Genomic DNA, 56,703 nt, shown 5'->3' with positions numbered 1-56,703 from the left:
GGCAACATCTTTAAGTAACATGGTTTTACCCGTTTTTGGTTGTGATACAATCATACCACGCTGTCCTTTTCCAATTGGTGCAAATAAATCCATAATACGTGTTGAAATTGTACTTTGGCGACCTGCAATATTGAATTTTTCTTGTGGGAATAATGGTGTTAAATGCTCAAAAGCAACACGATCTCTTACCGCACTTGGGCTTTGACCATTAATTCTGCTCACTTTTATTAAAGGGAAATATTTTTCACCTTCTTTTGGTGGGCGTACTTGTCCTAATACGGTATCTCCTACCTTTAATCCAAATAAACGGATTTGTGATTGTGATACATAAATATCATCTGGGGAACTTAGGTAATTATAATCTGAAGATCTTAAAAACCCATATCCGTCTTGCATAACGTCTAAAACACCTTCACTTTCTATGATGGCATCAAACTCAAAATCTGGTTCACGGTAACGGTTACGGTTGTCTTTGTTTCCGTTAGAGTTTCCGTCTTTTTGGCGTGGATTAGGTTTGTTATCGTTTTTACGATTGTTTTGTTTGTTATCGTTTGCCTTTTGACGCGGATTAGGTTTCTTATCGTTGTCTTTTGGACGTGGATTTGGTTTGTTTTCGTTAACCCTTTTTACCTCTGTTTTTTGAGGCTTATTAGGTTTTTGAGCAGGAGTTGGAGTAGAAGTTGTTTCTGGTTTTACAGTTTTCACTTCTGAAACTTCCGTTTTCTGTGGCTCTATAGTTTTATTAGGAGTTGGTGCTTTTTGTACACGTTCTCTTTTTTGTCTTGGTTTTGGTTTCGCTTGTTGTTTTTCGGCAGGTTTTGCTTCTGTAGTAGTTGCTGCTTTTTCAATATTAACAACTTCTTTTTTTACAACATCAGGGTTTGCAGCCTGAAGATCAAGTATTTGATACACAAGATCTAGTTTTTTTAGCGTACGATATTTTGGGACGTTTAATTTTTGTGCAATTTCCTGTAACTCAGGAAGTTTTTTTGCTTTTAATTCGGAAATTTCGAACATTATGTATACTGATTAATTATATAAACTGAAAATGATTAGTTTCTAGACTTTTCTAATATTGAAATAAATGGGAAAAACTGAAATTAATCGGAAGATTTAATAAACTGAAACTCTTGGAAGTACAATTCGTTATTGCAATAATACAAATTTTATTTAAAAAAATATACATCTTTTTCAAAAGAAACTGTTAAGTTTGTGCTTTAAATCTTAAAATAGATTATATGCTACAACGCATTCAAACTATATACTTATTATTATCGGCTGGTATTTCGGCAGGGTTAATTTTTGTATTTCATTTATGGACTACAAATGAAGGTCTTCCATTTTATGCTCAAGATGATAAGCTATATTTAGGCTTGTTTATAGCATCGGCAGTATTGTCGTTAGTTTCAATATTTAGGTATAACAATAGGAAGTCACAATTTGTTTTGGGGCGACTTAACATCATATTAAACTTTATTTTATTAGGATTATTCGTGTATCAATCGCTAAATATATCTGGAGAAGCAAATGTTTCTGAGAAAGGTATTGGGATTCTTCTCCCTATTTTTTCTATCGTATTCTTGGTTTTAGCCAATAAAGCCATAAAAAAGGATGAAGATCTTGTAAAATCTGTAGATAGATTACGATAAACCTATTATCTTAATTATTTTAGTGCGTGAACCCAGGGTGAAGACTCTGGGTTTTTTTATTATGTACATTTTTATATTTTCCCTTTTATGAGTTTAAAATCATTTTTTATTAAATTAGGGTAAATAGAATACCAGTGACTTTTACCATAAATGAGTACAATTTTTTCATTTTCATCTTTTAATACCTGGTCTATAATGTATAAGTTTCTATAGGTGTTTGTAAACGCGTAGCTTAAACTACCTAATGTATCTTCACATTTATATTCTGCTTTTAAAGGTGTGTTAATATCGCAGTCACTTAATTTTATAACGCCATTATTTTTTTCAATACTATCTATTATTCCATTCATTCCTAAATCTAATATTTTATCATTTCGGTTTAGTCCCATCATGTTATAATCTTGTGTAATATACTTTTTAGGTTTTCCGTATGAATTTTCGGTATCTTCTTCATTATCAAAACTAAATCCCATTATTTTTCTTACTTTTTTTTCATATAGTATGGTTTCTTCCTTGGTTATACTATCGGTTATAACAATGCTTTCATAATATATTTTATAGTTTAATGCTCTTAATGAATCTATAATAGGTTTAGCGCTTTCAAAATATTCTTTTTTACCAACATGTACCATTGGCATAAAAACAATTGTTCTATTATCGGCCTTTCTCTCTAAAACCTTAACCTGTTTTGTAATGCTTTTTTTGCTAATAATTTTCAGCAATAAAGTTTGGCAAGAGTAGAGGCATAGCCCTATTAAAAGTATTGGTATTATTTTTTTCATAGTGTTTGATATTAAGGGCTTACAATAATGAGTAAGCCCTTGTTATTTCATAGTTATTTAGTACTAGGCTACTGCTGATATTATAGTAGCAGCAGCTTTTATTACATCGACGGCAGTACTTACCCAACAGTTAGCTTTACAAGCTCCTCTTCCTTTTATTTTTTCACCATTCTCATCTGTGTATTTTGTAATACAGCCTTGTATACATGCAGCATGATTATGCTTTTTTTCATCTTCTTCTACATCATTTGCAAAGGCTGGGTCGTTTAAATAGTAAAGGTCACCCATTTCGTTTTTTAAATGAGTTTCTAATTCTAGTTGAGACATTTTTAAAGTTTTTAATAAATCTTCAGAAGCAACAAAACCAATTAAGGTTTCTTTTTCTAAATCAAAAGTGGCTTCTAGACCTATATCTAAACTTTTTGTAGTTCTTAAATTGTTTGTTGAGTTTAAATTGAATTGTGTTTTAATCACTTCTAAATTTTGGCTCTCCGTAATGTTTTCATTCTCATTTGAACAAGAAAAAATTGTAATTAATAATGAAAATAATAAAATTTTTTTAATAAATCTCATGGTTTTTTAATTTCCATAAGTTGGAAGGACATTAAATTGATTCTTTAAGCTTAAATAATAACTATTGATAAGTTGAAGATATAAAAATATTTCAATTAATGACAAATGTGTCATTAATTTTTTAAAACACATTGCTGAGATTAGCCAAACTAATGGCACAATCTACAAATGAACATCTTAATATTTCTATTGCTCAAAAAATCAAGCGTTTGAGAGCGAGTAGAGGTGTAACGTTAGAAAATTTCTATTTTGATACAGGTATACATTTAGCCCGTATAGAGCAAGGAAAAACAAATATTACGGTAAATACACTTTTTGAAATTTGTAAGTATTTTGATGTTAATTTATCTGATTTCTTTTCAGACCTAAAATTTTAACCTACCGTTTCAACTCAATAACCTCTAAATTGTCAATTTTAGTGTCGTCAATAGTAAAGCGTAACATGGTACGTACATTATGAAAACCATGTGTGCCAATGGCTCCAGGATTCATATGAATTAAATTTAGTTTTTTATCGGGCATTACTTTCAGGATATGTGAATGTCCGCAGATAAATAATCGTGGTGGATTATTATAAATTTCAGGTTTCACTCTTGGGTTGTAACGGTTTGGATATCCACCAATATGTGTCATCCAAACATCAACACCTTCACACATAAAGCGGTTATGTTCTGGGAATTCTACACGCGCTTTTGAGTCGTCAATATTTCCATAAACGGCACGTAAAGGTTTTAGTGCTTTTATAGCATCGGTAACTGCCAAGTCACCAATATCACCAGCATGCCAAACCTCGTCGGCTTGTTTTACATGTTTTAAAATGGTAGCATCAATATGGCTATGAGTGTCGGAAAGTAAAAGGATTTTTCGCATTAAGATAATATTGTGAGCGCAAACTAGTATTTCTAGTTATCTTTGTGGCTTCAATAGCAAAAATAAGCGTTTCAATTGAGATATTTTATTGAATTATCATATAATGGAAAAGCCTACCACGGTTGGCAAGTTCAGCCTAATGCCATTTCTGTACAAGAGGTTATAGATGCTGCACTTTGTAGGTTATTACAACAAAATATAAGTATTATGGGAGCAGGTCGTACTGATGCAGGTGTACATGCGTCCCAAATGTTTGCGCATTTTGATAGTGATGTGGTTTTAGATACCGAAAAATTGGTCTTTAAACTGAATTCATTTTTACCTAAAGATGTTGCTATTTACGATATTTTTATGGTGAAAAACGACGCACACGCCAGATTTCATGCTACTGGAAGAACTTATAATTATCGTATTTCTAATCAGAAAAATGTATTCACTTTTGATTATGCCTATTTAATGCAGAAACCATTAGATATTGATAAAATGAATGCTGCCTGTGATATCTTATTACAGTATAAAGATTTTGAATGTTTTTCAAAAACACATACCGATGTACACACTTTTAATTGTGATGTAACCGAAGCACGTTGGTTAAAATTAGATAACGAACTTACGTTTATTATTACTGCCGATCGTTTTTTAAGAAACATGGTGCGCGCTATTGTAGGAACTATGGTGAATATTGGGTTAGGAAAAACAGAAGTGAACGACTTACATACTATTATTTCATCTAAAAACAGATGTGAAGCTGGATTTTCAGTGCCTGCTCACGGTTTATATTTAACAAAAGTAACATACCCAAATACTATAAAAATTACAGATTAAAACATGTCTAAAAAAGGAACAAAGGTTTTTGATGTTACGCTTTTTAAGCGCTTATTAAAATATACTAACCCTTACAAAATGGTGTTTATTGCAACGCTATTATTTGTAATTGGTTTGTCGGTTTTTGGAGTATTCAGACCCAAAGTACTTCAATTAGCTATTGATACTAAAATTGCACCTCAAGAGTATGATGGATTTTTATATTACATCATTATTATGGTGGTTTTATTGGTGTTAGAAGTAGTATCGCAACTCTTGTTTATTTATTATGCAAGCTGGTTGGGACAATCGGTTGTAAAAGATATTAGAGTAAAGCTTTTTAAGCATATGCTTAGTTTTAAAATGAAGTATTATAATAACTCATCGGTAGGTATTTTAATTACCAGGGCAGTTACAGATATGGAACGTATTGCCGATATTTTTGGTCAGGGATTATTCATGATTTTTAGTGATATCTTAAAAATGTTGGCTGTAGCAATTATGATGTTTTCAATGAATTGGAAATTAAGTTTCATTGTATTTACAACGTTACCGATTGTGTTATTTGCGACCAAAATTTTTCAGAGATATATGAAATCTGCATTTCAGGATGTAAGAACAGAGGTTTCTAATCTTAATAGTTTTGTGCAAGAACGTGTTACAGGAATGAAAATTCTTCAATTATTTACACGTGAAGCTACCGAATATAAAAAGTTTAAAGCCATAAACGCACGTCATAGAGATGGCTGGTTAAAAACCGTTTGGTATAACTCTGTATTTTTTCCTATTGCAGAATTTTTATCATCAGTAACTCTAGGTTTAGTAGTTTGGTATGGAGGTTTAAATGTGATTATGGATAGTGCGGCATCTTTAGGGGAGTTAACTGCTTTTATAATGATGATCCCAATGTTATTTCGTCCATTAAACCAAATTGCCAATAAATTTAATACGCTACAAATGGGTATGGTTGCAGCCGATAGAGTGTTTAAAGTTTTAGATACAACCTCTCAAATTGATGATGTAGGAACATTGGAAGCAACACAATTTAAAGGTGATATTTCTTTTGAAAAAGTAGTGTTTTCTTATGTTGAAAATGAACAGGTTTTAAAAGGCATTTCTTTTACTGTTGAAGCAGGACAAACCGTAGCCATTGTAGGAGCAACAGGTGCTGGAAAATCTACAATTATTAACTTATTGAATCGTTTTTATGATATTCAAAGTGGTACCATTTGTATTGATGGTGTTTGTGTAAAAGATATTACTTTAGAGTCTTTAAGAGCGCAAATAGCTGTGGTACTTCAGGATGTGTTTCTGTTTGCAGATACCATTCTTAATAATATAACATTACATAATCCAGAGGTTACCGAAGCACAAGTTCATAAAGCAGCAAAGGAAATTGGGATTCACGATTTTATAATGAGTTTACCTAACGGCTATCAATATAATGTAAAAGAGCGTGGTGTAATGTTATCTTCGGGACAACGCCAATTAATATCTTTTTTACGCGCTTATGTAACTAATCCAAGTATTTTAATTTTAGATGAAGCTACGTCTTCTGTCGATTCTTATTCTGAACAATTAATACAAGATGCTACCGATAAAATCACAAAATCAAGAACTTCAATAGTGATTGCTCATCGATTAGCAACTATTAAAAAAGCTGATAAAATTATTGTTATGGAAGCGGGTGAAATTGTTGAACAAGGAACTCACGAGCAATTATTACAACAAGAAAACGGATATTATAAAAACTTACATGATGTACAGTTTGCTAAAACAGCCGCAACACATTAATTATTGACTTAAAGCATTTTGGGTTTCCATCATTTGAATAAAATATTCAGGACCGCCAACAATTAATAGGACTACAAGTATCAAGATCACAATTGCGATGTATGTTACAAATGCAATAAGAAAGAATAATAATGTTTTTAAAATAATACTCTTCTTGTTTAAATGATACAAACGTTTTAAACAATATCCAGAATATACGATTTGAAATATTGAAATTACAGGACTTAAAACTCCCATATTAAGTCCAAATACTGCAGAAGTCAATAAAATTATAGCTCCCGCAATTGATAATTGTGCAATTACATACATGAAAATTACTAAAATTTCTGTGTAGTTGTAATTTTTATAATTGTAAAATACAAACTTACCAACCAAGGCGTATAATGGCACAAAAAGCATGAGTACTAAAGATTGATACTCTATCACTGTATTCATATAATCAGCCATAAAAGCCTCACTTCCTTTATAAGTCATATTTGAAATATCTATGAAGTTTGGGAAGAATTTCCGAAGAATAAAATATTCAAATCCTGTAATGGTAACGGCTAAAGCAAAATAGCTAATTACATCTACATATTTTTTTCTTGTACCAGATATATAGCCGTCAATAACTTGTTGAGGATGTTTAAAAAGTCCTATAAATGTTCGTAAAAACTTATTGTCAAAATTTAAGTATAACTCGGCAAAATGTGAGAATAATTGTTTTAAAGTTAATCGGTTTCTAATAATTTTCCCACCACATTTACTACAGTAATCATTATCTTGAGATAAATTAGTTTTACAGTTTTTACAATTCATTTATGTAAGGTCTTTCTTTAATAATTGGCTCAATTCAATAGTATCTTTATAAATAGAAAACTCTCCATTTTTAATATACGAAATTTGACCAGTTTCTTCACTTACCACAAGTGCAATAGCGTCTGTTTTTTCGGTGATACCAACAGCAGCTCTATGACGTAATCCAAAACGTTGAGGAATATTTTTTTCGTTATTTACAGGTAAAATTACCCGTGTCGCTTTTACAATATTATTAGCGATAATTATGGCACCATCGTGTAGCGGGCTATTTTTAAAAAAGATACTTTCAATAATTGGTTGCGTAACGCCAATGTTCATAGCATCTCCTGTGGCGGTTAAAAAATCAAGATTATTATTACGTTCCAAAACAATTAAAGCACCAGTTTTTGAATTTCCCATTTTTGCACATGCTGAAATTAAGACTTCAACATTGGTTTCTGTTTCAACTTCAGATTTTAAGAAATTTAATTTACTGAAAATTTTACCTTTTCCTCCTAAGTTTGTAGAGCCAATCATTAGTAAGAACTTTCGTATTTCAGGTTGGAAAACAACAATTAAAGCGATAATTCCAACCTTCATAAAACCATCAAAAATATTATGAAGCATGGACATGTTAAGAAAATCGGTAAGTTTCCAAACCGAATAAATCACAATAATTCCAATAAAAATATTAATGGCAACAGTACCTTTTACAAGTTTGTAAACATAGTAAAGTAATATGGCAACTAGGAATACGTCAATAAAATCAATGACGCTAAAATCCCAAAATTTTAAATTATCCAAAAGGAAGTTTTTTTATTAATGTAAAAATAGAGCTAGTAAATAAACTCGTTATTATCAATTGTTAGTTGGTTTAAATCTAATCCTAAAATTAAAGATTTAAATGTGATATACTCCTGAAATGTTAAGTTTTTATTGAAATCTAAAACCAATTTTGTATCAGTTGGTGCTTGTATCATTTTTAAAACCGTTTGTAATGTGTTTTTATTTGCTTTTACAGTAGTATTGTTTTTAAAATGAATGGTTGTAATAATTTCATCTTCCGAATTAAACCTAATACTTACTTGTTGTGTGTTTTTAAAATGTAAAACTTCTTCATGATATACAACATCTGTAAATTCAATAAAGCCCAAGTTTTTAATCGAACTGTTATTACAAGTGTAATAGTTTTTAGCGTCTTTATTTTTATGAATTTCGGCATTACGCTTTTTATTCTGCATAAAAATAATTTCAGGAATCGCATGTTCTAAAGTGATGCGTTTATCAACATTTATAAGCCAATTTGTAGTGCTTATAATATTGCTTCGGTTTAAATCTACATCTTCAGGATCTGTTTCATCATAAAATAAATAAGCTGGCGAAACATCTAAAACCTCTGTAATTGCTGTGTTTTTAACTTCAGGGAGTTGTACCGATTTTTTTTCGCCGCAAGACCATAATGTTACTGCTAGTAATAGTGTAATTAAAAAATATCTCATCGTGTTAAGCGTGTAATTTTTGTGTTAGTGTTATACATTCCATAGCTTCTTTTACGTCATGTACGCGTAAAATTGAAGCCCCTTTTTGTAAAGCAATTGTATTTAAAATTGTACTGCCGTTTAAGGCGTATTCTGCAGTGGTGTTTAATGTTTTGTAAATCATAGATTTTCTAGAAATACCAGATAAAATAGGATGTTCAGTAAGGTTTAGTAAGTCCATCTTTTGCAATAACTCATAATTTTGATCAAGCGTTTTTGCAAATCCAAATCCAGGATCTATAATAATATCGTTAATGCCATGTTGTTTTGCTGCGTCAATACGTTCAGAAAAATAATATAAAATAGCTTTCAGTAAATCGTCGTATTGAGTATGCTGTTGCATAGTTTGTGGTGTACCTTTCATGTGCATCATTACGTATGGTACTTTTAGTTTAGCAACTGTAGTAAGCATGTTTTTATCTAATAATCCTGCTGATATATCATTAATTAAGCAAGCTCCGGCATTTATACTTTGTTTAGCAACGTCACTGCGAAAAGTATCTATTGAAATTAAAATCTCTGGAAACGTTTTTACAAGTAGTTTTACAATGGGTATTAAACGTTGTAATTCCTCCTGTTCGCTAACAAAGTCAGCATTTGGGCGCGAGCTATAAGCACCAATATCAATAAAAGTGGCGCCATCATTTAGCATTTTTTCTGTTTTCTTTAACATTTCTTGAGGATTCGCATAGCGTCCGCCATCAAAAAAAGAATCGGGTGTAACGTTGAGTATTCCCATAACACGTGGGGTGTTGAGCTCAATTAGTTTCCCGTTGCAATTCATAGTTTTTATCAAAACAATCTCTGTATGGTTAAAAGTTTTTTAGTTCGGTTAATTTATGCGAAATTTACGGAAAATTAAATGTATTAGATGCAAGATACTTCAAAACAATACGACGATATTATAGAGATTTGCCGAAGTCTTTTTATAAACAAAATGACAGATTACGGTAGCGCATGGCGAATTTTAAGATTACCATCGTTAACCGATCAGATTTTTATAAAAGCACAACGCATAAGAAGTCTGCAACAAAATAGCGTAAGAAAAGTTGATGAAGGTGAAGTGAGCGAGTTTATTGGGATTATAAATTATTGTACTATGGCGTTAATTCAACTAGAGTTAGGCGTGGTAGAACAACCCGATTTAAATGTTGAAGATGCTACAAAACTATATGATGATAAAATTGCATTAACCAAACAGTTAATGCTCGATAAAAATCATGATTATGGGGAGGCGTGGCGTGATATGCGTGTAAGTAGCTTAACAGATTTAATACTTCAAAAGTTATTACGTGTTAAACAAATTGAAGATAACTCAGGAAAAACAATTGTAAGTGAGGGGATTGATGCTAATTATCAGGATATGATAAACTACGCTATTTTCGCTATGATTCATTTAAAAGCATAAAAAAGTATGAAATTTATTGTAAACATTAGTAGACTATTAGTTGGAGCTTTATTTATTTTTTCAGGATTTATAAAGCTGAATGATCCTTTAGGATTTTCATATAAATTACAAGAGTATTTTAGTTATGACGTTTTAAATATTCCTTTTTTAATTCCATACGCATTAGGTATTTCTGTGCTTTTAGTAGTTTTTGAAGTTGTTTTGGGTATTTTCTTATTAATAGGATATAAACCAAAACTTACCGTTTGGAGCTTACTTGGAATGATTGTGTTTTTTACATTCTTAACATTTTATTCAGCATATTTTGATAAAGTTAAAGATTGTGGTTGTTTTGGAGACGCTATTCCATTAACACCTTGGGAGTCGTTTACAAAAGATTTAATTCTCTTAGTACTCGTTTTAGTCTTGTTTATAGGTGTAAAACACATTAAACCTATTTTTAGTAAATTAGGCTTAACTGTTGTATCATTACTAAGTTTTGTTGCCAGTTTATCATTTGGATATTATGTATTAATGCATTTACCAGCAATAGATTTTAGAGCGTATAGTATTGGTGAAAACCTTGAGGCTAATATGACTGTTCCAGAAGATGCAAAGAAACCTGTAACCGAATGGACTTGGTTGTTTAGTGTAAATGGCGAAGAACAAGAAATTGTAACTAACGGATCTTACCCAACTGTTGAAGGTGGAGAATTAGTGAGCTATGAAACTAAAGTGATTGAAAAAGGTTTTGAACCTTCAATTCTTGATTTTTCTATTGAAACTAATGACGAAGATTTAACCACTCATTTCCTAGAAAAAGAAAACCTAATCATGGTAGCGAGTTATAGTTTAGAACATTCTGAAAGAGAAGGAATGAAAAAACTAAAAGCTTTTACAGATAAAGCCATTGCTAAAGGATATACGGTAATTGGGATTTCGGCATCAGGAGATGTTACAAAACAAGATATTAAAAAGACTTACAATTTAGATTTCGATTTTTATTTATGTGACGAAAAAGTAGTGAAAACTGTTGTACGATCTAACCCAGGAGTTTTAGTCCTTAAAAATGGGACTGTTGTACAAAAATCTCACTGGAATGATATTGAAGATATAGAACTATAAACTATTGATTAACTACCTTATAAATAAAGTCTTTTACGCATTACTCACACTATTTGGGGTAGTTACAGTTATCTTCTTTTTATTTAATGTATTGCCCGGAGATCCTGCGCAAATGATGTTAGGTCAAAATGAAGATAGCAATCAATTAGCTATTGTAAAAGCTAAATATGGCTTTGATAAACCTATTACAACACAATATTTATACTATTTAAATGATGTGTTACCATTATCGTTTCATTCAACAAATACTAAAGATTATACCTATTTACAACCACATAAATATACCGCAATGCCTTTGTTTACCATTGGCGAAACGGTAACGGTTTTAAAATACCCTTATTTAAGAGAATCGTTTACCAAACAAGGTAAAAAAGTAACCGATGTTATTGGCGAAACTTTACCAAATACCTTTGTTTTGGCTGTGTCAGCAATACTTATTGCAATTACCATCGGAATTATTTTAGGAATAGTTTCAGCATTATATAAAGACCGTTGGTTAGATAAAGTGATTCAGATATTTAGTACCTTAGGAATGAGTGTGCCATCATTTTTTAGCGCCATTTTATTTGCTTGGTTTTTTGGATTTGTATTGCATAAATACACCAATTTAGAAATGACAGGGAGTTTGTATGAACTCGATGATTTTGGCGAAAATGTACACGTAAAATGGAAAAACTTAATATTACCAGCACTTGTTTTAGGAATTCGTCCGTTGGCTGTTGTAATTCAGTTAATGCGGAATTCATTATTAGAAGTTTTCAACCAAGATTATATAAGAACAGCGCGAGCAAAAGGGCTTAGCGAATTTCAAATTATAAAAAAACACGCTATAAAAAATGCTTTAAATCCTGTAGTTACTGCTATTTCAGGATGGTTTGCTTCTATGTTAGCAGGAGCGGTTTTTGTTGAGTATATTTTTGGATGGAATGGTTTAGGAAAAGAAATAGTTAACGCTTTAAATACTTTAGACTTGCCCGTAATTATGGGAGCAGTTTTAATTATAGCCGTAGTATTTATTGTAATTAATATTTTTGTTGATGTCATTTACACATGGTTAGACCCAAAAGTGAAATTAGAGTAGAATTATTGTAATTTTTCTCAATAAATTCCCACTAAACCTAAAACAGATTAAAACAATTAATTATGAAAAAATACTTAAGCCTTATCGTTGTTGCCTTATTCTTTATGAATTGTAATGCACAAGAAACTCCAAAACAATTTTCTGAAAAAGCATTACAAGATACTTTTGTAAGTTTAAAAGGAGATGATATTACATTTCAATCGATCTTAAATCAACATAAAGGAAAAACTATTGTTGTTGAAATTTGGGCATCTTGGTGTAGTGATTGTATAAAAGGAATGCCAAAAGTGAAAGATTTACAGGCTAAAAATGACGATGTTGTTTATCTATTTTTATCTTTGGATAAAAGTACGGATAGCTGGAAACGTGGTATTAAAAAATATGATGTAAAAGGTGAACACTATTTTATGCAATCTGGTTGGAAAGGTGACTTTGCAACTTTTGTGAATTTAGATTGGATTCCACGTTATATGGTTGTGGAATCAGATGGAACTATAAAACATTTTAAGGCTATTTCAGCCGATGATAAACAATTAATAAACGCATTAAAATGAGAAAAAACATTGTAGCAGGAAATTGGAAAATGAATAACGATTTATCGTTAACAGAAGCCTTAATTACAGATTTAAAAAAGCAAACTAAAACTTCTAATGCAGAAGTAATGGTAGCACCTACGTTTACAAACTTGTGGCAAGCATTTCAAGCGCTTAGAGAAACAGATGTAGAAGTTATAGCACAAAATATGCACTTTGCAGAAAATGGTGCTTATACAGGCGAAATTAGTGCAAGTATGTTAAAAAGTATTGGTGTAAAAACCGTGATCTTAGGACATAGTGAACGTCGTGCTTATTTTAATGAAACTGATGCATCTCTAGCTAAAAAAGTAGATGCAGCATTAGCAAATGATATGCGTGTAATTTTTTGTTTTGGTGAAGAATTAGCCGACAGAAAATCTAGTAATCACGAAGCAGTTGTTGAAAGTCAGATTAAGAACGCTTTATTCCATTTAGAGGCTTCAGTGTATAAAAATATAGTATTAGCTTACGAGCCTGTTTGGGCAATTGGTACAGGTGAAACTGCAAGCCCGGAGCAAGCTCAAGATATGCACGCTTTTATAAGACAAACCTTAGCTAATAAATATGATGCTGCAACTGCAGATAGCATTTCAATTTTATACGGAGGTAGTGTAAAACCAAATAACGCCAAAGAAATTTTCTCTAAACCAGATGTTGATGGAGGCTTAATTGGAGGTGCAGCATTAAAAGCAGAAGACTTTTTTGCTATTGTAAATGCCTTTTAAGAATTTATTATATAAAAAAAGCGAACTGAAAAGTTCGCTTTTTTTTTGCTTTTTTTATGAGATAGTTCTCAATTCCGCTCTAACAGATATTCTGTTAAATTCCAATTTCTACCTGAAAACGAACATACCAATCATTAGCCGTAGTCGCATCAAAATAGGTAAGATCACTTTTAGTAACTTCAGCTTGAAGTTTTAAAGCATGTTCCCAAATATATTTAGTAACACCAACACTATATTGGTTGGTTTTTGGAGTTAACAATTCAATATCACTATGAGGTTCTTGGTATGAATAACGACCAATAAGTTCGTAATTATTTTCAAAAATATAACTTAGTTGTGTATCAAATCCACTACCAGCAAATACGTAGCTATACTCTGTATTATCATCAGGATTTATAGTAATAGGATCTTTTGTAGTACGATTCATATAAGCCGTTTGAAATGCCCAACCGTTATATTTTACAATAGCATCTAATAATAAAGATTTAATGTCACGTTGTTCAAATAAATCATCACCAATAGTTCCGCGTGTTCTTCGTGCTTTATTATTGTAATGGTATACTCCAGAAAGCATTAATTTAGGACTAGGTTCTCGCTTAATATCACCTTCAAATAATGTTCCGTTATTTTTAAAAGATCCAAAAGGAAATAATTCTAAACGTCCTGTAAACGCTAAACCATCATCTGGTTCTTTAGTCCAGTTTCTACCTTCACCTGTACTAATTGCTGTTTTTACATTATATGAAAATTTATCTTTAAGTGCATTTAAATAATACACTTGAAGTCCGAAATCTCTATCAATATTAAATTTCGAATTATTTATAGAACGATCTGTAAGTTGTAAAGCTCCCGAAGAATTGATACGTTGTCTGTTTCCTGGAAGTTTAGTTTGTCCAAATCCAATATTCCAATGTTCATCAGGTCTGTAAAACACGATGGCATCTCTAATAATATTTAGGTTATCGCCATCTTCAATAGCACCAACATCATTAGGGGAAAATGAAAGCTGAATCACATAAATAATACTTGGATCTCCTACATAACCATCAAAACGTAAACGCAAACGTCTAATCATGGCTTCGTAACCAGGATCTTCGTTATCGTTATCAATATAGGTAACACGATTTTGCATTCTAAATCTAATATTCAATTTAAAAATACTGTCTGGAGAGGTAATTCCTAGCCCTTTTCCGTAGCTATAATAGGGGAGAGCCGATAGTTTAATGTCATTGTCAACTTGTGCTTTGGCAGAAAAAGCAACAATGAAAATAAAAATAGTTGTGATAAGTTTATTCATAATGATTGATTTTGCGACAAAAGTAATAGTAACTAGGCTAAGGATTAGTAAATTTGCAAAAAAAAAGAATAAGATGTCGGAAGTTTATATAGGATATGAGTTTAAAGTTGCACCGTTGCAACCAGCAGTAGAAATTTTAATTGCAGAATTAGGATATGCAGGTTTTGAGAGTTTTGTTGAAACCGAACAAGGTGTTACCGCGTATATTCAAAAAGAAGAATGGAATGCAGATATTTTAGATGACATTCAAATTTTAGGTTCAGATGAATTTGTAATTACATTTACTTTTGAAGAAATTGAGCAAACGAACTGGAATTCGGAATGGGAGAAAAACTTCAGTCCAATTGTTGTAGATAATGTATGTGCTGTTCGTGCGCCATTTCATGATAAATTTGACACCGAATATGATATTATTATCGAACCAAAAATGAGTTTTGGTACAGGTCATCACGAAACTACACACATGATGATTCAGCATGTTTTAAAAAATGATTTTACTAACAAATCGGTTTTAGATATGGGTTGCGGAACAGGAGTTTTAGCTATTCTTGCTGAAATGAAAGGTGCAAAACCATTAGATGCTGTAGATTATGATAACTGGTGTTATTTAAATAGTTTAGAAAATGTAGAGCGTAATAACTGTAAAGAAATTACCGTTATTGAAGGTGATGCAAGTGCGCTTGGAGCACGTTCTTATGATATTGTTATCGCAAATATTAACCGTAATATTTTACTAAACGACTTAGGGGCATACACCTCTTGTTTAAATGAGAATGGTTTATTATTTTTAAGTGGATTTTACAAAGAAGATATTCCGGTAATTGAAGCAGAATGTAATAAACATGGATTAAACCACGTTGAAACCTTAGAAAGAAATAACTGGGTAGCTTTAAAATTTAAAAACTAAAAAAATGTTGATGAGTGTGAAAGAAGAAGTTTGTGAAGACACACAGCAAGACGAAGTGGTTTCAAACCAAAACGAAATTGTGTTGTTTAATGACGATGTTAATACGTTTGATGATGTCATTGACGCACTTGTTTATGCTTGTGATCATACACCAGAGCAAGCCGAACAATGCTGTATTATTGTACACTATAAAGGAAAATGCACCGTAAAAACCGGTGCATATAAAGATTTAGAACCTCGCTGTGCAAAATTGTTGCAAGCAGGATTAAGCGCAGAAATTATTTAATATTTAGTGTGGTAACTTATCTTTAAGCACACCATATACATAAGTTCCTAATAGGGCAGCTGCAATAACTATAATTATAGAAAATGCACCTGTCCCTATTAAAATATACATAGGTCCTGGGCAAGCTCCAGATAATGCCCAACCTAAACCAAAAATAATACCACCAACAAGATATCTTGTTAATCCACTATCTTTTTTAGGCACTTCCATAAGTTTTCCGTTAATACTTTTAAGTTGTAATTTCTTGGTAAGTAATAATAGGATAATTCCTGTAGTAACGGCGCTTCCAATAATACCATACATGTGAAAAGATTCAAACTTGAACATTTCATAAATGCGATACCATGATACAGCTTCAGATTTTACTAAAACAATTCCGAAAAGGATTCCGACGCATAAAAATTTTATATATTTCATTTGTAGCTGTTTAAAAAATTAATGGGAATAATAAGTGGATCATAATTAAACCACCAATAAAAAAGCCAATTACGGCAATAAGAGATGGTAATTGTAGGCTACTTAAACCTGTAATGGCATGCCCGGAAGTGCAACCTCCAGCATAACGTGTACCAAAACCAACTAGAAATCCACCAATAATTAATATTGAAAATCCTTTAGCGCTTAACACGGCGTCCCAACTGTATAATTCGGCAGGGATTAATGATTTTCCTACATTTTGAAAACCAAACTCATTAAGTTGAGAAACCGTTTCGGGATTGATATCCATGTTTGTAGGGTTAGATAGTAAAAATTGAGCAATAAACCCACCAATTATAGCACCAACTACAACCATTAAATTCCAACGTTGTGCTTTCCAATCAAAATTAAAAAAAGGAACTTTTTTTCCGGCTCCACCAATAGCACAAAGTGTTCTAAGGTTTGAAGACATTCCAAATGTTTTTCCAAAGTAAATTAAAACAAACATTATAATTGCAATAAGTGGCCCACTAACGTACCAAGGCCAAGGTTGTAATATGTATTCCATTATGGTTATTTTTTGTTACAAATATAAGTTGTTCAGTAGTTTTTTAGTAAAATAAATGTCACTTAATAGCGATCAATAATTTTTTTTTAATTTTTTTCTTGTTTTTATTTGGAATTAAAAGAATAATATCGTTATATTTGCACCCACTTAAAAACGGCCTCGTGGCGCAACTGAATAGCGCACTTGATTACGGCTCAAGAGGTTGCTGGTTTGAATCCAGCCGAGGTCACTAACGTTTACAAGGGTTTCAAGAGATTGAGACCCTTTTTTTATTTCCTGTTTGCCCACGAATTGCCCGATTTTTTAGAGTTAAAGTGTTCTTTTGAAGGTGTATAATACTTTGTATCTGTTTTAATTTTTTAAAGCTATTTAGTTTTTATATGATATTATTTTAGTTATTTACTGATTACTGAGATGAGTATAAAGATTTGTCTGTTCATAAAAACAAAAAACCACTCGTTAAAAGAGGTTTTTTGTTTTAAAATTATAAGTTGTTACTTAGTTTTGGCTATATCTTAACTTCATAAAGACTTTTTATTTTTAAGTCGTTCCCCCAGATAGCATGAATTTTTAAATGAAAAATCCTGTCTTTTCCTTTGTCTTCTTTAAGTAATTTATATATCATATTATAACTTACAGCATAGTCATCATTTAAAGGTGTTATTTTAAATGTGTCCCATTGTATTTCTGCTTTACTTTTAGGGTGTCTGTTTATATAAGATTTTGTTTGTTCTTTTATTTCGGTATAAGTTAGATTAGATTGGCTGTACCATTTATCTACATTAGGTTGGATGAAATTTTCTAATTCATCTATATTTCCAGATTGAATAGTGCTGTAATAAGCTATTGTTTTTTCTTTTAATAGGTCTTCATTAGTTTTTTTAAATACATTAAATGTTAAAAAGACAGCAATAAAGAGTGCTACAGTTATTGCTAGTGCAGTTTTTTTGTTTTTTGAAGATAATATTAACGTGTTGTTTACATCTTCTTTTTTAGAGATGTTTTCTTTTTCCAGGGGATGTTCCTCCGTTGGTTTTTGTTGTTGAGGTTCTGGTAGATTTAAAAGATTACTGTTCACTGATTTTTTATCGATATGAAATTTTCTCAAAAACGAATCATAAAGTTCTAAGTAGCTTAATTCATTTAAAGGTATCAAACTTATATAATTAGGATTGTTTGGGTGGCCTCCATATCCAATAGTAATATAAATTGGGGTGTTTTCTTCTTTTTGAAGTGTTTTAAAGCGTTCTATTTGGTTATAACTAATAACTTCAATCATATCTCTAGCATTAAAACCTGAACGAAATTTAGCTTCAATATAAAATTCTTGATTGGTATTTTTACATCTAAATTTAAAATCAGGTTTAAGGGTGTCTTCTGCGTATCTAGTTGCGTTTTGACTTTGGCTATTGGTACGATGTATTAAATCGTATTCAGAAGGTTTAAATAATTCATTTTCAACAAATTTTTCAAATAATTCTCCTTTTTCAAATGTGTTATAATGCACTCTGTTTCTCTTTTTATTAATTAAGTGTGTTCTACTATTGCAATTTACTCACATTGCATCTATTGTTTAGTATTCGTGAATAAAATTTTTATAATTTTATTTAATATTAACTATTCTCTACTATAATCATTAAGCTTAATTAATTTTTTTAAAAACAAGTAAAAATAAGAGTGTATCACCTAACATAAAAAAAACCGCATTTAAATTTATAAGCATCTTAATGCGGTTTTTTTATAAATTATAAATTGGTTTTAAACAGTAGGTTTATCGTAGTATTTTTTCTTCAACCAAAATGATACACGCACTAATAAAATTAACGCTGGTACTTCTACTAGCGGACCAATAACTCCTGTAAATGCTTGCCCAGAATTAAGTCCGAAAACAGCAATGGCAACCGCAATGGCTAATTCAAAATTATTTCCTGCTGCAGTAAATGCTACAGCTGCGGTTTTATCATATTCGGCACCGGTAGCTTTTGTGAAAAAGAACCCAATAATAAACATAAGTGTAAAATAAATTAATAACGGAATCGCAATAATTACAACATCCATTGGTATTTCAACAATCAATTCTCCTTTAAGAGAAAACATCACTACAATGGTAAATAATAACGCGATTAATGTGATTGGTGAAATTGTAGGAATAAATTTTTTGGTATACCATTCTTCTCCTTTTATAGGGACTAAAATTATGCGACTCAAAATTCCTAAAGCAAAAGGGATTCCTAAGTAGATGGCTACACTTTCGGCAATGGTTCCAATTGAAATATCTACAATTGCACCTTCAAAACCAAAATAGGGAGGAAGTACTGTAATAAATAACCAGGCGTAAAAACTATAAGCAAATACCTGAAAAATACTATTTAAAGCCACTAAACCTGCGCCATACTCGCTGCTACCTTCCGCAAGGTCATTCCATACTAAAACCATAGCAATACATCGTGCCAAACCAATTAAAATTAGTCCTACCATATATTCTGGATAATCTCGTAAAAAGGTAATGGCTAAAAAGAACATTAATACCGGACCAATAATCCAGTTTAATAACAGTGAAATTGAAAGGATTTTGGTGTTTTTAAACACTTTTGGTAATAGTGCGTAATTTACTTTTGCTAATGGCGGATACATCATTAATATCAAACCAATTGCAATAGGTATGTTTGTGCTTCCGCTACTTAACGAGTTTACAAACTCTGGGAATGAAGGTGAAAAATAACCTATTGATACACCTATAGCCATGGCTACAAATATCCAAAGTGTTAAGTTTTTATCTAGAAAGCTTAATTTTTTAGTTGCCATTTTTATGCGTTTATTTGTGAGAATACGTAAAATAATTCGGCAGCAATTTGCAGACTTCTTTCATTGTATTTTTCTGCTTGTTGTGAGGTGTTATCAAAAGCTTTTGGATCTTCAAAAGTTATAGGAATACGTATTTCTGCTCCTGTTATAAACGGACAACCGCCATCGGCTTGAGAGCAGGTCATAACTGCTGCAAACTCCGATTTTGGATTAAAATCATTAGTCAGTTTTTTTGAAAAACTAATAATTGGATGTTCATTTTTAGCATATTTAATACTGTAAATAGGGTTTTCACCTTCGAAAATAGCTTTCACTTTAAAACCAGAATTCTGTAAAGTTTCTGCAACCATTGGATAAAGCGCTGTAGCTTCTGTTCCTCCTGAATAGCAATACACATTTTTTATATTGAAATGTGCCGCCATGGTTTGTGCCCAAATTTGGGTTAAATGACTTCTTCTTGAGTTATGTGTGCAAATAAAATTGATACGAATAGCTTTATTATTTGTCACTTTTAGCTGGATAAAATCAATTAGCGGTTGTAAAACAGTTTGTCTTTCTTTAGAAATTGTAGTAGTATCCAAACCTTTAATAACGTTTTCTATTTCAGAAAATATTGTGGTTTTCATAGTATTCAATTAAAAATTAACAACATCCACCTCCTGGAGTACAAGAATTTCCTGCAGGAATATCTGCCATTTTAATTTTTTGCTTTTCTTCCGGAATACCACATTTGTCTGGTGCCAAACAATCGGTTTGTTTGTTGGTTAATAAAAAGTGTTTTCCATCAAAATCTAATCCAAATTTACCAATAGTTTCCGCTTGGTATTCTACTTCAACTTCTAGATCTTCAATTTCTAAAACTTGTTCAGAAAGTTCAATAATAGCAGTTAATTTCTCTGGATGCAATCTGTGATCATAATCATTGGCATTCCATAATTGAAAGTTTACAACATCTTCTTTTCTTACGGTTCCACCACAATCAATAAAGTGTTTGGTAATTTTTCCAACTTCAGTAACATGAAAATGGTTGGGTACTAAATCGCCATTAGGTAATTGAAATGCGATAGTGTCTAATTTCTCTAAAATTAATTTTACTTCAGATAGTTTCATAATATATTTTTTTATTGCGATTATACGATTAATGTATTCAAATTTTTTTAACAACAATCTCCTGTTTTACTAACATCTTGATCTAAAAACTGCGCCATTGTATTTTTCATTGCGGTCCAGTTTTCTTTGTCAATACAGTAGCAAACGCTTGTACCTTCAACATTTCCTTTTATTAATCCCAAAAGTTTTAATTCTTTTAAATGCTGAGAAATTGTGGGTTGCGCTAAACCTATTTCGTTAACCAAATCGCCACACACACAAGCGTTTATTTTAAATAAATGCTGAAGAATAGCTACTCGAGCTGGATGCCCAAATGCTTTTGCTATCATTGCTATTTTGTTTTGTGAGTCGGTAAACATTTCCGTTTTTGCTAATCCCATTGTTTTATTATTTGTTCATTGCAATATTACGATTAATATAAATGTTCGCAAAATAAATTAACTTTTTTATGAATTTTAATAAGAGTACTTGGTGTTATAAAACGAAATCTGTAAAAAGTGTATCCAGTTCTTTTTGAGGGTCGTTAGATAAACCGGGGTGTGTTTTTGAGCTTTGTATAACCGTACTTCTAGAGGCGGCAAGCCATCTAAATCTGTCTGAAAGTTCTAAGGTTTCAATACGAGTACCATTAGGATTTCCTTTACAGATTTTTTTCCAAGCGTTTAAATAATCATTAAGAAGTTGTAATTCTATATCACAAGAAAAGGCTTCTAGTTTCTTTGGATCGATATGAAATTTTACACCTAAGAATTTTTTCCGTTTCGAAAACAAAATTACACCAACGTTAAAAAACTCTTCACGCTCTACTTTTGGTACCACGCGTATTACGGCGTATTCAAATGTTACTTTATCTGGCATCTTTAGCTTCTTTAACAAGTGAATCTATCATGGTAAGTTTTGCGCAAATATACTCGGTATATGCGGCTCTCATTTGGGTAGGAGATAAGGTGTCGGCTTCACTAAGTAGCCAATCTTCGGGAATAGTTGCTATAATTTGGGCAACCACTTGAGGTGTTATTTTAGCTTTAATTTCTACTGAAGCTTCATCCAATGCTGTAGCTTGTTGTAGTAAAGTATGATCTTTTATAAGTGGGAAAGTTCTAGTTAAATGATTTTTCCATTGGTCCCAATTATGATGAAAATAAAAACTAGCACCATTATCAATAATCCATAATTGATGGTTCCAGTTTAATAAATTTGTGTTTTTTGTTGTACGATCAATGTTGCTAATTAAACTGTCTAAAAGTACTGTTTTAGATGCCGTTTGTGCGTCAACTGTTGTGACTAATGGATCGTAAGTTATAGCGGAAGATAAATAGTGTAATCCTAAATTAAGACCAACACTAAATTTAAGTAAATCTTGAATTTCCTCATCGGGTTCGGTTTTACTAAACGAATCGTCAAGGTTTATAAATACAAGTTCAGGAACATGTAAACCGATAGCTCGGGCAAGTTCTCCACCGAGAAATTCGGCAATTAAGGCTTTTTTACCTTGTCCTGCACCTCTAAATTTTAAAACATACATAAAACCATCATCAGCTTTTATAAGTGCTGGTAACGAGCCGCCTTCTCTGAGCGGTTGTATGTATTGAACCATATTTACGGTTCTAATATCTAATGTATTCATTAGGCTAAAGTACTAAAGATTTTTGATTGAAATAAAAATGTAGCGTCCTACTTTTTTATTGTGTTATATTTCTCTTTAGTGCTAATGGATTGTAACTTTTGAGAATTATTTAATGGTCTTTAATTTGAATATTGAAATTGCTGCTAAAACAATAGCGATAATTACTAATACCATTTTTGGTTCTGGACGTGCAAAAAATTCTAATCCTAAAGCCGTAACCATTGTTACTAATAAAAATGCGAAAGCTAATTTACCTATGTTTTTATTTTTTTTAATGATGAAAACTAAAATTAATAGCGCTAAACCAAGTTCAGATATTCCGGTGAAGATTCTAAAGAAATCTGCATCAATATGGATGGCATTTTCAAATTGAATAAATCCTTCTTTACTTTGTGGTACACCTAATAATTTTGGGATGGCAAAAAAGGCCATTAATAGCATTGATAGGACATTTAGTACGTTGTTTTTTATTGCATTCATTGTTTTAAAATTTTTTCAATAAGTCGAATTGTTTTTCGAGTACTTACAGATTTAAATTTTTGCCATACAGATTATTAGTGGTGTTTTAGGTTTTTAATACCCTATGAAAATAAAAAATTTCTAAACCTATTTTATAAGTGTTTGTGAATTATATACTTTTTGAAAGGTGTTTTGTTGCGTATAGAAACATGGGATAAACTTTGTAGTTGGGATATTGTTTACTGAGACTACACTTATAAAAGTAATTATTTTTTTTCTTTTTTCTTAAAAATAAATCATCCAATTGAGGAATGCCGTAAAAATTTATGAAAATTAATTAAGAGCTTTACATGGATTGAAATAAGATAACCAATTACATAAAAGTGAAAATATATGAAACTAGAAAAGATTTTAGATAAACTTGGATCGTTAGAAAAAAACTCATTTATTAAAGTGATTGATAATATTATTTCAAGAAATCCAAAGAACAGTAAGGCTATAGATAAGATTTTAAGTGTTTCTGATAAAGGACTGAAATCTGTAGATAATCAAAATATAGCTAAGGTTTTTGCCTTAACTTCAAATGAGTTTCAAGAACATGTAAAATGTGAGTTTCAAGAAATTGCATCTCAGCTTGATATTTTAATTGATATTATTATAAGAGATGGAAATTGTATTATAAAACAAGATTGGTTTTCGCGTTTATATGAAGGTGAAATAAAACAATTAAAAAGTAAAATTAAAGTATTAAATTCTGATTTTGAAAACGATAAGTCAGATTTAAGTGACTCGAGAAAAAGAGATTATAAAATTTATAAATCTTGTTTGCGTACGGCATATTATAATGATGAAGATAATAATCGTGAAGCAAAAATAACTTCAGATGAGTTATCAATTATTCTTAAACTTTCTCAAGAGTTAGGGCTTTCACAAGAGGAAATAAAGCTTATTAATTATTCAATTTTACCAGTAAAAAAAATAGATATTCAAGAGGTTATAAAAAGTCTTAAAAATATAGGCGTAATTTTTTATTCTAATAAAGAGAATACAATTTATGTTGCAGATGAGATGGTTAGTTTGTTACGTAAAATTAGAAAAAAGGAAGTTGCTACAAAGTATTACCGTAGAACTTTAAAACTATTAAGAGAACCAATTATTAATCAAATTTCAAAAGATCATAATATTGATAGAAAGCTCTCATATTCAGAAAAAATTGAAGGTATAATTAAAGAAGGTGTTTCGTTTACTAGTTTATTGTTAACTGGAGCTTATAAAAGTGGGAGTACATTAACAGAGAAAAAGAAAACGCTAAATGACCTTTGTGAAAAAGGATTAAATATTAGTAATTTAAAAGGAAGTACGCTAGACGATAAAATAAGCAGTTTGATTTCTTATTTTGAACATATTGAATGCGATGAAAAAGTAGGAATTTCACTTGATGGATTTGATAAATTATTATCGGAATTACATATTTCTTTACCAAAATTGAACAATCAAATAAGGCTACAGTTTGAGTTACAAGATGAGTTTGTTTTGAAAGCCGATTTCCTATTAGATTATAATATTAAACCAAGAGATATTTTAGACGTAATAGAAAAGGAAGCGCGTACTAAATTTATTATAGATAACGGGATTAAACAACGAGGTGACGATATTTTAAATATTTTAGAGCACTATAAAGATGTTGATAACTTGTATTTAGAAAATTACGAGAATGTTGCTTATAGGAATTTAAACCTTCTAAAAGAAAATGGAATTGTTATAAAAGAGTCTGAACTTGGGCTAAAGTTTGAAGAACTTACCAGTGTTATTTTTAATGGACTTGGATTTAATGTAGATGAAACTTTTAAAGCTGAATTGAATACCAATAAAGATAAGATGGATATCCTTCTTAACTTAGAAAATAAAGAAATTATAATTGTTGAGTGTAAAACAAGTAAAGAAAGAGGTTATAATAAATTTAGTGCAGTATCGAGACAATTAAAATCATATCAAAATTTAGCACTAAAAAACGATTTACGTATTGTGAAAATATTATTAGTAGCTCCAGAGTTTAGTGACGATTTTGTTACCGATTGTGAAATGGATACCGAAATGAATTTGTCTTTAATTACAGCTTCTACATTATTTAATATTCTTGATGCTTTTAAGTCTTCAAAATATAAAGAATTTCCTCACGTTTTATTTAGAGATATTGTAATTAATGAAGAGCGTATATTAAAAGCGTTAAGTAAGTAATTTTAAAACAACTAGCTATACATAAGTTGTACGATTTTAAACATAAAAAAACCTTAACTTGATATCAGTTAAGGTTTTTTTTGTGGAGTCGGAGAGAATCGAACTCTCGTCCAAACAAGCCATCAAAGAGCTTTCTACATGTGTATTCTTTTCTTAGGTTTTCGATTTTAAGCTGGTTAAAGACAACCCACATAAAACTTATCTTCTTTAGTTTCAAAAGTAAATCGAAGCGCTTTACTTTCTATGTTAATTTTTACGATGCCTCAAATAGAACGCCATTAACCAAGGCTTTCAAGAGACATAAAGCTCGTACACCTAGTGTACCGAGGCTTAATCTTACTGTGATTCAGATTAGGCAGCTAAAGCGTAGTTATTCTCGCCGTTTAAAAAGTTGACCAAGCCTTTTACGTGTTTCAAAGTCATTACACGACATGCTTACCGTTCAATAAATCTCGCTGTCAAAACCAGTCGACCCCATTATTTTAAGTAATCCTATTTTATAAATAGGCTTGCAAAGTTACTAAAAAAAGTTGTGCAACAATGCAATTCCTTGTACTTTCGTACAAATTCTATACCAATATACCTTTTCAGGTAACATAAATACACTTATCTATGAAATTCGCCATTATAAAAGAACGCAAAAACCCACCAGACAGACGTGTGGTATTTTCTCCAGAAAAATTAGTAGAAGCAAGAACTATGTTTCCAAAGGCGACTTTTGTTGTTGAATCTAGCGATATCAGGATATTTAAAGATGAAGCTTACAAAGCTTTAGGTTTTGAAGTGACTAACGATGTGTCTGACTGTGATGTAATGCTTGGTGTGAAGGAAGTACCTATTGAAGCGTTAATACCTAATAAAAAATATTTCTACTTTTCACATACTATAAAAAAACAACCTTATAACCAGAAGTTGCTTTTAGCCATGTTAGAAAAAAACATTGAGATGTTTGATCACGAAACCATTGTCGCAGAAAACTCAGCTAGATTGATTGGTTTTGGGCGTTACGCAGGTTTAGTAGGTGCGTATAATGGCTTTAGAGCTTTAGGATTGCGCGACAATTTATTTAACTTACCTAAAGTAGAAACTTTGGCAGATTTAAATGCTGTAAAAGCAGAGTTAGATAAAATTACCCTACCTAATATTAAAATTTTATTATCAGGAACAGGAAAAGTGGCCTTAGGTGCTAAAGAGATTTTAGATCACTTAAAAATTAAAGAAGTTAGCGATGCTTTATATCTTACAAGTACATTTACAGAGCCTGTATATTGTATGGTTGACGTGATGGAGTATACTAAAAGAAAAGACGGTAAAGTAGGTAATAAACATGAATTTTATAAAGATCCTACAGGGTACGAAAGTAATTTTATGCCTTATGCTAAAGCTACTGATTTCTTTATAGCAGGACACTTTTATGGTAATAATGCACCATACTTTTTTACTAGAGATGATGCAAAACACCCAGATTTTAATATCAATCTTATTGCAGATATTAGTTGTGATGTTGATGGTCCTGTGGCTTCAACTTTAAGAGCTTCTACAATTGCCGATCCTTTTTATGGTTATGATGTGCAAACAGAAGGAGAAGTTGTCTTTAATGCTGATAATGCAATTACTGTAATGGCGGTTGATAATTTACCTTGTGAATTACCTAAAGATGCTAGTGAAGGTTTTGGAGATATGTTTTTACAACACGTAATTCCTGCCTTTTTTAATAATGATGCTGAAGGTGTTTTAGAACGTGCAAAAATGACAGAAAATAAACAGCTTACCAAACGTTTTAGTTACTTACAAGACTATGTAGACGCAGAATAATACTGTTTTAAATTTATATATTGAAGAAAGCCATATTTGTTAATATGGCTTTTTTTTATGCTTTTTTTGAATGATTAATATGAATAAAAGTATATAAACCAATACTTAAAAAGACTCCGGTACATAAAGTAAATACCCAAGCATCTGCATGTAGTTTTGGATGTGATAGAATAGCTAAACAATCCTTAAAAAGTTGTGACGGATTACTAATTAACTCCCAAGAATTATAACGTAAAAACCGACCTAAATAAATACCAAATCCTGATAAAAAGCAAGATAAATACATAACGTAGTTAGCCGTTTTTTTGTTGAACACAGCCAAAAACTGATGATACATATCAATTATAGAAAGATAAAATAAAACGAGCCCAGAAACTGCAAACGAAAAAAGGACCAACAGATCTAACCAAATCATTTGGTGATGACTCGCTCTTAAATGATATAAATCTGTCATAATATATGGTGCATTGGGTAAAAACAGTAACCATACAGTAGTGTAAAATACCAATCTAAATTTAGATACCGTTTTGCTACTTATTATATAAGTTGAAATAATAAAGGGGATTCCTGCCAGAAATAAATTCCAAACTAAAAATAAAAAGTAAGGGGAGTTGGTATATTTCATTCGGAATGTAAGTAACGCAATACAACAAATTACAGAAGTGATTAGTAACGTAGATTCTTTTTTACGGTGAAATATGCGGTTTATAAATGTATTCATTTGTGGTGTAGTTTATAATCAATTATTAAAACAGTGATAATTCCTAAGGTATAGGCTACTAAATCTTCAATACTAAAAGTGCTACCCAAAACTATAGATGCCAACTTATTATTGTTGAGGTGTAAAAACGCTAACATATTAAAAAGTTGAAGAAACTCTATCACATAAGCTATTGCTAAAACAGTAATTGCTATAGTTATTGATTTCCATTTAAAAATGGCTTTAAAAGCATAAAAAAGTAAAATAACTACCAGAAAATCTCCAAATACATGACGTATAAATCCTGTTTTTATATAAAGTGCGATGCAAATTTCAACGAGTAATAAACATATAGTAATTGCAAAATAAGTGATGTTAAAAATGAGTTTCATAGTTGAATATGTGGATTGAAATGCGTAATTATTAATAGGTAGCATATTGCAATTGGGATATTTGAGAGCACAATTGCTGTTGTTTTTAGTAATTCAAACCTGTGTGTTTTATGCTTATTTGCCATAAATAGTAAATTGATAACAACAATAAGATTAATAAATAGGGCTAATAAAATATATACTGCTCCAATAATGATTAGCGTTAGCGAGATTTTGAAAGCAAAATAGCATGACAACAAAATAGTACCGATTGTAAAACTTATAAAGGCGACTTTTTTAGCTGTAAATATGGTGTTTTCCATAATATTGGTTTTGCGTTAGTGGTTGTAGTGGCATCCTTTTTTGAGGGACGAAAAAAAGATATAACGGAAAACGCGACCAAGACGTTTTTCTCGTCTTGGTAACGCCCCAATTATTAATTATCCGTTTTGCCAATCTATTTTTCGAGAAACAAACATAACGATGGCTAATATTAAAAATAACCCGATGCTTCCTACTAAAAGTGCGTAGTTTTCTAGTTGAATTATCACGTAAATAAAGGTGTATAATGCGGTTAATGAGGCGCCAATAAATAGTGGAAATTTGAAGGTTTTTAATATGGATTTAGAATATAACGTGATGAGCGAAATCACCGAAATTGAGGCTACTAGATAAGCTTTTAAGAAATTACTATGTTCAGAAATTGAGACTAAAAGCGTGTAAAACATGGTGAGCGCAATCCCAATCATAAGGTATTGAAAGGCGTGAATGTTTATTTTACTCATGGTTTGAATAAGGAAAAATATTAAAAATGTGAGTGCGATAACCATGAAACCGTATTTTGATGAACGTTCACTTTTTTGATACTCATCAACCATGACCATAAATTTTGTTCCGAAGGCAAATTCGTTAAGGTTGGGGATTTTGTTGAGGTATTGTTGTGAGAATGCTCTATTGATATGCAGGATTTTCCAGTTGGCTTCAAAACCTGTTTTTGTGATTTTTTTAGTCTCATCATTAGGCAGAAAACTTCCTGTAAAACTTGGATCTGCCCAATTAGAGGTCATGTGCATGGTTGTGGTTTTTCCTATTGGGATGATTTTAATGTTTTTACTTCCGTTGAAAGTCATATCAATATTAAAACTAGAGATGTTTGTAAGCGGTAAATCTGTTTTTGAAATAAAGCTAGATTCTAATTCATCTAAACCACCAGAATAATTGTTGGAGTTGTCGTAAAAGTTGGTTTCAAAAGCGTAAGTGTTCTGGTTTAATTTAATTTTTATTTCATTTTTTATGCCTTTTAAGTTTGAAGTCTTAATAATTATGGTGGCTTTTTCCCAATTGATGTCTTCGTCTTTTATATCTTTTTGTTCCAAATTTGGAATGGAATAATTTCCAGTAAAAGTCATATCTGAAGTATAAACTGCCGATTCAAAATTACCGCGTTTTAAAGGTTTAGATTTTACTTTGGCATCTGCTTTTAATTCTTCAGGAAAAATATAAGCATAGTTTATGTGTGTTTGAGTCTCTGTATAATAGGTTTTAGTTTTTTCGTTGTATGTTTTTGTTTCGGAGTAGGAGTTGTAAGGGATTTTTAAAATTGGCCCGTATACTAAAACTTCATTTCCCCATTTCTCGTTAATTTCATCCACAACATCTTGTTGTCTAAAAGAACGCTCTGTGATTAAAGAGTTTATAAATGATAACGGAATTAGTAGTATTAAAACTAAGGTTCCTACGGTTAACATTCTTGCGGTGATTGATGTTTTTAACCAATATCCAAATTTGCTTTGTTGCTGAGGTTTGTTTTCGTTTTCCATGATTAATGTTTTAAAAGTACTTTGAATTTCAAAGTAGATTGATAAAAAAATATATTTAGTGTTTGTGTATTAATTTTTCTAGCGCGTTTATGTGTTTTTTAAAAGCTTCTCTACCTAGAGTAGAAGCGATGTAACGCGTGTTTGGTTTCTTGCCAATAAACTGTTTTTCAACCACAATATATTCGGCTTTTTCTAAGGCTTTTGTATGACTCGCAAGATTACCATCTGTAGCTTCTAGGAGTTCTTTAAGCATTTTAAAATCGGCATATTCGTTAACCATCAGCACAGACATGATGCCTAGTCTTATGCGGTGATCAAATACTTTGTTTATGTTAGTTATTATGCTCAACTATTAATTTGTATTAGGTTTTAAAAATGTATTCGGAATAACTTATTTAATATCGTATTTAAAATGCATCCACGTACCATAGATAATGTGCATTACTCCAAATCCTATTACCCATAGCCAAAATCCGTAACCAGGAAATAAGGCGGCAACAAGTCCCAAAATTACTTCTATAATTCCTAAATATTTAATATCTCCAATACTATATTTTGAAGCGCTAATAAGTGCTAGTCCATAAAAGATAAGCATTAGCCCACCTGTTTGCCCGTATTTTTGATGTCCTAAGATGATAAGTATGTATAAACCACCGCTAACTAATGGTGTTAAGAAATTGAATACTAAACGTCTTGAGGTGGTATCCCATATTTTAACGCCTTGTTTTTTTGCTTTTCTTGTGGTTAAGATAATTCCGGTGATCACACTAAAAGCGGCTACTAAAAATAAATCTAAAAGTACTAATCTAAATATTTTTCCATCTAAAAGTAATGTACCATAACTGTAATTTGAAACTAACCAATACGCTACAATTGCACCAATAATAGCATAAACTCCAGCAAGAATACCAGACAAACCACTAAGAGAAATAAAACGTGATGACTTGTTCATCATTTGTTTAATCTCGGTAATATCTTTTAAATAATCTTTTGAATCCATAATAAAGTACTTTGAAATACAAAGTAAATGAAATATTTTCAATAATTCATCATAAAATTTTATTAAGTTTGAAATAAATAATTCTGAAGTATGAAACCTGCTGAAGCTTACCTTTTAAATAAAGACGAACCTTACCGGTCTATATTATTGCATTTGCAAGCGATTATAGAATATGTGTTTCCGGAAGCGGAGTTAAAATATAAATGGGGTTTACCATGTTATTTCTCAGAAGGCAGACCAATTTGTTACCTTAATCAAACTAAAGATTATGTAGATATGGGATTTTGGCATACCGCTCATTTAACAATACACACAGAGTTTTTGGTGGCAGATAAGCGAAAAGTAGTACGTTCGTTACGTTACAAGACTGTAAAAGCTATAAATGATGAGGTTGCAGTAGCTGTTTTAAAAGCTGTGGCGACGCATAAAAACAAATCATATTTAAAATAATTATAAAGCTCTTGAAATCAGAAATTTCTCAAAAAAGACACCTTTTATCTGTGTTTTTTGTTTTTTAATAACTTCAAAATAGCGGTTTTCAAAAAATGGTAAAGCTGTTTTGTATACGTCAGATTTTATAACTTCAAATTCGTTATCAATCACTTGAGATTCTATAACACTCAATAATCGTGTAGCTACACCTTTTCTTTGTGCATTTTTACCAACAAATAAACCATCTAAATAATACCCTTTTTTAAGGTATGCAAACCCAACAATTTCTTGTTCAATTTCTGCAACTATAAAATAAAAGTTGTTAATACGGTTTTCCCAAGTAGGCAAGTCATCGGCTTCATTAGCCCAAACGTTTATTTGTTTTTCTGAATAAAACTTGGTAGATGCTTGTAAAACGGTGTCTCTAAAAACGGTAGTGATTGCCGTAATATCACTAAGTGTGGCTTCTCTAATTTGCATAATTATTTAAGTCTAAAAATTCCTCCAAAAGAAATAACGCGTTCAAAATAGAAAAAATGTTGAGATGCCGTATCGCTTGAACTTGCTGTTGTTCTGATGTCAGGCATATTAATAAATCCTCCTTTTATATCTCCTTGAATAAAAAAGTGTTTAAAAAAGGTGAAGTTTAATCCTGCACGAGCAGAAACACCATATCCTGCAATATGAAATTCATCGTGTGTATCTTTACTTAAAAGTTTGGCCTTTGTTTTTGGATATAATACACCAGCGGCAAGACCTTCGGTAAGATTTAATTGAAATTTATCGGTATTTCCTATGTTGAAAAGTGATGAAATATCATCAAATCTTCCAACTTCAAAATGTACATAGTTTAAACCATCGGTATGTTCAAAGGTTAAAAAGTCTTCTGAAATATAAGTAGCGTCATTATTATATTCACCATTAAAGATAGCGCCTTCTTCGGTACTTGGTAAATTAATATAACCATCTACGGTTCTTGTTCTGTTATTGTACATCACGTATTTCATGTGGTCTACACCAAAAGAAATAGTGTATTTATCTGAAATAAAATATCCCAATTTAAAATTGGTTTGCGGGATGGTCATTCTTACCGGGTTAATATAATCTATATGCCAACCTTTAGGTTTATCGTGAGCAGAAACATCTTTTATGGTGAAATCGTAATCGTCTCCTTTAAAATGAATATCAGATTTTGAGTATGATCCTCGATTTCCTCCCCAGCTAAAAAACACTTTTCCTTTATTAGAACTAGTGTATTTTGTAAGATCTGCATCTTGAGAAAACATTGAGAACGGTATAATACTTAATAGGGTAATTAGTATTATTTTGATAGAATTGAATGACATTAGGTATTGTATTATAAAAGGACTTTTCAATTTTACAAAAAATGAAAAGTCCTTCAAAAAAAAATCAGTTAAATATTATAAGCCTTGTACGGTTTTTCTAATCGCAACAAGGTTGGTAAGTAATTGTTCTAAATTATCTAAATGTAACATATTTGCACCATCACTTTTTGCATTAGCAGGATCAAAATGTGTTTCAATAAATAAACCATCTACGTTGTTTACAACTCCGGCTCTAGCAATAGTTTCAATCATATCTGGACGTCCACCTGTTACACCAACACTTTGGTTAGGTTGTTGTAAGGAGTGAGTAACATCAAGTACTACGGGTGCATATTCGCGCATTGTTGGGATTCCTCGAAAATCTACAATCATATCTTGGTAGCCAAACATAGTTCCACGATCTGTAATCCACGCTTTATCGCTTCCAGAATCTTTTACTTTCTGTACGGCGTGTTTCATGGCCTCCGGACTCATAAATTGTCCTTTTTTAAGGTTTACAATTTTTCCTGTTTCTGCAGCAGCCACCACTAAATCTGTTTGGCGTACTAAAAAGGCAGGTATTTGTAAGACATCTACATATTGTGCAGCTAAAGCAGCATCGGCTACTTCGTGTATGTCTGTAACTGTAGGTACATCAAAAGTTTCAGAAACCTTACGTAATATTTTTAAAGCTTTCTCGTCTCCAATTCCTGTAAAACTATCAATCCTACTTCGGTTAGCTTTTTTAAAACTTCCTTTAAATATGTAAGGGATTTCTAATTTATCGGTAATAGAAATTACTTTTTCGGCAATACGCATCGCCATATCTTCTCCTTCAATAGCACATGGGCCACATAGTAGAAAGAAGTTATTTGAGTCTGCGTGTTTTAATTTTGGAACGTCGTTAAGATTCATTGTCTTTTTTATATCAAAAATTGAATGGCAAAGATAATCATTTAAAAGCTTCTTTTTATACTATTTCTTATAATCCATAGCGCCATAATAAAATTCGCTATCGCTAATAATCCGCCATACATTAAATAATGTTTGGTTTGGTAGGATAAAGTGATAAGATTTAAGGCATCAGATAGTTGTGCAATAAGTATGTAAGAGGATAAGCATACAAAGGTAATTCCTAAAGAGAAATTAAGATTGTTGTTAGGTTTTATAAGTTGCCATACAAACGGAATTCCAAATAATAAAATGGGATAAGCTGTTGTGCCTAAGCTTTTATTGGCGTCTGTAAACCAAAATGCGATTACCGTTATAAAGTAAAGATAAGGGACAAATTTCGAGTATTTCTGTATTAGTTTCATCTGTTTAGGGTTTAGGGGTTCAGATGTAAAATCACCAGTTTTTGTACTAAAAGTTGATTGTAATGGTTATTTACGTTTACTACTAATTTGAACGAAAGTTAGCATTGTAAATTATGAAATAACAGAACTATAACATTTAATTAACTAAATATCATATAAGAAACGTAATTATATTAAAATATAACGTACATTTGCAGCCTTAAAATAAGGCACAAAAAATATGGCTAATATTAAAAATATCGCAATTATTGCGCACGTAGATCACGGTAAGACTACCTTGGTAGACAAGATTATGTATCACTGTCAACTGTTTCGTGAGAACGAAAATACAGGAGATTTAATTCTAGATAACAATGATTTAGAACGTGAAAGAGGAATTACAATTACTTCTAAAAACGTTTCTGTAATTTACAAAGACACTAAAATTAATATCATTGATACACCTGGTCACGCCGATTTTGGAGGTGAAGTAGAGCGTGTATTAAATATGGCTGATGGTGTTGTGTTATTAGTAGATGCTTTTGAAGGGCCAATGCCTCAAACGCGTTTCGTATTACAAAAAGCGATTGATTTAGGTTTAAAACCTTGTGTGGTTGTAAACAAAGTTGATAAAGAAAACTGTACTCCTGAAGAAGTTCATGAAAAAGTTTTCGACTTAATGTTTGAATTAGGAGCAGAAGAGTGGCAATTAGATTTCCCAACAGTATACGGTTCAGCTAAAAATAACTGGATGAGTGATGATTGGAGAAATGAAACTAAAAATGTTGAACCATTATTAGATATGGTTATAGAGCATGTTCCTACTCCTGTTTTTCCAGAAGGAACAACTCAATTACTTATTACTTCTCTAGATTTTTCTTCTTTTACAGGTCGTATTGCGATTGGTAGATTACAAAGAGGGAGCTTAGTAGAAGGACAACAAATAGCACTTGTAAAAAGAGATGGTTCTACAACTAAAAGTAGAGTTAAAGAATTATTTATCTTTGAAGGATTAGGACGTAAGAGAGTAGAAAGCGTTCAAACTGGAGATATCTGTGCAGTTGTTGGTATTGAAGGATTTGAAATTGGAGATACTATTGCAGATTTAGAAAACCCTGAAGGTTTAAAATCTATCGCAATTGACGAACCAACAATGAGTATGTTATTTACAATTAATGATTCACCTTTCTTCGGAAAAGATGGAAAATATGTAACATCTCGTCATATTAAAGATCGTTTAGAAAAAGAATTAGAGAAAAACTTAGCATTACGTTTAGGTGAAACAGGAAGTGCAGATAAATTCATGGTATTTGGTCGTGGAGTATTACACTTATCTGTATTAATTGAAACTATGCGTCGTGAAGGTTACGAACTTCAAATTGGACAACCACAAGTAATCATCAAGGAAATTGATGGTGTTAAATGTGAGCCAATTGAAGAGTTAACAATTGACCTTCCAGAAACTGTGTCAGGTAGAGCTGTAGAGTTTGTAACAATGCGTAAAGGTGAAATGCTTTCTATGGAAGCTAAAGGTGAACGTATGATTTGTGAGTTCTTAATTCCTTCTCGTGGTATTATTGGTTTACGTAACCAATTACTTACAGCAACTGCTGGAGAGGCAATTATGGCACACCGTTTTAAAGAATACCAACCTGTAAAAGGTGATATTCCAGGACGTATTTCAGGATCTTTAGTATCTATGGAAAACGGAACTGCAATTCCTTACTCAATTGATAAATTACAAGATAGAGGTAAATTCTTTGTAGAGCCAGGTGAAAATATTTATGAAGGTCAAGTAATTGGTGAGAACTCTCGTCAAGATGATATGGCTGTAAATATTACTAAAGCTAAAAAACAAAGTAATGTACGTTCTTCAGGAGCAGATGATAAAGCGAAAATTGTACCAGCAATTAAATTCTCTTTAGAAGAAGCTTTAGAATATATCCAAAAAGATGAGTATGTTGAAGTAACACCAAATTTCTTACGTATCCGTAAAATTTGGTTATCTGAAGCAGACCGTAAAAGAAACAAAATTATCTAATAGATAATTAAATTCTTAATATTATATATAAAAGGAATGCTGCAAAGCATTCCTTTTTTTTGATACCATAACGAAATACATCTCAGAATTATACGTTTTACTTTAATAGTTTTATCTTTACTATTCATAAACATTTTATCGCTAACCTCTTTTGTTAAAAATGAATACCTACAAGGTTATAAAATATACATCAGCACATTACAGTGACTGGAATGCTTTTATTGAAACTTCAAAAAATGCGACTTTTTTGTTCCATAGAGATTTTATGGAATATCATAAAGATAGGTTTGAAGATTACTCACTATTAGTTTATAAAGACGATAAGATAGTAGCATTATTACCCGCAAATAGGACTGAAGATACAGTATATTCACATCAAGGATTAACCTACGGGAGTTTTGTGCTTCATAAAGATCAAAAGTTATTAGATGCTTTTGAAGCCTTTAAAAGTATGTTAGGATTTCTTTATGTTGAAGGTGTAAAAACTGTTCAAATTAAACTCATTCCTGCATTTTATAATCTATTACCCGCCGATGAGTTATCTTATTTCTTATTTAAAGCCGAAGCAAAATTAATAAAGCGAGACGTTATCATGCTTATTGATTATAACGAACAAATCCCTTTTCAGAAAAAAAGAAGAGAAGGTATAAATAAAGCAAAACGAAACAATTTAACCGTAGTTGTAGATGATAATTACGAAGGATTTTGGAACGAAATTTTAATTCCCAATTTAAAACATAAACACGATGCTTCACCAGTACATTCTCTTGAAGAAATTAAGTTGTTAGCTAGTCGTTTTCCGGAAAATATAAAACATGTAAGTGTGTATAATGACGGAAAAATAGTTGCAGGAACTACCTTGTTTTTAACAAAAACTACAATTCATCCTCAATATGTTTCTGGAAATTTAGATAAAAATAACTTAGGGAGTTTAGATCTCGCTTATCATTTTATTATTAATGAATTTTGTGATGATAAACGCTATTTTGATTTTAATATTTCAAGTGAAGATAATGGTCAAAAATTAAATAAAGGTTTAATTTTCTGGAAAGAAAGTTGCGGTGCACGTACATTTGCAGCCGATAGCTATGAAGTTAAAACGGAAGCATTTAAAAATTTAACACTTAATATTATATGATTAAATTTTTAGACCTACATAAAATAAACGCACGTTTTAAAGACGTGTTTTCAACTCAGTTTAATGAGTTTATAGACTCTGGATATTATGTTTTAGGTAGGCAAGTTACTCATTTTGAAACTAATTTTGCTAACTATTGTGGTACCAAACATTGTGTTGGTGTTGGTAATGGATTAGAGGCTATCATTTTAATTTTCAAAGCCTATATCCAATTAGGACAATTAAAAGCAGGAGATGAAGTTATTGTGCCAGCAAATACGTATATCGCTTCTATTTTAGGAATTATTAATGCAGGTTTAAAACCTGTTTTAGTAGAACCAAATCCTGAAACATTTAATATTTCTGTTACCGAAATAGAAAAACACATTACAAAAAATACTAAGGCTATTTTGGCTGTTCATTTATTTGGACAATTAGCTGATATGTCAGCAATACAAAAATTAGCAAAATCTGAAAACTTGTTAGTTATAGAAGATGCCGCTCAAGGTCATGGTGCAGAAAATAGTAAAGGAATTAGAGCCGGAAACTTATCTCATGCAGCAGCTTTTAGCTTTTATCCAACTAAAAATTTAGGCGCTTTAGGTGATGCTGGAGCAATAACTACTAATGATGTTATACTTGCTAATCAAGTAAAATTACTGCGTAATTATGGAAGTAAAGAAAAATATGTAAATGAGGTTATTGGTGGAAATAGTAGATTAGATGAAGTACAAGCTGCTTTTTTAAATACAAAGCTAAAGGTTTTAGATGCAGATAATAATGCACGTAGATCTATTGCGAAAAAGTACCTTAATGAAATTGAGAACCCAAAAATAAAGTTACCCTTTTATAATCATAGTAATAATCATGTGTTTCATGTGTTTGCTGTGCAAGTTGAAAACAGAAATCATTTTACAAAATTTTTAGAAAACAGCGGTGTAGGTTGGTTAATTCATTATCCCATTGCGCCACATAAACAAAAAGCATTAACTAATTACAAGCACTTAGTATTTCCAATAACAGAAAACCTACACGAGACTATTTTAAGTATCCCGATGAGCCCTGTAATGAATACCAATGAAATTGATCATGTAATAAAAACCTTAAATAGTTATTAGTTGTTACAACCCTTCAAACATATAAATAAAAAAACACTGTCTAAATTAACAGAATTAGATAGTCTTATCGTAATGATAAAAATTACGGTAGGTATAATAATATCAAAAACTATTGCTATTTTTATTGGAGCTGAAGGATTAGCACTTATAGGAAATCTTCGCGATTTTACAACAATCACGCATTCCTCATCAATTTTAGGAGCTTATAAAGGTGTTGTTAAAGTTATTTCGAGGTTTAAAACTGATATGATTAACCTTAGTAGTACTATTTCAACAGCATTTTATTTCTGTTTTGTATCCACGCTTTTACTGTGTTTTATTTGTTATTACAATGCCTCTTTAATTAACGACTTACTATTTACACCATTTTATAACTATGATTATGTTATTAAAATTTTTGCTTTCGTATTGCCGTTTTATGCTGTAAATATGTTCTGTTTGGCTATTATGAATGGTTTTTCAAAGTATAAAAATCTATTAATTATTAATACAATTGGTCAGATTTTAGGTGTACTAGTTAGCATCGTTTTAATCTATCAAAATCACATAGATGGTGCACTTTTAGCTATTGTTGTTGCACCTTCATTAATCTTTTTGATAACCTGTGTAGGAGTTATTAATCAAAAAAACTTCATAAAAATAATTAAACTATCTAATGTTAATTATAAAACATTAAAACGCTTGTCTCCTTATGCACTTATCACTTTGGTAACTGCTATATTTTTGCCTTTAATTTCTATTTTAATTCGAAGTTATATTGTTGAAAAAGTAGGGCTTAAAGAGGCTGGATATTGGGAAGCTGTTAGTAGAGTATCCAAATATAATTTGATGTTTATAATCTCGTTGATCTCTGTTTATATTTTACCTAAATTCAGAAAAATTCGTGATGATCAAAAAGTGTTTAAACGCGAAATTTTAAAATATTACAAAATGTTAATTCCTAGTTTAGGGATAGGGTTAATCTGTATTTATTTTTTACGTAATTTTATTCTGAAATTTATTTTTTCTGAAGAATTTTTACCTGCAGAAAATTTATTCTTTTGGCAATTATTAGGTGATTTTATGAAAGTGATTTCACTTGTAATAGCTTATCAATTTATTGCTAAAAAAATGTTTGCGCACTTTATTGTTATCGAATTGTTTTTAGGAACCATATTATATTTTACCAGTACATATTTTATAGATATCTACGGAGTAGAAGGTGCTGTAATTGCACATTTTGTAAGTTATATTATGCATTACGGAATTGTAATACTCATTTTTGATTCATCTATTTTTGGAGTCATTTCGGATAAAATTAATGATGAAAATGAATATTAATATCCTTCTAGCTATAGTATAGTGTCTCAAAAAAATAATTCATATAAACAGATTGTTAAAGCCACATCTCTTTTTGGAGGTGTACAGGTATTTAGTATTCTTATTTCAATAATCAGATCAAAAGCTATTGCACTTTTTGTGGGGCCTACCGGAATGGGTATTATTGGTTTATTAACCTCTACACTGGGTGTCATAGGAGAGTTTACAAAATTAGGGCTGGATACTACTGCGGTTAAAGAAATTGCATTTGCTACTAATAATAACGCCAAACAGCGAGTACCAATAGTAGTATCTTCATTACATAAGTTAATTTGGTTTACAGGGCTTTTGGGGGTTATTGTAACCTTATTAGCATCACCTTTATTAAGTAAATTTGCATTTGATAATTACGACTATACGCTCGCTTTTATATGGATTTCAATCTCTCTTTTATTCAACCAATTATCACACGGAAAAATAGCGATTTTACAAGGTTTTAGAAGATTAGCATTGTTAGCCAAAGCCAATTTGTTAGGTAATTTTATGGGCTTGTTAGTAACACTACCTTTGTATTATTTTTTTAAAATTGATGCTATTGTTCCTGCAATAATTATCACATCAATACTAAGTTTAGTATTTAGTTGGTGGTACTCCAGAAAAATAAAAATAAAACAGGTTAATTTATCAGTAAAAGAAGCATTTACAGAAGGAAGAGAGATGATAAAACTTGGTTTTATGTTAAGTCTTCGTGGAGCAATTACACTAAGTTCGGTATATGTGTTACAAATTTTTATAAGTCATTATGGAGGTGTGGACCAGGTAGGGTTTTATGCTGCAGGTTTTGTGATTTTAAATGCTTATGTAGGGTTGATTTTTAATGCTATGCGTACAGATTATTTTCCAAGATTATCTGCTATAATTAATAATGAAGAGCAGGTAAGAAATACCGTAAAACACCAAGCAATTATAGCTTTGTTAGTAGTGACACCAATTATTGTTTGGTTTTTATTAGGCGCGCCTTTAATTATTAAAATATTATATTCTAAAACTTTTTTACTCATTTTAGGAATGGTAAGTTGGGGGGTGTTATCAACAGTGTTTAAATCTGTATCTTGGTCAATGGGTTACGTTATTCTTGCTAAAGGAGATTCTAAATTATTTATAACAACGGCTCTTGTTTTTAATACGCTGTTTGTTGTTTTTTGTGGTTTAGGATATTACTTTTTAGGATTAAAAGGACTTGGTATCGGGCTTCTCGTGTATTATGTTATTCATTTTTTAGTTGTAAAATGGATAACCTTTAAACGTTATAATCTTTATTTTGATAAAGAGTTTTACAGTGTTTTCTTGATAAGTATATTGTTTTGTACACTAACCTTTATGGGGACTTTTATTGAAGATTTTATACTAAAAATGACTATTTTGATTACAATGGGAGTTATTTCGGTTATTTTTACAATTAGAGAGCTTCATAAACGAGTTGATATTCTTGAAATTTTAAATAAGATAAAACGCAAAATAAAGAAATGATAAAATTTTTGAAGAGTATATATTTCCCTCTTTTACTGATGTATAAAAAAGTGCGTTTTTTTTTCACTATCAATTGGATTAAAACGTTGTATTTCAATTTTAAAATGTTTCCATTTCATAGTGCTAAAAAGTTACCTGTTTTTTTCTACGGAAAAGTGAAGTTTTCATCTTTAAAAGGAACCATTAAAATTGATGGAGATATTAAAAGAGGAATGATAGGTTTTGGACAGCATTTTGAAAAATGGACTTTATCTAAAGGGATTTCTGAATTGTTTTTAGATGGAACACTAGTTTTTAAAGGTCATGCGCATATTGGTAAAGATTTTTTGTTTTCGGTAGATAAAGATGCCTATTGTGAGTTTGGTTTTATGGGGTGTTTAGGCTCTGATGTGAAACTCGTTTGCACCAAAAAAATTGTGATAGGAAGTTGGGCAGGAATTGGTTATGAATCTCAGGTGATAGATACAAACTCTCACCCCATGATGAATACAAAAACAGGTGAACATTATTCTATGAAAAATGAAATCCATATTGGAGATTATAACGCTTTTTCTAATCGTGTATCAATAATGGGAAATACCAAAACACCTAATAATTGTGTAATAGCTTCTAATAGTGTTTGTGGGAAAGATTATACAGCTTTAGGCGAATATATTTTAATAGGTGGCTTGCCAGCAAAATTAATTAAAAATAATTATGCCAGAGATTGGGAATCAGAAAAAGAACGTCTTATGGCCTGGAAACGGGTTAAATTATAAGATTATTGTTCGTTTTTCTTTTTAAAAGTAGCAGGATTTCCAAACCAGATTTCTCCTTCAGGAACATTTTTATTAATGTAGGACAGTGATCCAATAATACTATTTTTTCCAATTGAAATACCGTGTTGAAATACGCAGTTTGTACCAATAAATACATCTGATCCTATATGAACACCTCCAATGGCATTTTTTTCAACATCCAAATTATTAGTCATCATTTTTGGAGAAATATAAGTATTGTCTCCTATTTTCACACCTCTAGCAATAATACTATCATATCTTATGGTAACGTTATTGCCTATTGTGCAATTTCCAGAAGAAGTCACTCTAGAGTCAATATAGCAATATTCTCCTATAACAGTACCGCTTCTTAGCTCAACATAATTTTTAATAACTGTATTGTCTCCAATAACAACATCGTCTTCAATAATACAGAAAAAACCTAATTTTACATTTTTACCAATAGTTGCTTTTTCTGAAATAATATTTGAATTCATATGATTTTAAAATTTTGTTTTCAACGTTTTAATTTACGAAAAATAGTTTTTAACACAATACTATCTTATGCATTCCACAAGTCTACATATTTTTTTGCAATATTAATATGTTGATGTTCTTTTTCAATAAATGTTCTTGCATTTTTACTGATTTCTAAAATTAATTGAGGGTTTTCAATCAAATTAGCTAAAGCATTTACAATTTGGTCTACATTAGGTTTTACATTTACAGCAACTGGTTTTGTTAGTTTGTAATGTTCCATAAACTCATATTCGGCACCAGTTAAAACTACTTTCCCTTTTGCCATGGCTTCCAGAGCATTGTAACCTTGATCGTATCCTAAAACCTGATCTAACAAAATGTGGCAATCATTATAAATCTTAATATAGTCATTATAAGGAATACTGTAAGTAGTTGTAATTTCTACCTTATCTTTATACTTCTGCTCAATAATTTTTAAAGCTTCAGTAAAATAATTAGTCCCTTTTTTTACAATTGCTGAAGAGTTTACACCATGAAATATTTTAATTTTCCCATCAATATTCATAGGAATATACGGGTGTTTTTCAATATTTATAGGATTAGGAATAAGGCCTAAATAGTTAGGGTTTCCCTGTAAAGGAATATGATAATCCATATCCGATGCAATCACACCATTACTATTGGTATATAAAAATTGATGAAGTTTTGTAAAGTCTTTATTTAAATACTGAAGTTGAAACTTATACAAATCAAATAGCGATTTATCTTTTAAATACGGCGACATAATACTGTATTCAAATTTGTCTTCCATCATATATTTTACACATTGATGATCAATACCACAAGACAGCAAAAAGAGCTTTTTGTTATGCTTTAAAATCTGTTTTAAAAACCTGATTTCTAACTTTGGAGACGATTTAATTGAAGATTCATTAATAAGCTGCACCACATCAAAACCTTTAAATTGCTTTGATTTAAGACGCGCTTTTAAATAAATTTCTACCGAAGCAAGGTTAATTGAAGTTAGCTTATAAAAACCGGTATTTAGTTTTTTTAAAATTTTATGATGAAAAGAATGATCTAAGACAATATCAACAGGGTATTTTTTAAAGCCATCACCATTTCCAACAATAACCACCTCATGTCCTAAAGCAATTAAGCCTTCTTTTAGTGAATTATGAAGTCTACTATACTCTCCAATCAACAATATTCGCATAAAAAATATTACATTTAAGCCAAAAATAGCAATTCCCTTTATATTATACACATTTTAACTATGCCAATAACTTTTCAAATATTAATATCTACAATGTTTAGGGAGAACTTAGATTTTTTGACTCCTATTTTTGTAAATAACACTTTTGAAGATTTTGATATTATAGTGGTTAATCAAACTACTGAAGATAAAATTTTAACTTCGGAATTAAAAAACGTTACTGTTATTAATTCTTTTGAAAGAGGTTCGCCAACCAGTAGAAATCTTGCTATTAGAACCGCAACTGCCGATGTGTGTTTAATGTCTGATGACGATATTGTTTATCAACCTAATTTAAAGCAAACCGTTATTGACGCCTATCACGAAAATCCTAATGCTGATATGATTTCTTTTGAAGCATTAAATGAAGAAGGGCAACCATATACTTATTATTACGATGTAAAAACGCATCATAAAAAGTCGTTGAAAAAAATATATACTTGGGTTATTTCTTTTAAACGCGAATCGTTTAAGCAACATCAAGTGTATTTTAATCATTATTTTGGTGTAGGTTCTGTATTTAAAGGTGCTACAGAATATGTGTTTTTACGAACCGCTTATGATAAAGGTTTAACCATGATTCATGAGCAAACAAAAATAGTCACACATCCTAATATAAGCTCGGGCGTATTGATGGGAGGTGATAATTCTTTTTTTGCTAGAACAGCTTTAGCGCAACGTTTTTGGGGTAATTTGAGCTATATTTGGTTGTTAAAGTTTACCCTTTTTATGTGGAAAGACGGTTTTATAAAAAGAAGTGAAATACTTGCTAAATTTAAAATTGGCCTTAACGGAATTACCACTTATAAAAAACTAAAGTCTGCAGGAGAAATAAATAAAATATATGAAAATTAATATTATCGATATACCAAAGATAGAAGACCCTAGAGGAAATTTATCTGTGATTGAAAAAGACTGTATTCCTTATCCTATTAAGCGTGTTTACTATTTATACGATGTGCCAAGTGGTGCGTATCGTGGCGGACATTCACATAAAGAACAATACGAGTTTTTAATTGCTTTAAGCGGTAGTTTTGAACTTGTTTTAGATGATGGTGTATCAAAAGAAACCGTGTTACTTAATAAGCCTAACAAGGGCTTGTTGATTCCAAATGGTGTTTGGCGTGAATTAAAAGATTTTTCTTCAGGAGCTGTTTGTTTAGTTTTAGCGTCTGGAGAGTTTGATGAAGAAGATTATATTAGAGATTATGATACTTTTGAAAAATCAATAGCGAGATAAATTAATTCCTACATTTAAAATTTTACGCTTCATATAAAAACCAAATCTCAATATGGTTGCAGGGAGCTTTAAAAAAATTTTTTGTTTCCATTTTAAGTTTCCAAAGTCAATAGCATTTGCATAAAAATGAAATAAGGTTCTATTTTTAATTAACTTATATTGTATAGCAATTGCAAATCTATGTAAATCCATATACTGTTTTAATGCTGGCATTTTTTTGGATACCTCATTATATGCATCAAGGTCTAAATAAGCTCTGTCATTAGGATTAGTGTGTATTGCTCTATGATCTGAATCTAATTGTAGTACAACCGTAGTAACATTACAAAAAGCAACTGGATATTGTAAAGCAATTCGTATCCATAAATCGGTGTCTTCTCCAAACGAAAAAGAGGTATTAAAACCACCAATGTTATCTAATGTATTTTTAGGAAGCATTACTGATGATGAAGAGGCTATTTCACAAAGACTACTAGAGGTAAAATAATTAGGAACAATTCCCATCCAATATTTTGTGTTAGGAATTTCATGAAATCTAGAAGTAACAGTTTTGTTGTTTATTAATTTTGAATATCCGCAAGCGAAAAGTCCGCAGTTAGGAAACTTTGTGTAAAGTGTTTTTAAATTTTCTAAATGATTTGGTAACCAATAATCATCGGCATCTAGTAATACAATAAGATCAGAATTACTCTGTTTTATTCCATAATTTCTAGCATGAGAAACGCCTTTGTTTTCTGTTGAAAAAAAATTGATGCGCGCGTCTTGTACAGATTTAGCAGCTTTTAAACTCTCATCTGTTGACCCGTCATTAACAATAATCACTTCAAAATCTGTAAAAGTTTGAGCGCATACGTGACTCAATGTCTTTTTTATATGATTTTCCTTATTGTATAAAGGGATAACTATTGAAAAAAATGGTAGCATTAATTAAGTTTTCGGTAATTTAAACTAAAATAGCATAAGTAAAGTAATCTATACAACTGAAAAAGAAATAAACTAGGCGATTTTCCTAGTAACTGTTGTTGTAATTTAGGTTTTGATATTTTATAAAAAGCCGATAAAAGCACATGTATTTTTAAGGTTTTTAGTGAGGTAAATAAGCTTATTAGATTGTTGTCTTTTATTGAAATCTTATTATTACTGTAAAGTTTAAAATAGGTTTCAATAGCTTCTTCTGTTTTATTTAAATACTGCTTGCTACTTTCAATTCCTAAATGGATAACTTCATTGTTTATATGAAAAACTTTTACAGCATCTGTTTTTAATAGCGTGGCAAAATAAGCATCAAACCCATAATCTTTTCCTTTTATAAAAGAATTATAATTAAGAAAAACTGTTTTCTTAATTATAAAATTAGGAGATGTAATACTTAGGTAAGGTGTTTTGTTTCTTTTTTCAGCAAGTTTTTGCTCGCAAGCCTTTCCGTAGGTCCAACGTAACATTTTAGAAGATTCAGGAGCTTGTTTCTGGTACGTAATTCCTCCAAAAACAGCATCGTAATCAGTATTTAAAAATGAAATATATGCAGCTGCAAAATTTGTCCTTAATGGAAGTGTATCTGCATCTAAAAATAATAACCAGCTATAAGTGGCACTTTCAGCAAGTAATTGACGGGTTTGTTCTCTACCGTTATTAATTTTTGAAATAGTATAATATGTGTGTGTTAAACGCTCAATAGTTTTGTTTTTAGTACTAAAGGTCATTTCCGAAGCATCGTCCAAGCATCTAATTTCAAAAACAATATCTAGGGCTGTAAGTTGCTCATGTAGCGACTCAACCAAAGCGGTGATGTTGTAATTATAAACAGGTATTAAAACTGTAATCATTAAAAATTAGATAATGTAAAAAATACGTTAGGCTTTACGTTGTACAACCTCAAAAACTTTATTCTCGTCACATTTTAGAGTCTTACTTGGGTATTTTAAAAGCAAAGCATAATCATGAGTAGCCATTAAAATAGTATTTCCGTTTTGGTTAATTTCACGTAAAACTTCCATTACCTCAATACTGGTTTGTGGATCTAGGTTTCCGGTAGGTTCATCGGCAAGAATAAGTTCAGGGTCGTTTAATAACGCTCTTGCAATAGCAATACGTTGTTGTTCTCCACCCGAAAGTTCGTGAGGAAATTTAAATCCTTTAGTTTTCATAGCCACCTTGTCTAAAACGGTTTCTATACGTTCGGCAATTTCTTTTTTACCTTTCCAACCGGTAGCTTTTAGTACAAATTCTAAATTACTATTTATGGTACGGTCTGGTAAAAGTTTAAAATCTTGAAACACAACGCCTAGTTTTCGTCTTAAAAACGGAATCTCTTTTTCCTTTAAAGTACGTAAATCAAAATCTACAATAGCGCCTTCGCCTTCGGTAAGTTTTAAATCACCATAAAGGGTTTTCATAAAACTACTTTTTCCGCTTCCTGTTTTTCCAATAAGATATACAAAATCTCCTTTTTTCATTTCGAAATTAACATCGTTTAATACCATGTTTTCTCCTTGAAATATGGACGCGTTTTTTAATTGTAAAACAGTTTCAGACATTTTTTAGGCTTAATTTTTATAGAAATGTAAATGTATTATTAAAAAACTCAATAATCAAATTTTTACTAGCTGTTACTAAAGCTCATTTTCTCATCAAATTTATAGTGAAATAACGTAAAAAAACAAAGGTTCTTATGTCGTAGAAGACATTTTTGCTAACTTGTTTATAATTATAAATCAATTGTTGCGTTATCTTTTATATAAACTTTATCTTTGAACATCACATAAAAAACCGAACTTAATGGCTCATAAGCATATATTTATACTGGTAAGTTTTATACTTCTTAATTTTGGCATTCAAGCACAACAATCAGCAACCTATACTAATAGTTTGGTAGATTATCAAAAAGCATTAACACTTTATAATAATAATCAATTTCAGGCCGCTCAATCTCTTTTCGATAATGTAAAAGGGCAAACTAGCGATGTGCAAATAGAATCTGATTGTGCTTATTATATTGCTAATTGTGCAGTGCGATTAAATCAGAAAAATGCCGATACTTTAATTGAAGATTTTGTTGAAGATTATCCGACAAGTACAAAACGAAATACCGCCTATTTAGATGTAGCAGACTACTATTTTGAGAACGGTAAATATCCTTATGCCAGAAAATGGTATGATAAGGTTGATGTTAATAGTATTTCTAGAACCGAACGTGATAAATTTAATTTCAATTATGGATATGCGTTATATACCGCTGGTGATGAAAACAATGCGTTAACTTATTTAAATAAAGTATCAAACTCTAAAGAATATGGATCGCAAGCCAAATACTATATTGGTTTTATGGCCTATCAAGGTGATGATTATGAAAAAGCAAATGAATATTTTGAACAAGTTACTGATCAAGAAAAATACAAAGAGAAATTATCTTATTATCAAGCCGATTTAAATTTTAAGCTCGGAAAGTTTGATAAAGCAATTGAGCTTGCAAAATCACAACTTAAAACGGCCGATAGAGACGAAGCTTCTGAATTGTCTAAAATTATTGGTGAGAGTTATTTTAATCTCGAAAAATACACTGAAGCGATTCCTTACTTAAAAGATTATAAGGGTAAAAAAGGAAAATGGAACAACACAGATTATTACCAATTAGGTTACGCGTATTACAAGCAAAATGATTTTGAAAAAGCAGTTTCAGAATTTAATAAAATTATTAGTGGTGATAATAGCGTAGCTCAAAATGCATATTATCATTTAGGAGAGAGTTATGTGAATTTAAATAAAAAGCAGGAAGCTTTAAATGCGTTTCGTAATGCGTCACAAATGGATTTCGATTTAAAAATTCAGGAAGATGCATGGTTAAATTATGCAAAAATTAGTTACGAAATAGGGAATCCTTACCAATCTGTACCACAAGTATTAACTAGTTATTTAGAAAAATATCCAAAAACGGCTTATAAAAATGAGGTTGAAACCTTATTGATTGATTCTTATATTACTTCAAAAAATTATAAAGAGGCTTTAAAATTATTAGAAGGTAAACGAAGTTTTGATAATCGTGTGGCGTTTCAAAAAGTAGCTTTTTATAGAGGAATAGAAATGTATAACGATGCTAATTATAACGAGGCAAAATTACTTTTTGATAAATCGGTTGACGAAGCTAAAGCACCAGTTTTTACTACACGTGCTACGTTTTGGAAAGCGGAAACAGATTTTCATTTAGCAAATTATAATGATGCTTTATTAGGATTGAAGCAGTTTGCACAATTTCCGGAAGCTTCAACAACTCCTGAAATTGAAAATATAGATTATAACTTGGCGTATGCCTATTTCAAACTTAAAAATTACAGTAAAGCAAGTGAGCATTTTCAAATGTATGTAGATGCTAAACCTGCCGATAAATTGCGTGTTAATGATGCTTATTTAAGACTTGGTGATGGTTATTTTGTGACGAGTGATTATACAAAAGCAATTACGGCTTATGATAAAGCAATAGACTTGAAAAAGATTGAAACCGATTATCCGTTTTTTCAACAAGCCATGAGTTATGGGTATCTTGGAAAAGGAACTCAAAAAATTAAAGAATTAAATAAATTTATTGCCAACTATCCAAAATCATCTTTACGTGATGATGCCATGTACGAATTAGCTAACTCTTATGTAAAAGCTAATAAAACTACCGAGGCAATGGCGATGTATGATCGTTTAAATTCAGAATATAAAAATTCTACATTTGTATCAAAATCATTATTAAGACAAGGATTATCATATTATAATGTAAACGATAATAATAAAGCGTTAACTAAATTTAAAACGGTTGCAAAAGCATATCCAAATTCTGAAGAAGCTGTACAAGCAGTTGCTACAGCGCGTTTAATTTATATAGATTTAGGTCGTGTAGATGAATATGCGGCTTGGGTACAAACCTTAGATTATATAAGTGTTACCGATGTAGAGTTGGATAATACCACCTATTTAGCTGCCGAAAAACAGTATTTAGATAATAATACAGATAAGGCGATTAAACAATTTAATGTGTATTTATCTCAATTTTCTAAAGGACTAAATGCTTTAAAATCTCATTTTTATTTAGCCGAATTATATGCTAAAAAGCAACTTTCAGATAATTCAAAACCGCATTACCAATATGTAGTTGAGCAACCTAAAAGTGAGTATACCGAAGAAGCGATTGTAAAATTATCTGAGATGCTTTTAAATAACTCAAAATGGAATGACGCCATTCCGCTTTTAAAACGTTTAGAAACCGAAGCAGATTATCCTCAAAATATTACTTATGCAAAATCTAATTTAATGAATGCGTATTATCAATTAGAAAACTATAACGCCGCTGTTTTATATGCTGAAAATGTTTTAAAAATTGCTAAAATTGATAATAAGGTGAAAAGTGACGCTCAAATAATTATTGCGCGTTCTGCTATAAAAACTAATGATGAAGTAAAAGCTAAAACGGCTTATGCTAATTTAGAAACCATTGCAACAGGTGCATTAGCTGCCGAAGCTTTATACTATAATGCTTACTTTAAAAATAAAGAAGGAAATTATACAGAGTCGAATGCGACCACTCAAAAATTAGCTAAAGATTATTCTAGCTATAAATATTATAGTGCAAAAGGGTTGGTGCTTATGGCTAAAAACTATGATGCGCTAAAAGAAGCTTTTCAGGCCACTTATATTTTAGAGAGTGTTATTACAAGTTTCCCAGAGTTTGACGATGTTGTTGCAGAAGCACAACAAGAATTAAACCGAATTAAAGCTGAAGAAGCAAAAACAAACTCATCAATTACAACAGAAAACTAATTGTTTTTTAAATAGAATTTTTAAACTAAAAAACAACCGTTTCAAATCAAAACTTAAAACATGCAAAAACATATCAAACATATATTTTCTGTAGTTACATTATTAAGTGTTTCTGTAGTTTGTGCTCAAGACAGAACCACCGAAAATGATACGCTTGATACGCAAGTAGTAAATATTGTAAAAGCATATACGCCTACAATTTCCGATGCGTTTAAAATTAAAGAAACGCCTACTTTAAATGATGAAAATACAGGCGTTAAAAAAGAGGTGAAATATAATATTTTTTCTATTCCAGTGGCTTCAACTTTTACACCAGCAAAAGGAAAAGCAGCAACAGTAGATAAAGCAAAAGCTATAAAACTTTATGATAATTATGCCTCTTTAGGATTTGGAACTTATACCAGTATTTTAGGTGAAGTATACTTAAATCATGAGCTGAGTAGAAGCGAAACTATAGGAGGATATTTAAGTCATCACTCATCACAAGGTGGTATTAAAGATTTACTTTTAGATGACGATTTTTCAAAAACAAATTTAAATGTTAATTACCGTAAACAACTTAGAGATTTATCATGGAAAATTGATGGAGGTTTTGAGTTAAATAGTTTTAACTGGTACGGATTACCACAACCATATTATGATGCTTCAACAGTTGGAGAGTCTGATGTGAAACATTCATTTTATAGCGGATATGTTGGCGGTAGAGTAGATTTTGATGACGCTATTTTAAGTAATGCGAGTTTAAAATTTAGACATTTTGGTGATGATAGAAGTTCGGGAGAAAATAGATTTGTTGTAGGAACAGAATTTGAGATTCCTGTACAAGATCAAAAAGTTTCAACTCAAGTAGGAATTGATTATTTAGGAGGTTCTTTTGATAAAGGTTTTTATGTAGATGAAACTATAAACTACGGAAATATTAGCGCAAGTATAGCGCCATCTTATCAACTTATTCAAGATGAGTTGACAGTAAACTTAGGAGTGGAATTTGTGTATTTTAATGATACCGAAGCTGGCGATAGTAAGTTTTATGTCTATCCAAATATTAATGCAAGTTACCGTTTAGTTGATGAGCTTTTAATCGCTTATGGAGCTGTTGAAGGAGGTTTAAGTCAGAATTCATACTACGATTATTCAACAGTAAATCCATTTGTATCACCAACATTATTTATCACACCAACAGATCAGCAATATAATGCGTCTTTAGGTATTAAAGGTAAATTATCTAATAGCATGAGTTATAATGTAAGTGGTCATTATTATGCTGAGAATAATAAAGGATTGTTTAGTGCCAATAGTATTGCAATGACTCCTACAGAAGCTTATCACTACGGAAATTCTTTTGGGATTGTATATGATAAAGTAACTACGGTTTCATTTGGTGGAGAGTTACAAGTAGATATTAATCGTAATTTTAAATTAGGAGTTAAAGGAGAGTATTTTAATTATTCTACAGATGAAGCTGAAGAAGCATGGAATTTACCAAATCTTAAAGCTTCTGTATTTGCCGATTATCAAATTGATGAAAACTGGTTTGCTGGCGCAAGTATATTTTATGTAGGCGAACGTAAAGATCAATTTAAAATAGATGGTGGCATTATTCCCGTTGAACCACAAACAATTACTTTAGATGCTTATTTTGATGCCAACGCACATGTAGGTTATAAAGTAAATGATCGTCTTTCGGTATATGCGAAAGCTAATAATATTGCTGGCGAAAATTACCAACGTTGGTTAAACTATCCTGTTCAAGGGATTCAATTTTTAGCTGGTGCAACTTATCAATTCGATTTTTAAAATTATTAAAAAATAAGATATAAAGAGGCGAACTAAAAGCAATGTTACTTGTGCTTTAGTTCGCCTCTTTTTATTTTTACAAAACCAACCCAATTATCTATACTTTATGAAAGCTACTTTAATACTTTTCTTAACGCTAATTTTAGTGTCATGTAATTCTAAAATAAATGTAGATACCTTAGTTATTAATGCGAATGTATATACGGTAAATGAAAATTTTGATACCATTGAAGCATTTGCTATTAAGGACGGAAAAATTTTAGATACAGGAACATCTCTTTTACTTCAAGAATTATATACCGCAAAAACTATTATTAATGCCGAATCAAAAACTATACTACCAGGATTTATTGATGCACATTGTCACTTTTTAGGTTTAGGATATAATCAATTTGAAGTTGATTTGGTAGGTGCCAAAAGTTTTGAAGACGTTATAAAGCGCATTTTAGATTTTCAAAATCAAGAAGCGTTAAGCTTTATTATTGGTAATGGATGGGATCAAAATGATTGGGACAATAAACAATTTCCTAATAATATATTATTAAGTAAACTGTTTCCTAATAAACCGGTGGTGTTACGTCGTATTGATGGTCATGCAATTTTATGTAATGATGCCGCTTTACAACTAGCAAATATTACTGCAACAACTAAAGTTGATGGAGGAGAGGTGGTGCTTAAAAATGGAAAACCAACAGGCGTTTTGGTAGATAATGCTTTATTGCTAATGGATAATTATTGGCCAATACCTAATCGTACTCAAAAAGTAAAAGCCTTATTAGCAGCTCAAGAAATAGGTTTTAAAAACGGATTAACAACAGTGTCTGATGCAGGTTTAAATCGTGCAGATATTGAGATTATTGATAGTTTACAACAAACAGGTGATTTGCAAATGCGTGTGTATGCTATGGTAATGGCGACAAAAGAAAATTTAGAGTATTATTTAAATAAAGGTGTTGTAAAAACAGAGAAACTAAACGTTACATCTTTTAAGTTTTTTGCAGATGGCGCACTAGGATCTCGTGGTGCTGCTCTTAGAGAATCATATAGTGATCACCCCAACCATTTTGGGACGATATTAAGTCCGTTATCAGACTTTGACGCTATTGCAACACGTGTTGCAAATTCTAATTTCCAGTTGAATACTCATGCCATTGGAGATTCAACAAATCATGTAGTTTTACAAACTTACAAATCAGTTTTACAAGGACAAAAAGACCGAAGATGGCGTGTAGAACATGCTCAGGTAATAGCTCCTGAAGATTTTAAATTATTTAATGATATTGTACCATCTGTTCAGCCAACTCACGCAACCAGTGATATGTATTGGGCTGAAGAACGACTAGGAGCAGAGCGACTTAAAACAACTTATGCGTATAAACAATTATTAAATGCTCACGGAAAAATTGCTTTAGGTACCGATTTCCCTGTTGAAAAAGTAAGTCCGTTTTTAACTTTTTACGCCGCTGTTGGTCGTCAGGATATAAACCAATTTCCAAAAGATGGATTTCAGGTAGAAAATGCGCTTACTCGCGAAGAAGCGTTACGAGGTATGACTATTTGGGCAGCTTATGCTAATTTTGAAGACCACGAAAAAGGAAGTATTGAAATAGGAAAATATGCCGATTTTATAATTTTAGATAAAGATCTTATGACTATTCCCATGGTTGAGGTTCCAAATATAAAAGTTGAAAAAATAGTTATAGATGGTGTTGTGCGATAGGTTTATCTTGAAAATTCACACCCAACCAATTAATAAATTCTAGCTAAATAATCGTAATGTTCACCTTCCATAACAAGGTCACATTTTAAACCAACTTCGGTACACGAATCTAGTAAAGTTTCAAAATCTAAGTATAACCATTTCATAGGATCTTCTTGTTCGCCTTTATAGCTTAAAAAGTAGTTTAATTCACCATAATAATCAGCATTGGTATCTATCCAAAGTCCGCCATCTTCATCTTCATACATATATTTTATGTCAGAAGAATCTATCAATATTTGTCCGTTAGGATTTAATAACGATTTAAGATGTGTTAAATAAGTTGGTATTTTTTCAATTTCTTTAAAGATTCCGGTACCATTCATAAGTAATAAAATGGTATCAAACGTTTCGGTTTCGTTTAAGATGTCTTTTATTTCGGCATGTTTTACACCACGTTGTTGTACAACATGAATTGCACCTTCAGAAATATCAATGGCTTTTACGTTTATATTTTTATTTTGAAGATATAAACTATGGCTTCCGGCACCACAACCAACATCTAGTACTTTTCCTTGAGCAAGTTCTAGCGCTTTTTGTTCTAGTTTAGGCATGTCAGAAAATGGCCTGAAAAGATAAGGAAGCGGTAAATCATCTTCTCCAGAAATTTGTGTTGAGGTGATGAGGTCTTCAGTATAATTTTCGTTTTGATAATCTTGTAATGCTTTCCCGAATAAATCTTTCATTTCTTACGATGTGTTTAAAATTTCCGCCACAGCGAAAAACTAATAATTTGTAACCTTAAAGAGGTTTTTCAATATTATAAAATGTGTATTTTTGCCTTATGCAAGACATTATAAATAACCTTCCAAAAGAGGCCAAAGATAAGCATAAGGAGAATAAAACCTTCTTTACGAAGCTTAAAAAAAAGCCGCCAAAACAATTAGATTATATTATGCAGGATTTGCATGAAGAAGAATTTGAACGTACCGACTGTTTGGAGTGTGCTAACTGTTGTAAAACCACGGGACCGTTATTTACAGATAAGGATGTAGATAGGGTAGCGAAGCATTTTAGAATGAAAGCAGTACAATTTATTGATCAATATTTACGTGTTGATGAAGATAATGATTATGTGTTAAAAAGTGTGCCTTGTACGTTTTTAGGAGAAGATAATTATTGTTCTATTTATGATGTAAGACCAAAGGCTTGTCGCGAATTTCCGCACACCGATAGAAAGAAATTTCAGCAGATATCTCATCTAACTATGAAAAATATTGAGATATGTCCGGCAGCTTACAATATTGTTGAAGCGATGAAAAAACGTATAAAAGTTTAAAGGTTGAATAAAAAAGGATAAATTTTATTCGTTTTTAAAGACTTGAATGGTAATCAATTAATTATTATAATGTTTTATTAATGTTATAATTTTTTTGTTTTCTTTATTTTTAACTAAAAAAATATATTTTTACTGGATAATTCATGATATAATTATGTATTTGATAATGTTACTAATCCCGTAGTAGTTAAAGTTATTTATGAAAATATTTAAAACGTTTGTAGTTCTATTCCTTATAGGGATGACTTCACAAACATTGTATGCGCAACAAGATTTTGCGGTCATTGAAAAAAACGTAAACGTTAGGGCTAAAAGCTTACTTCACGATTTAAATAATACTAAAGACACTTTAATTTTAAAAGGCGATAGAAAAATTGGATATATCTCGGCGATTGATGAAGATTCAAACCGTGTTGTTGACACTTATATTGGAAAAAAAGATTTTAAATTACCCCTTAACACCTTAAAAAAAGGGAAGTACATTTTTGTAGTAATACAGCAACCTTTACAAATTGTATTTGTTGTAAAGGTCTTAAAAGATGCTGTTATTATTACCGAAGGTAAATAGGTTCTTACTTGTATAATAAATACGGTGCTCTCATGGTATTGTAAGTTTTTAAACCTCTTACCCACGTTTTTCTAATCTCATCGTCTGTTAGCTTACCTTCAATCTGTTCTTGTAATTTTTTTGTTCCTGCTAATTTTGTGAAAAAGCTGTTGAAGAAAATTTTATTATCCACACTATTTTGGTACGCATTAATTAGATAGTTTAAATCTAATTTGCTTAATGTTTTTACATCTGTTAATTTTTCGCCATAGCATAATTGACCTTCATGTTTTGGGTGTTTTGATCCTTCATTTGGTTGAGGGAAGTATTTATACTCATATAATGACTTATCTAAATACGGACTTCCATACACCTGAAATTGCATAGGAGTTCCGCGACCTGCGTTTACATTTGTACCTTCAAAAAAACATAAACTAGGATATAAGTTTATAGCCACATCGTTAGGTAAATTTGGCGATGGTTTAATTGGTAAACTGTACGCTGTTTGGTGTGTGTAATTTTTAACCTTAAC

At 31.0% G+C, this 56,703-nt stretch carries 63 protein-coding genes, 1 tRNA gene and 1 other RNA gene (2 of these 65 only partly in view); 28 read left to right on the top strand and 37 right to left on the bottom strand.

What is annotated here, in order from left to right; translation table 11 throughout:
* On the bottom strand, positions 1–1,017 hold the 5' portion of the coding sequence (gene rho / locus ACU4C5_RS02370; RefSeq protein ID WP_446845450.1) for a transcription termination factor Rho. It extends 681 nt beyond the left edge of the window; only the first 1,017 of its 1,698 coding nucleotides appear in the window; it begins with the start codon at positions 1,015–1,017; its stop codon lies off the left edge, out of view.
* A 221-nt stretch (positions 1,018–1,238) separates the two neighbouring features.
* Between rho and ACU4C5_RS02365 the strand changes: the two genes are divergently transcribed.
* Complete coding sequence (locus ACU4C5_RS02365; RefSeq protein WP_446845449.1) at positions 1,239–1,649, top strand: DUF4293 domain-containing protein; 411 nt, start codon at positions 1,239–1,241, stop codon at positions 1,647–1,649.
* A gap of 71 nt (positions 1,650–1,720) precedes the next feature.
* On the opposite strand, the gene ACU4C5_RS02360 is transcribed toward ACU4C5_RS02365, so the two are convergent.
* Both ACU4C5_RS02360 and ACU4C5_RS02355 read right to left on the bottom strand, forming a co-directional pair.
* The gene (locus ACU4C5_RS02360; protein ID WP_446845448.1) at positions 1,721–2,431 is read right to left on the bottom strand and encodes a hypothetical protein; all 711 of its coding nucleotides are present in this window, start codon (positions 2,429–2,431) and stop codon (positions 1,721–1,723) included.
* Between the two features lie 63 nt (positions 2,432–2,494).
* A complete protein-coding gene (locus ACU4C5_RS02355) occupies positions 2,495–3,004 on the bottom strand; it encodes a hypothetical protein (protein ID WP_446845447.1) in 510 nt (169 codons plus the stop codon).
* 152 nt (positions 3,005–3,156) lie between these two features.
* Here ACU4C5_RS02355 and ACU4C5_RS02350 point away from each other — a divergent pair, with 152 nt between their 5' ends.
* Entirely contained in the window at positions 3,157–3,381 is a 225-nt protein-coding gene (locus ACU4C5_RS02350; protein ID WP_446845446.1) for a helix-turn-helix domain-containing protein, read from the top strand.
* Between the two features lies 1 nt (position 3,382).
* On the opposite strand, the gene ACU4C5_RS02345 is transcribed toward ACU4C5_RS02350, so the two are convergent.
* On the bottom strand, positions 3,383–3,874 hold the full coding sequence (locus tag ACU4C5_RS02345; protein WP_446845445.1) for a metallophosphoesterase family protein: 492 nt from the start codon (positions 3,872–3,874) through the stop codon (positions 3,383–3,385).
* Between the two features lie 75 nt (positions 3,875–3,949).
* On the opposite strand from ACU4C5_RS02345, the gene truA reads away from it, so the two are divergent.
* Complete coding sequence (gene truA / locus ACU4C5_RS02340) at positions 3,950–4,699, top strand: tRNA pseudouridine(38-40) synthase TruA (RefSeq protein WP_446845444.1); 750 nt, start codon at positions 3,950–3,952, stop codon at positions 4,697–4,699.
* 3 nt (positions 4,700–4,702) lie between these two features.
* Entirely contained in the window at positions 4,703–6,472 is a 1,770-nt protein-coding gene (locus tag ACU4C5_RS02335) for an ABC transporter ATP-binding protein (RefSeq protein WP_446845443.1), read from the top strand.
* Here the strand turns inward: ACU4C5_RS02335 and ACU4C5_RS02330 are convergent, their stop codons facing one another.
* The 4 genes from ACU4C5_RS02330 to folP are packed head-to-tail and all read right to left on the bottom strand — an operon-like array spanning position 6,473 to position 9,526.
* On the bottom strand, positions 6,473–7,270 hold the full coding sequence (locus ACU4C5_RS02330) for a DUF3667 domain-containing protein (protein WP_446845442.1): 798 nt from the start codon (positions 7,268–7,270) through the stop codon (positions 6,473–6,475).
* Positions 7,271–8,053, bottom strand: a complete 783-nt coding sequence (locus tag ACU4C5_RS02325) for a diadenylate cyclase (RefSeq protein WP_446845441.1) — start codon at positions 8,051–8,053, stop codon at positions 7,271–7,273.
* Between the two features lie 32 nt (positions 8,054–8,085).
* The gene (locus ACU4C5_RS02320) at positions 8,086–8,748 is read right to left on the bottom strand and encodes a hypothetical protein (protein ID WP_446845440.1); all 663 of its coding nucleotides are present in this window, start codon (positions 8,746–8,748) and stop codon (positions 8,086–8,088) included.
* Between the two features lie 4 nt (positions 8,749–8,752).
* Positions 8,753–9,526 carry a dihydropteroate synthase gene (gene folP / locus ACU4C5_RS02315; RefSeq protein ID WP_446845439.1) on the bottom strand — a complete coding sequence of 258 codons (774 nt, stop codon included), beginning with the start codon at positions 9,524–9,526 and terminating at the stop codon, positions 8,753–8,755.
* Between the two features lie 132 nt (positions 9,527–9,658).
* Here folP and ACU4C5_RS02310 point away from each other — a divergent pair, with 132 nt between their 5' ends.
* The 5 genes from ACU4C5_RS02310 (at position 9,659) to tpiA (ending at position 13,680) form a co-directional block, all read left to right on the top strand.
* Positions 9,659–10,195 carry a DUF1599 domain-containing protein gene (locus ACU4C5_RS02310; RefSeq protein ID WP_446845438.1) on the top strand — a complete coding sequence of 179 codons (537 nt, stop codon included), beginning with the start codon at positions 9,659–9,661 and terminating at the stop codon, positions 10,193–10,195.
* A 6-nt stretch (positions 10,196–10,201) separates the two neighbouring features.
* Complete coding sequence (locus tag ACU4C5_RS02305) at positions 10,202–11,299, top strand: BT_3928 family protein (protein WP_446845437.1); 1,098 nt, start codon at positions 10,202–10,204, stop codon at positions 11,297–11,299.
* A 4-nt stretch (positions 11,300–11,303) separates the two neighbouring features.
* The gene (locus ACU4C5_RS02300; protein ID WP_446845436.1) at positions 11,304–12,380 is read left to right on the top strand and encodes an ABC transporter permease; all 1,077 of its coding nucleotides are present in this window, start codon (positions 11,304–11,306) and stop codon (positions 12,378–12,380) included.
* Between the two features lie 62 nt (positions 12,381–12,442).
* Complete coding sequence (locus ACU4C5_RS02295) at positions 12,443–12,934, top strand: TlpA family protein disulfide reductase (RefSeq protein WP_446845435.1); 492 nt, start codon at positions 12,443–12,445, stop codon at positions 12,932–12,934.
* The gene (gene tpiA / locus ACU4C5_RS02290; RefSeq protein WP_446845434.1) at positions 12,931–13,680 is read left to right on the top strand and encodes a triose-phosphate isomerase; all 750 of its coding nucleotides are present in this window, start codon (positions 12,931–12,933) and stop codon (positions 13,678–13,680) included. The genes ACU4C5_RS02295 and tpiA overlap by 4 nt, the downstream gene beginning before the upstream one ends.
* A gap of 94 nt (positions 13,681–13,774) precedes the next feature.
* Here the strand turns inward: tpiA and ACU4C5_RS02285 are convergent, their stop codons facing one another.
* The gene (locus tag ACU4C5_RS02285) at positions 13,775–14,977 is read right to left on the bottom strand and encodes a porin (protein WP_446845433.1); all 1,203 of its coding nucleotides are present in this window, start codon (positions 14,975–14,977) and stop codon (positions 13,775–13,777) included.
* Between the two features lie 73 nt (positions 14,978–15,050).
* On the opposite strand from ACU4C5_RS02285, the gene prmA reads away from it, so the two are divergent.
* The gene (gene prmA / locus ACU4C5_RS02280) at positions 15,051–15,884 is read left to right on the top strand and encodes a 50S ribosomal protein L11 methyltransferase (RefSeq protein WP_446845432.1); all 834 of its coding nucleotides are present in this window, start codon (positions 15,051–15,053) and stop codon (positions 15,882–15,884) included.
* 10 nt (positions 15,885–15,894) lie between these two features.
* Positions 15,895–16,170 carry an ATP-dependent Clp protease adaptor ClpS gene (locus tag ACU4C5_RS02275; RefSeq protein WP_446845431.1) on the top strand — a complete coding sequence of 92 codons (276 nt, stop codon included), beginning with the start codon at positions 15,895–15,897 and terminating at the stop codon, positions 16,168–16,170.
* 3 nt (positions 16,171–16,173) lie between these two features.
* Here ACU4C5_RS02275 and ACU4C5_RS02270 read toward each other — a convergent pair whose 3' ends face one another.
* Positions 16,174–16,587 (bottom strand): DUF6691 family protein, encoded by a 414-nt coding sequence (locus ACU4C5_RS02270; protein WP_446845430.1) that lies wholly within the window; start codon positions 16,585–16,587, stop codon positions 16,174–16,176.
* A gap of 10 nt (positions 16,588–16,597) precedes the next feature.
* On the bottom strand, positions 16,598–17,155 hold the full coding sequence (locus ACU4C5_RS02265; protein ID WP_446845429.1) for a YeeE/YedE family protein: 558 nt from the start codon (positions 17,153–17,155) through the stop codon (positions 16,598–16,600).
* A gap of 155 nt (positions 17,156–17,310) precedes the next feature.
* Here ACU4C5_RS02265 and ACU4C5_RS02260 point away from each other — a divergent pair.
* Positions 17,311–17,384 (top strand) — tRNA-Arg (locus tag ACU4C5_RS02260).
* Positions 17,385–17,663: 279 nt separating this feature from the next.
* Here ACU4C5_RS02260 and ACU4C5_RS02255 read toward each other — a convergent pair.
* From ACU4C5_RS02255 to ACU4C5_RS02220, 8 genes are all read right to left on the bottom strand, one after another.
* Entirely contained in the window at positions 17,664–18,662 is a 999-nt protein-coding gene (locus ACU4C5_RS02255; protein ID WP_446845428.1) for a hypothetical protein, read from the bottom strand.
* A gap of 251 nt (positions 18,663–18,913) precedes the next feature.
* Entirely contained in the window at positions 18,914–19,960 is a 1,047-nt protein-coding gene (gene arsB, locus ACU4C5_RS02250; protein WP_446845427.1) for an ACR3 family arsenite efflux transporter, read from the bottom strand.
* A 2-nt stretch (positions 19,961–19,962) separates the two neighbouring features.
* Complete coding sequence (locus ACU4C5_RS02245) at positions 19,963–20,586, bottom strand: arsenate-mycothiol transferase ArsC (RefSeq protein ID WP_446845426.1); 624 nt, start codon at positions 20,584–20,586, stop codon at positions 19,963–19,965.
* Between the two features lie 16 nt (positions 20,587–20,602).
* Positions 20,603–21,070, bottom strand: a complete 468-nt coding sequence (locus tag ACU4C5_RS02240) for a DUF6428 family protein (protein WP_446845425.1) — start codon at positions 21,068–21,070, stop codon at positions 20,603–20,605.
* 47 nt (positions 21,071–21,117) lie between these two features.
* The gene (locus tag ACU4C5_RS02235; protein WP_446845424.1) at positions 21,118–21,450 is read right to left on the bottom strand and encodes an ArsR/SmtB family transcription factor; all 333 of its coding nucleotides are present in this window, start codon (positions 21,448–21,450) and stop codon (positions 21,118–21,120) included.
* 94 nt (positions 21,451–21,544) lie between these two features.
* On the bottom strand, positions 21,545–21,928 hold the full coding sequence (locus ACU4C5_RS02230; protein WP_446845423.1) for a DUF3037 domain-containing protein: 384 nt from the start codon (positions 21,926–21,928) through the stop codon (positions 21,545–21,547).
* Entirely contained in the window at positions 21,918–22,697 is a 780-nt protein-coding gene (locus ACU4C5_RS02225) for a HipA family kinase (RefSeq protein ID WP_446845422.1), read from the bottom strand. The genes ACU4C5_RS02230 and ACU4C5_RS02225 overlap by 11 nt, the downstream gene beginning before the upstream one ends.
* A gap of 105 nt (positions 22,698–22,802) precedes the next feature.
* Positions 22,803–23,177: a DoxX family protein gene (locus tag ACU4C5_RS02220; protein WP_446845421.1), complete on the bottom strand. Its 375-nt coding sequence runs from the start codon at positions 23,175–23,177 to the stop codon at positions 22,803–22,805.
* A gap of 372 nt (positions 23,178–23,549) precedes the next feature.
* Between ACU4C5_RS02220 and ACU4C5_RS02215 the strand changes: the two genes are divergently transcribed.
* The gene (locus ACU4C5_RS02215; protein ID WP_446845420.1) at positions 23,550–25,394 is read left to right on the top strand and encodes a hypothetical protein; all 1,845 of its coding nucleotides are present in this window, start codon (positions 23,550–23,552) and stop codon (positions 25,392–25,394) included.
* An 80-nt stretch (positions 25,395–25,474) separates the two neighbouring features.
* Here the strand turns inward: ACU4C5_RS02215 and ssrA are convergent.
* Positions 25,475–25,870, bottom strand: a transfer-messenger RNA (tmRNA) gene (gene ssrA / locus ACU4C5_RS02210).
* Positions 25,871–26,006: 136 nt separating this feature from the next.
* Between ssrA and ACU4C5_RS02205 the strand changes: the two genes are divergently transcribed.
* On the top strand, positions 26,007–27,209 hold the full coding sequence (locus ACU4C5_RS02205; RefSeq protein WP_446845419.1) for an NAD(P)-dependent oxidoreductase: 1,203 nt from the start codon (positions 26,007–26,009) through the stop codon (positions 27,207–27,209).
* Between the two features lie 55 nt (positions 27,210–27,264).
* Here the strand turns inward: ACU4C5_RS02205 and ACU4C5_RS02200 are convergent, their stop codons facing one another.
* The 6 genes from ACU4C5_RS02200 to ACU4C5_RS02175 form a co-directional block, all read right to left on the bottom strand.
* The gene (locus ACU4C5_RS02200; RefSeq protein ID WP_446845418.1) at positions 27,265–27,930 is read right to left on the bottom strand and encodes a DUF1361 domain-containing protein; all 666 of its coding nucleotides are present in this window, start codon (positions 27,928–27,930) and stop codon (positions 27,265–27,267) included.
* On the bottom strand, positions 27,927–28,301 hold the full coding sequence (locus ACU4C5_RS02195; protein ID WP_446845417.1) for a ribosomal maturation YjgA family protein: 375 nt from the start codon (positions 28,299–28,301) through the stop codon (positions 27,927–27,929). The genes ACU4C5_RS02200 and ACU4C5_RS02195 overlap by 4 nt, the downstream gene beginning before the upstream one ends.
* Positions 28,298–28,603 carry a hypothetical protein gene (locus ACU4C5_RS02190; protein WP_446845416.1) on the bottom strand — a complete coding sequence of 102 codons (306 nt, stop codon included), beginning with the start codon at positions 28,601–28,603 and terminating at the stop codon, positions 28,298–28,300. Before ACU4C5_RS02190 ends, ACU4C5_RS02195 begins: the two co-directional genes overlap by 4 nt.
* A gap of 117 nt (positions 28,604–28,720) precedes the next feature.
* On the bottom strand, positions 28,721–30,100 hold the full coding sequence (gene creD / locus ACU4C5_RS02185; RefSeq protein ID WP_446845415.1) for a cell envelope integrity protein CreD: 1,380 nt from the start codon (positions 30,098–30,100) through the stop codon (positions 28,721–28,723).
* Between the two features lie 55 nt (positions 30,101–30,155).
* A complete protein-coding gene (locus ACU4C5_RS02180) occupies positions 30,156–30,449 on the bottom strand; it encodes a winged helix-turn-helix domain-containing protein (protein ID WP_446845414.1) in 294 nt (97 codons plus the stop codon).
* A gap of 42 nt (positions 30,450–30,491) precedes the next feature.
* Positions 30,492–31,100 (bottom strand): hypothetical protein, encoded by a 609-nt coding sequence (locus ACU4C5_RS02175; RefSeq protein ID WP_446845413.1) that lies wholly within the window; start codon positions 31,098–31,100, stop codon positions 30,492–30,494.
* A gap of 90 nt (positions 31,101–31,190) precedes the next feature.
* Here ACU4C5_RS02175 and ACU4C5_RS02170 point away from each other — a divergent pair, with 90 nt between their 5' ends.
* Positions 31,191–31,550, top strand: coding sequence for a DUF1801 domain-containing protein (locus ACU4C5_RS02170; RefSeq protein ID WP_446845412.1), 360 nt, complete (start codon positions 31,191–31,193; stop codon positions 31,548–31,550).
* Here the strand turns inward: ACU4C5_RS02170 and ACU4C5_RS02165 are convergent, their stop codons facing one another.
* From ACU4C5_RS02165 to ACU4C5_RS02150, 4 genes are all read right to left on the bottom strand, one after another.
* Entirely contained in the window at positions 31,551–32,012 is a 462-nt protein-coding gene (locus ACU4C5_RS02165; protein ID WP_446845411.1) for a GNAT family N-acetyltransferase, read from the bottom strand.
* Between the two features lie 2 nt (positions 32,013–32,014).
* Positions 32,015–32,878: a hypothetical protein gene (locus ACU4C5_RS02160; RefSeq protein ID WP_446845410.1), complete on the bottom strand. Its 864-nt coding sequence runs from the start codon at positions 32,876–32,878 to the stop codon at positions 32,015–32,017.
* A 75-nt stretch (positions 32,879–32,953) separates the two neighbouring features.
* The gene (kdsA, locus tag ACU4C5_RS02155; RefSeq protein WP_446845409.1) at positions 32,954–33,772 is read right to left on the bottom strand and encodes a 3-deoxy-8-phosphooctulonate synthase; all 819 of its coding nucleotides are present in this window, start codon (positions 33,770–33,772) and stop codon (positions 32,954–32,956) included.
* Between the two features lie 41 nt (positions 33,773–33,813).
* Positions 33,814–34,173 carry a hypothetical protein gene (locus tag ACU4C5_RS02150; RefSeq protein ID WP_446845408.1) on the bottom strand — a complete coding sequence of 120 codons (360 nt, stop codon included), beginning with the start codon at positions 34,171–34,173 and terminating at the stop codon, positions 33,814–33,816.
* 220 nt (positions 34,174–34,393) lie between these two features.
* Between ACU4C5_RS02150 and typA the strand changes: the two genes are divergently transcribed.
* The 6 genes from typA to ACU4C5_RS02120 all read left to right on the top strand — a co-directional run bounded on the left by typA (position 34,394) and on the right by ACU4C5_RS02120 (position 42,015).
* A complete protein-coding gene (typA, locus tag ACU4C5_RS02145) occupies positions 34,394–36,193 on the top strand; it encodes a translational GTPase TypA (RefSeq protein WP_446845406.1) in 1,800 nt (599 codons plus the stop codon).
* A gap of 160 nt (positions 36,194–36,353) precedes the next feature.
* A complete protein-coding gene (locus ACU4C5_RS02140; protein ID WP_446845405.1) occupies positions 36,354–37,331 on the top strand; it encodes a GNAT family N-acetyltransferase in 978 nt (325 codons plus the stop codon).
* The gene (locus tag ACU4C5_RS02135; RefSeq protein WP_446845404.1) at positions 37,328–38,428 is read left to right on the top strand and encodes a DegT/DnrJ/EryC1/StrS family aminotransferase; all 1,101 of its coding nucleotides are present in this window, start codon (positions 37,328–37,330) and stop codon (positions 38,426–38,428) included. Before ACU4C5_RS02140 ends, ACU4C5_RS02135 begins: the two co-directional genes overlap by 4 nt.
* Positions 38,429–38,500: 72 nt before the next feature.
* The gene (locus ACU4C5_RS02130; protein WP_446845403.1) at positions 38,501–39,748 is read left to right on the top strand and encodes an O-antigen translocase; all 1,248 of its coding nucleotides are present in this window, start codon (positions 38,501–38,503) and stop codon (positions 39,746–39,748) included.
* 21 nt (positions 39,749–39,769) lie between these two features.
* Positions 39,770–41,257 carry an oligosaccharide flippase family protein gene (locus tag ACU4C5_RS02125; RefSeq protein ID WP_446845402.1) on the top strand — a complete coding sequence of 496 codons (1,488 nt, stop codon included), beginning with the start codon at positions 39,770–39,772 and terminating at the stop codon, positions 41,255–41,257.
* A 104-nt stretch (positions 41,258–41,361) separates the two neighbouring features.
* A complete protein-coding gene (locus ACU4C5_RS02120; RefSeq protein ID WP_446845401.1) occupies positions 41,362–42,015 on the top strand; it encodes an acyltransferase in 654 nt (217 codons plus the stop codon).
* Between the two features lie 2 nt (positions 42,016–42,017).
* On the opposite strand, the gene ACU4C5_RS02115 is transcribed toward ACU4C5_RS02120, so the two are convergent.
* Together ACU4C5_RS02115 and ACU4C5_RS02110 are read right to left on the bottom strand one after the other, a co-directional pair.
* A complete protein-coding gene (locus ACU4C5_RS02115) occupies positions 42,018–42,512 on the bottom strand; it encodes a DapH/DapD/GlmU-related protein (protein WP_446845400.1) in 495 nt (164 codons plus the stop codon).
* A 65-nt stretch (positions 42,513–42,577) separates the two neighbouring features.
* Entirely contained in the window at positions 42,578–43,762 is a 1,185-nt protein-coding gene (locus ACU4C5_RS02110; RefSeq protein ID WP_446845399.1) for a glycosyltransferase, read from the bottom strand.
* Positions 43,763–43,771: 9 nt separating this feature from the next.
* Between ACU4C5_RS02110 and ACU4C5_RS02105 the strand changes: the two genes are divergently transcribed.
* The gene (locus tag ACU4C5_RS02105) at positions 43,772–44,605 is read left to right on the top strand and encodes a glycosyltransferase family A protein (protein WP_446845398.1); all 834 of its coding nucleotides are present in this window, start codon (positions 43,772–43,774) and stop codon (positions 44,603–44,605) included.
* Positions 44,595–44,990, top strand: coding sequence for a sugar 3,4-ketoisomerase (locus ACU4C5_RS02100; protein ID WP_446845397.1), 396 nt, complete (start codon positions 44,595–44,597; stop codon positions 44,988–44,990). The genes ACU4C5_RS02105 and ACU4C5_RS02100 overlap by 11 nt, the downstream gene beginning before the upstream one ends.
* On the opposite strand, the gene ACU4C5_RS02095 is transcribed toward ACU4C5_RS02100, so the two are convergent.
* Genes ACU4C5_RS02095 through ACU4C5_RS02085 form a run of 3 tightly spaced genes read right to left on the bottom strand, consistent with a single transcriptional unit; the run spans position 44,976 to position 47,527 of the window.
* Positions 44,976–45,914, bottom strand: coding sequence for a glycosyltransferase family 2 protein (locus ACU4C5_RS02095; RefSeq protein ID WP_446845396.1), 939 nt, complete (start codon positions 45,912–45,914; stop codon positions 44,976–44,978). The two genes, ACU4C5_RS02100 and ACU4C5_RS02095, sit on opposite strands and share 15 nt — an antisense overlap.
* The gene (locus tag ACU4C5_RS02090) at positions 45,914–46,816 is read right to left on the bottom strand and encodes a glycosyltransferase family 2 protein (protein WP_446845395.1); all 903 of its coding nucleotides are present in this window, start codon (positions 46,814–46,816) and stop codon (positions 45,914–45,916) included. Before ACU4C5_RS02090 ends, ACU4C5_RS02095 begins: the two co-directional genes overlap by 1 nt.
* A 27-nt stretch (positions 46,817–46,843) precedes the next feature.
* Positions 46,844–47,527: a cell division ATP-binding protein FtsE gene (locus ACU4C5_RS02085; protein ID WP_446845394.1), complete on the bottom strand. Its 684-nt coding sequence runs from the start codon at positions 47,525–47,527 to the stop codon at positions 46,844–46,846.
* Positions 47,528–47,768: 241 nt separating this feature from the next.
* Between ACU4C5_RS02085 and ACU4C5_RS02080 the strand changes: the two genes are divergently transcribed.
* The 3 genes from ACU4C5_RS02080 to ACU4C5_RS02070 all read left to right on the top strand — a co-directional run bounded on the left by ACU4C5_RS02080 (position 47,769) and on the right by ACU4C5_RS02070 (position 54,306).
* Positions 47,769–50,789, top strand: coding sequence for a tetratricopeptide repeat protein (locus tag ACU4C5_RS02080; RefSeq protein ID WP_446845393.1), 3,021 nt, complete (start codon positions 47,769–47,771; stop codon positions 50,787–50,789).
* A 60-nt stretch (positions 50,790–50,849) separates the two neighbouring features.
* Positions 50,850–52,586, top strand: coding sequence for a porin family protein (locus ACU4C5_RS02075; RefSeq protein WP_446845392.1), 1,737 nt, complete (start codon positions 50,850–50,852; stop codon positions 52,584–52,586).
* Positions 52,587–52,692: 106 nt separating this feature from the next.
* Complete coding sequence (locus ACU4C5_RS02070) at positions 52,693–54,306, top strand: amidohydrolase (RefSeq protein WP_446845391.1); 1,614 nt, start codon at positions 52,693–52,695, stop codon at positions 54,304–54,306.
* A 29-nt stretch (positions 54,307–54,335) separates the two neighbouring features.
* On the opposite strand, the gene ACU4C5_RS02065 is transcribed toward ACU4C5_RS02070, so the two are convergent.
* Entirely contained in the window at positions 54,336–55,031 is a 696-nt protein-coding gene (locus ACU4C5_RS02065) for a class I SAM-dependent methyltransferase (protein ID WP_446845390.1), read from the bottom strand.
* A 98-nt stretch (positions 55,032–55,129) separates the two neighbouring features.
* Between ACU4C5_RS02065 and ACU4C5_RS02060 the strand changes: the two genes are divergently transcribed.
* A complete protein-coding gene (locus ACU4C5_RS02060; RefSeq protein WP_446845389.1) occupies positions 55,130–55,624 on the top strand; it encodes a YkgJ family cysteine cluster protein in 495 nt (164 codons plus the stop codon).
* Positions 55,625–55,823: 199 nt separating this feature from the next.
* Positions 55,824–56,192 (top strand): hypothetical protein, encoded by a 369-nt coding sequence (locus ACU4C5_RS02055; RefSeq protein ID WP_446845388.1) that lies wholly within the window; start codon positions 55,824–55,826, stop codon positions 56,190–56,192.
* Positions 56,193–56,196: 4 nt separating this feature from the next.
* Here the strand turns inward: ACU4C5_RS02055 and ACU4C5_RS02050 are convergent, their stop codons facing one another.
* Positions 56,197–56,703, bottom strand: the 3' portion of a protein-coding gene (locus ACU4C5_RS02050) for an exo-beta-N-acetylmuramidase NamZ family protein (protein WP_446845387.1). Its footprint extends 732 nt past the window's final position; 507 of the gene's 1,239 nt are visible here — the last part of the coding sequence; its start codon lies off the right edge, out of view; it ends in the stop codon at positions 56,197–56,199.

It is taken from the genome of Lacinutrix undariae, assembly GCF_052934785.1.
The sequence above is the reverse complement of the archived record's forward strand: the minus strand, read 5'-3'. Positions and strand labels throughout refer to the sequence as shown.

Bases quoted from the DNA above. Each gene is read 5' to 3' on its own strand.
- ACU4C5_RS02365 (WP_446845449.1), top strand. From the start codon at position 1,239: ATGCTACAACGCATTCAAACTATATACTTATTATTATCGGCTGGTATT.
- ACU4C5_RS02360 (WP_446845448.1), bottom strand. From the start codon at position 2,431: ATGAAAAAAATAATACCAATACTTTTAATAGGGCTATGCCTCTACTCT.
- ACU4C5_RS02355 (WP_446845447.1), bottom strand. From the start codon at position 3,004: ATGAGATTTATTAAAAAAATTTTATTATTTTCATTATTAATTACAATT.
- ACU4C5_RS02350 (WP_446845446.1), top strand. From the start codon at position 3,157: ATGGCACAATCTACAAATGAACATCTTAATATTTCTATTGCTCAAAAA.
- ACU4C5_RS02345 (WP_446845445.1), bottom strand. From the start codon at position 3,874: ATGCGAAAAATCCTTTTACTTTCCGACACTCATAGCCATATTGATGCT.
- ACU4C5_RS02335 (WP_446845443.1), top strand. From the start codon at position 4,703: ATGTCTAAAAAAGGAACAAAGGTTTTTGATGTTACGCTTTTTAAGCGC.
- ACU4C5_RS02330 (WP_446845442.1), bottom strand. From the start codon at position 7,270: ATGAATTGTAAAAACTGTAAAACTAATTTATCTCAAGATAATGATTAC.
- ACU4C5_RS02320 (WP_446845440.1), bottom strand. From the start codon at position 8,748: ATGAGATATTTTTTAATTACACTATTACTAGCAGTAACATTATGGTCT.
- folP (WP_446845439.1), bottom strand. From the start codon at position 9,526: ATGGGAATACTCAACGTTACACCCGATTCTTTTTTTGATGGCGGACGC.
- ACU4C5_RS02310 (WP_446845438.1), top strand. From the start codon at position 9,659: ATGCAAGATACTTCAAAACAATACGACGATATTATAGAGATTTGCCGA.
- ACU4C5_RS02305 (WP_446845437.1), top strand. From the start codon at position 10,202: ATGAAATTTATTGTAAACATTAGTAGACTATTAGTTGGAGCTTTATTT.
- ACU4C5_RS02295 (WP_446845435.1), top strand. From the start codon at position 12,443: ATGAAAAAATACTTAAGCCTTATCGTTGTTGCCTTATTCTTTATGAAT.
- tpiA (WP_446845434.1), top strand. From the start codon at position 12,931: ATGAGAAAAAACATTGTAGCAGGAAATTGGAAAATGAATAACGATTTA.
- ACU4C5_RS02285 (WP_446845433.1), bottom strand. From the start codon at position 14,977: ATGAATAAACTTATCACAACTATTTTTATTTTCATTGTTGCTTTTTCT.
- prmA (WP_446845432.1), top strand. From the start codon at position 15,051: ATGTCGGAAGTTTATATAGGATATGAGTTTAAAGTTGCACCGTTGCAA.
- ACU4C5_RS02275 (WP_446845431.1), top strand. From the start codon at position 15,895: ATGAGTGTGAAAGAAGAAGTTTGTGAAGACACACAGCAAGACGAAGTG.
- ACU4C5_RS02270 (WP_446845430.1), bottom strand. From the start codon at position 16,587: ATGAAATATATAAAATTTTTATGCGTCGGAATCCTTTTCGGAATTGTT.
- ACU4C5_RS02265 (WP_446845429.1), bottom strand. From the start codon at position 17,155: ATGGAATACATATTACAACCTTGGCCTTGGTACGTTAGTGGGCCACTT.
- arsB (WP_446845427.1), bottom strand. From the start codon at position 19,960: ATGGCAACTAAAAAATTAAGCTTTCTAGATAAAAACTTAACACTTTGG.
- ACU4C5_RS02245 (WP_446845426.1), bottom strand. From the start codon at position 20,586: ATGAAAACCACAATATTTTCTGAAATAGAAAACGTTATTAAAGGTTTG.
- ACU4C5_RS02240 (WP_446845425.1), bottom strand. From the start codon at position 21,070: ATGAAACTATCTGAAGTAAAATTAATTTTAGAGAAATTAGACACTATC.
- ACU4C5_RS02235 (WP_446845424.1), bottom strand. From the start codon at position 21,450: ATGGGATTAGCAAAAACGGAAATGTTTACCGACTCACAAAACAAAATA.
- ACU4C5_RS02230 (WP_446845423.1), bottom strand. From the start codon at position 21,928: ATGCCAGATAAAGTAACATTTGAATACGCCGTAATACGCGTGGTACCA.
- ACU4C5_RS02225 (WP_446845422.1), bottom strand. From the start codon at position 22,697: ATGAATACATTAGATATTAGAACCGTAAATATGGTTCAATACATACAA.
- ACU4C5_RS02220 (WP_446845421.1), bottom strand. From the start codon at position 23,177: ATGAATGCAATAAAAAACAACGTACTAAATGTCCTATCAATGCTATTA.
- ACU4C5_RS02215 (WP_446845420.1), top strand. From the start codon at position 23,550: ATGAAACTAGAAAAGATTTTAGATAAACTTGGATCGTTAGAAAAAAAC.
- ACU4C5_RS02205 (WP_446845419.1), top strand. From the start codon at position 26,007: ATGAAATTCGCCATTATAAAAGAACGCAAAAACCCACCAGACAGACGT.
- ACU4C5_RS02200 (WP_446845418.1), bottom strand. From the start codon at position 27,930: ATGAATACATTTATAAACCGCATATTTCACCGTAAAAAAGAATCTACG.
- ACU4C5_RS02195 (WP_446845417.1), bottom strand. From the start codon at position 28,301: ATGAAACTCATTTTTAACATCACTTATTTTGCAATTACTATATGTTTA.
- ACU4C5_RS02190 (WP_446845416.1), bottom strand. From the start codon at position 28,603: ATGGAAAACACCATATTTACAGCTAAAAAAGTCGCCTTTATAAGTTTT.
- creD (WP_446845415.1), bottom strand. From the start codon at position 30,100: ATGGAAAACGAAAACAAACCTCAGCAACAAAGCAAATTTGGATATTGG.
- ACU4C5_RS02175 (WP_446845413.1), bottom strand. From the start codon at position 31,100: ATGGATTCAAAAGATTATTTAAAAGATATTACCGAGATTAAACAAATG.
- ACU4C5_RS02170 (WP_446845412.1), top strand. From the start codon at position 31,191: ATGAAACCTGCTGAAGCTTACCTTTTAAATAAAGACGAACCTTACCGG.
- ACU4C5_RS02165 (WP_446845411.1), bottom strand. From the start codon at position 32,012: ATGCAAATTAGAGAAGCCACACTTAGTGATATTACGGCAATCACTACC.
- ACU4C5_RS02160 (WP_446845410.1), bottom strand. From the start codon at position 32,878: ATGTCATTCAATTCTATCAAAATAATACTAATTACCCTATTAAGTATT.
- kdsA (WP_446845409.1), bottom strand. From the start codon at position 33,772: ATGAATCTTAACGACGTTCCAAAATTAAAACACGCAGACTCAAATAAC.
- ACU4C5_RS02150 (WP_446845408.1), bottom strand. From the start codon at position 34,173: ATGAAACTAATACAGAAATACTCGAAATTTGTCCCTTATCTTTACTTT.
- typA (WP_446845406.1), top strand. From the start codon at position 34,394: ATGGCTAATATTAAAAATATCGCAATTATTGCGCACGTAGATCACGGT.
- ACU4C5_RS02140 (WP_446845405.1), top strand. From the start codon at position 36,354: ATGAATACCTACAAGGTTATAAAATATACATCAGCACATTACAGTGAC.
- ACU4C5_RS02135 (WP_446845404.1), top strand. From the start codon at position 37,328: ATGATTAAATTTTTAGACCTACATAAAATAAACGCACGTTTTAAAGAC.
- ACU4C5_RS02130 (WP_446845403.1), top strand. From the start codon at position 38,501: ATGATAAAAATTACGGTAGGTATAATAATATCAAAAACTATTGCTATT.
- ACU4C5_RS02120 (WP_446845401.1), top strand. From the start codon at position 41,362: ATGTTTCCATTTCATAGTGCTAAAAAGTTACCTGTTTTTTTCTACGGA.
- ACU4C5_RS02115 (WP_446845400.1), bottom strand. From the start codon at position 42,512: ATGAATTCAAATATTATTTCAGAAAAAGCAACTATTGGTAAAAATGTA.
- ACU4C5_RS02105 (WP_446845398.1), top strand. From the start codon at position 43,772: ATGCCAATAACTTTTCAAATATTAATATCTACAATGTTTAGGGAGAAC.
- ACU4C5_RS02100 (WP_446845397.1), top strand. From the start codon at position 44,595: ATGAAAATTAATATTATCGATATACCAAAGATAGAAGACCCTAGAGGA.
- ACU4C5_RS02095 (WP_446845396.1), bottom strand. From the start codon at position 45,914: ATGCTACCATTTTTTTCAATAGTTATCCCTTTATACAATAAGGAAAAT.
- ACU4C5_RS02090 (WP_446845395.1), bottom strand. From the start codon at position 46,816: ATGATTACAGTTTTAATACCTGTTTATAATTACAACATCACCGCTTTG.
- ACU4C5_RS02085 (WP_446845394.1), bottom strand. From the start codon at position 47,527: ATGTCTGAAACTGTTTTACAATTAAAAAACGCGTCCATATTTCAAGGA.
- ACU4C5_RS02080 (WP_446845393.1), top strand. From the start codon at position 47,769: ATGGCTCATAAGCATATATTTATACTGGTAAGTTTTATACTTCTTAAT.
- ACU4C5_RS02075 (WP_446845392.1), top strand. From the start codon at position 50,850: ATGCAAAAACATATCAAACATATATTTTCTGTAGTTACATTATTAAGT.
- ACU4C5_RS02070 (WP_446845391.1), top strand. From the start codon at position 52,693: ATGAAAGCTACTTTAATACTTTTCTTAACGCTAATTTTAGTGTCATGT.
- ACU4C5_RS02065 (WP_446845390.1), bottom strand. From the start codon at position 55,031: ATGAAAGATTTATTCGGGAAAGCATTACAAGATTATCAAAACGAAAAT.
- ACU4C5_RS02060 (WP_446845389.1), top strand. From the start codon at position 55,130: ATGCAAGACATTATAAATAACCTTCCAAAAGAGGCCAAAGATAAGCAT.
- ACU4C5_RS02055 (WP_446845388.1), top strand. From the start codon at position 55,824: ATGAAAATATTTAAAACGTTTGTAGTTCTATTCCTTATAGGGATGACT.